Origin of the sequence: Butyricimonas synergistica DSM 23225 (assembly GCF_000379665.1) — a bacterium.
GTDB lineage: Bacteria > Bacteroidota > Bacteroidia > Bacteroidales > Marinifilaceae > Butyricimonas > Butyricimonas synergistica.
In genome coordinates, this window is the sequence record NZ_KB903359.1 from 1,841,726 (window position 1) to 1,899,396 (window position 57,671).

Genomic DNA, 57,671 nt, shown 5'->3' on the forward strand with positions numbered 1-57,671 from the left:
TCAATGTTAAACGGCACCAGTTGAACCACCTCCCCCGCCCTTCCGATCACGAGGTGAGCCGAAGCCGCCACATCCGGTCGGGTCAGGTAATAAGCAGACGACATGCAACCCGCTCCTGCCGTGTAATGCAAAATAATCATGTCCGGTCCGACAATAGCCCGCGTATTCTTCACGCAACTCAGGTGAACCACCCCGTCACCCTCTAACCAATCATTCTCAATTGAAAATGCCATAACCAAAATCTTTAAATTAATAAATCGTAAATCAATAAATTAGCGTCGTTTTTGCGCGATAGCCCACAACATTTTCTCCCCGCTTCTCCCGACAATATATCCGCCCAACCCGATTTCCAGCAAATCCCAAAACCGGGAAGAATCCTCCAGGATCGGCAAACTTGTAAACGCCCCCGCCAGAACAATCACCGCGAACGTCAACATCACCAACGGTCGCCACGACCTCTGTAACCAATTGCCGGCCGCCTCCTCCCGCAACACGCTTGCCTGTGCTTCTGCCATCTCCCGTTCCCGATCGTACACCAGTTTCAAAATCTCCGCCTCCAACTCTTTCTTCTCCCTCCCCGGGAGTGTCAACCGACCGATCAACTCGCCGACCGCGTTAACCACATCTGTCACCGGTTTCATTCCCTCTCCTCTAGGCAAACATATTGGCTTACCGACAACTGTTTCTCGTCCGGGGACATAAAGAAACAATACGCGTGCACTTTCTCCCTCTTCACACGCCGCACCCTGAACGTAGCTTTCCCATCCTTTCGCCGGGCATTCACCTCATCCGCCAACACGGGCGAAAACGAACGCCCCTCGTGCAACACCGCGACCATCAACCGATCCCGCCGTCCCTTCAAATTGCCTTTCACACTATTTTCCCATTCCAATGCCACCTCACCCTGCTTGTCAATCCACCCCTTCCAATTATACCCCTGCTCTCGTTTCCCTGCCGTAAATTGAAGTTGTGAAAAATCCCCGATCTTCCCGTCCGGGCGGAAGGCTTTCAAATTCACCTTCATGTGAAAAGCATACCCGCTAACACAAATCCCTTGAGCCGAAATGTCCAACATCCTCTTCAAAGGAGTATCCTGCACTTTCTGGTAAAACCGGACAGCCGCCCGGAACCTCGCCCTCACCGCTTGTTGCTCCTCGGTACTGGATTTATTCCTCCTCACCCACTTTCTTAAAAAAGTTTTATCACCCAAGCGATACAAGACAAAACCACCGATTCGTCCTCTAATTCCTAAATAATTTCTTACTATTGCCATAAGCTTACATTTTAAATGAATACTAACGTTCAATTCTCTCTCGTTTTCGGCAACAAAATTACTGCACCCGCGAAATTCCTTTACTACACACTCCACACATATGGACAAAATAAAAAATAAGGCACTGATTATCAATCCACCTTTTCTGATCAAAAAAAGGATTTCGCCACGAGTATCCTCTAATCAAGAGAACAATCTCGCGTTTTCTAACTTTTCAATCATAAAAATTTCAATTTAATATTATAAAACAAAAAGCCCCGGGAACTCTTTTCCCGAGGCATATCCTCAACTTTCATCATTTCCAATTTTCAACCCTCAATTTTCAAATCCAGAAATATCATCTAGCTATTTCCCCGAAGTTAACAATTCATCAAGATCGTTCGGCTCAACACCCGTACATTTCAAAATCAACTCGTCAGGCAAACCGGACAATTTCATCTGACGGGCAATCTCCAGCTTTTCCTCTTCTCGCCCTCTCTCCAATCCTTTTGCCAACCCTTCTGCCAAACCCTCCTCTTTCGCCGTGTTCACGGCGTTCACCACGTCACGGTAGGCCTTCACGCTATCCTCGTACTCACGAAGTTGCCCCGGGCTAAAACGGGCGATCTCCGCCGCCTCGAACAATCGAGTAAAAATTCGCTCCTGCAAGGCTGCCGGGCGTGCCAACAAACGCGAGAGATTCTTCAACACGTACATCCATTTATCGAACAAAGTCTCCAGCTCGTCCTCCCCACGGGTGAACTTGGGCAACTCCAGGTAGATGAACGTCAACTTGTCATAAAACACCTTCTTCGTTTCCACGTCCATCAACTTCACCTCGTGGTGATAGTAATCGCTCGACTCCCTGTCCTCGTCGAAAACGAAATTCAAGATACCGATCGTGTAAACCGCATCCAGCCGGAAATCCCACTCCCCTCGTTTCGCCTGCTCCCGGATCGGGAACGTCGAGTAAAATATACTACGATCCTTGAAAAAACGCTGGAACACGTTCTGCATCTCCACGATGAAACGTTCACCGCTCTCGCTCTCGCAATAAACGTCGAATATCGCCTCGCGAGTGTCCAATGCCGTCCCCAGGTGCTCGTTGCTCAAGTATTTCACGTCAGTTATCACGCGGGTCCCGTGAAACAACGCATTCAAGAAACCGATCAGCAAGTCCTTGTTCAGTTCCGTGCCGAAAAGATACTTGAAACCGAAATCCGTCCGTGGATCTATGTAATACTCTCTAAAATCACCCGTTCCCATCGTGTTTATATTTCATCCATTTATTTAAAACCAAATATAGCAATCTTTTTATTTCTCATCCAAATCTTTCCCCACCAACGTGTAAAAAATAAAGGGTGGAACGCATCCTTGAATACCAGCTGCAAGTGCATCGACTTCCACAACGGGCGGCACTCTATATTATCCGCCTCCAACGCCAGCCTCACATCCTCCCGCATAAACCCCACCTCTCCCGGCTCCACCGTGATACACGTCAACCAATAGTTCGAGTTAAAATCTCCTCCCCCGGCTGGCACATCACCCGCACTCCCTTCACCTCCTTCAACAACTGCACGTACAAATCATGCATCTCCCGCCTTCCCCTCACGTGCTCTTCCAGCACGAGCATCTGTCCCCACCCGATCCCAGCGCAAATAAACGTTCACGTTCGGTCCCAACGAGACCACCCTACTCGTGTCAAACGCATCGCGTATAAACTCCTGCTCCCGTCCACCCATGTGAGCGAGAGAAAGCCAAATTCGATCTTTCATAAATCGGAAATTAATATAACATCAACCCGGCAGAACTACCCGTCGGCCTGATATTTCGTTCTTAAACACTATCATTAATCAATCCATGGTAAAGGGCATAATGAAAATCGAACGATCCGTTATGGATAATTTCATCCCGTAAACTCTCGATAGTTCGAATGCATACAGCTTCCTTTTGGGCAAATAGGGTATCATCTACCATTAAACTGTTAAAATGCTTTTGCAGGATGGCAATGGTCATATCACTGATTCTATCAGCCGCCATATTATCCTCTATTAACTGCATTAAACCAAATATCTCAGGATCTTCAAGACCTGCATTTATGATGGTGTATGCACTATGAGCAAGTTATATAGATAGGGCACCGCTAATACCCCTTCCTTTTGTGTTGCCTTTCGAAAACCCCAATCCTGTATTTGGAATTTCTTTGAAAGCGAACCTATTTACCATTTTTTTAAAGAAGCGGTCTTGAAGATTATTCGCTTTTGAAGCCTTTACCAGAGGAATAAATAATCTAAAGTGGTTGAAGAACTCTGTATATGCATTCGTAAACTCGGGTATCTCGCTTCCTCTAAAATCTACTATATGTTAATGCCATGCTTATTCTCAATTATAAGTTCTCAATTTGTTATTGATACTTTCTGTTTTCCAACGAAATCTACAGCAGCCATTCTTTTTACAACTACATTGTAATCAAAGCATTAAGAAGCATTATTGCTTTATAAATCTCCGAGTACGCCTTCAAATCTTCCGGAGATTCCTTACAGAGTTGGCACAACTTTTCGGAATTTAATATCGCTCGTTCTAAATCTCCATTCTCTGTCAGATATTTATAGAGGTTGGTGCGTATGAAATATCGTTTTGTCTTTTCATACCCCGGCATATATTTCTGTAATTCGGGAAGCAGTTGATCGTAACTCTCATATCGCCGACAAACCACATTAGGCAAAAAATGTAGTAGAAACCAAAACTCCGTGCATGGATTCGTTTCTACAAACATCACCTTTCCGGCATATTTCTTTGCAGCATATTTCTTCTTTGCCCGCTGATACAGCTGCATTTCGGAAGGATATTGATATAACCTGTCCATATCAAACAGGCATACAATAAAGTCATATTGCTTGTTCATATATGACTCAACCAATTTCAGAATATGATTGATGTCGCTATGTTGCGGAAAATCCGGAGCAACCTTGAAAGGATAGCGGCACGCAATCCTTAGAGAGTCGAAATAAAACCATTCAGTCTCTCCTTCGCCTATGATGGCGATACTTTTTGTTACAGTCCGCCCCATATCATTAGTCATTTAGGTTGATATACAGGCTACCCAAGAACGGCAACTTTACCAATTTCCCCTGCTTATAGGCATTATACGGGGAAAGATTCTTGTGTAGCCCCAAAGAAGACAGGCGCACAATTTTTGTTTCACCAAGTTCGTCTTTGTCGGTAAACCATATAGTATCACGGCGAATAAAATCCTCGTTGAGAAGATTAATGTCATACGTTGTCAGGAGCATTTGGGATGTTCCGTCGCTGTTTGCCAAAAATACTTTTATAAAATAAGCCAGCAGTTCATAATGAATACTTGTCTCCACTTCATCAATGGACACAAACCGATTGGTCTTTAACAGGAAATTCAGTATTACAGCCATTCCCAAGAACCTCATGGTGCCATTGGACTCGTATTCTTCCGATAAATCATATACTTTATCGCCTGCCTTATGCTTGAAGGTCAGTTCCGTATTTGTAATTTTACCCTTTCTAAGCATTTCTGCCTTTGCGTCTTTATCAATAGGGACATTCTGAATCAGTTGTTCCAATTCAGGGGTAATCAGTTCTTCCTCTTCGTGTAATACCACATCTTCTATATTGAAATCTGACGCTTTCAGGAAATTTAAAATGAATTTCTTCAAATCTCCTGCCTCGTCTTTATCCAATCGTGATTTGACATATCCCGAAAGTAGCATACCGGGAGCCAGTACATCTTTTACCTGTTTGGCAAAATAATCGTACACATCATTCAGCTTGGTACGTTCCACGTTGCTTTTGCCAAATGCGGCAAGCACACTGCAATTATTGATCGTGTTACCGGAAATCACATCTTGGCTTTTTTTTGTCATTTTCAGATTTACACCAAAGTCAATGGTCGTGGAATCTGTCGCGGCATCATAACTTCGGTTATACAGTTTGGTAGGGCGAATGGAATCATAAACAATCAATGTCTCGGAATAGATATGCTTTACATCCAATTCAAAACTGAGGATGTACTTCGACTGATTGATATAGAATATCATTGACATCTTAGTTCTTTCATTCCTCGAAGTGTCATCCAACATGAAAGGGACAACCCCGGTTTTCTCAGTCCGGTCTTTAGGCATTCTCAAAACCAGCATCTTGAAAAATTCGATGGCATTTAATATATTCGTTTTTCCGGAAGCGTTGGCACCATAGATGATGCCCACTTTCAGCAATCTTACCCCTTCCTTAACTTCATACGAATACTCATCAGACATAAAAGTATCTGCCAATGGCTCAAAACTGATTTTCTGAACCGACTTAATGGAGAAAAAATTCTCAATGTTGAACTCTGCAATCATAATCGTTGATTTTATCTATTGTATGGTGCAAAGGTACAAATAAAATCCCATACGATAAATTATAAATGCGATTATTGTAGAAAAGTTACACGATACAACCACAAAATCAAAAAAAGTAATCATTTATTGCGTGACGCAAATCGGCTGTACTATAATCATGAATCCATGAGCGAAAGTACACAAACATTCCCAAATTTCAAACGTCTCTTTCCTCTTGAAATCAGGGCAACCGCATCAAATCTTAGTATTAAGTAGCAAGTCCGACAACTACCTCGGATTTGATGCGGTTGCCCTAGTATTTAAATCATTGCTCCACCTAAACGCTAACGCTTATCAAGCATCTTTTTCATCTCGTGCCTGTTCTATCAAAAATATCAATCTATTCAGGAACACCACTAAATCCTTTTTTCTCTTTAACACGTCCCGTTTCAATTCACCGTGATTCGGAAGCTTTATCCCAAAAATCTGTTCTGCAAGCCGAATTATGTCGTTATACTCCATCAACATCCCCTTTGGAGTCCACAGCACTTTTGCCAAACAAATTCCTAACGCCATCTCGGCGATTTCCATTTTAGCATTCCCCGATCTCCAGATAACAAGTGGAAAATCATCCGAACGCCTAACAAACCATTCCGGATGCACCAATCTCTTGTGAACCAGCCGGATCTCGACCTCCACGTACCACAATACGGCACGCACGCACCAACCCGCTACTTCTTTTTTTCCCCGTCACGCCAGTAGTTCGAATCACCTCGTCCAAAACTTGTAACCGGATATGAACACTCTCCAACCCTCGACACACCACCTCGTAATCCTGTTCCTCACGAATCCAGCCCTTCAAATCCATCATGAACTCCCGCACCATTGCCTCAATTTCGGCTCTTGCCATTTCGCCACGAGTTTCCTCTAACCAAGAGAACAATCTCGCGTTTTCTAACTTTTCAATCATAAAAATTTCAATTTAATATTATAAAACAAAAAGCCCCGGGAACTCTTTTCCCGAGGCATATCCTCAACTTTCATCATTTCCAATTTTCAACCCTCAATTTTCAATTGTTTAATGACTTGCGCCACCCGTTCAATATCCTGATCCGTCAACATCGGTCCCGACGGCAAGCACAACCCCACCTCGAACAACCGCTCGCTCGTCCCGTTCCCGTAAAACGGCGCATCCTTGAACACCGGCTGCAAGTGCATCGGCTTCCACAACGGGCGGCTCTCTATATTATCCGCCTCCAACGCCAACCTCACGTCTTCCCGCGTGACCCCCGCCTCTCCCGGCTCCACCGTGATACATGTCAACCAGTAATTTGAATTAAAATCTCCTCCCCCCGGCTGGCACATCACCCGCACTCCCTTCACCTCCTTCAACAACCGCACGTACAAATCATGAATCTCCCGCCTTCTCCTCACGTGCTCTTCCAGCACGAGCATCTGTCCTCGCCCGATTCCCGCGCATATATTACTCATCCGGTAATTATACCCGATCTTCTCGTGCTGGTAATGCGGCGCCTGTTCTCTCGCCTGCGTGGCGTAAAACAATGCTCGTTTCGCCCGTTCTTCACAAGGGCAAACCAAAGCCCCGCCACCCGACGTCGTGATGATCTTGTTCCCGTTAAAAGACAACGCCGCGTACTCCCCGAACGTCCCGCATTTCCGTCCCTTGTACTCCGAACCCAACGCCTCTGCCGAATCCTCCAGCACGGGTATCCCGTATCTCGAGGCTACCTCCAGAATCTCGTCCAGTTTCCCCGGCATACCGTACAAGTGCACCGGGATAATCGCCTTTGGCAACCGTCCCGTTTTCTCCAGTCTATCCTTGATCGCCTCCTCCAGTAGCACCGGGTCTATGTTCCAGGTATCCGCCTCGCTATCCACGAACACGGGTGTCGCCCCCTGGTAAACAATCGGGTTAGCCGAAGCCGAAAACGTGAAACTCTGGCAAATCACCTCGTCACCCTCTCTCACTCCCAGCAAAATCAACCCCAGGTGCAACGCCGCCGTACCAGCACTCAATGCCACCACCTGTTTCCCTTCATTTTCAACTTTCAATTTTCCATCTTCAATCAAAAAATCCCGAAGAGATTTTTCAAAAGCGTTCACGTTCGGTCCCAGCGGAACCACCCAATTCGTGTCAAACGCTTCGCGTATAAACTCCTGCTCCCGTCCACCCATGTGAGCGAGAGAAAGCCAAATTCTATCTTTCATAATACTATTTCAAAAATTCTTCTTCCAAATCTTTTCTGATAATCGTGTAAATGATAATTTTCACGTCCAACCAAAAACTCCAATGATGCAAATAATTCAAATTAATCCTTACCTTATCCGGAAAAATCACTTCATCATTATACTTTTGAGGATTCTCTACCTTGGCTAACAGCTCTTCCTCGTTACGATATTTCAAACTCGCGGGTCCCGTGATCCCCGGTTTCAACTTCAACACCTCCCGCCCCTCCCCGGTCAAACAATCCACGTATCCCGGAACATCAGGACGAGGACCCACGAAACTCATCTCTCCTTTCAACACGTTCCACAACTCCGGCAACTCGTCTAACTTATACTTTCTCAACACCGCCCCAAACGGGGTAATCCGGCTCTCTCCCGCCACAGACACCGACGAACCTCCATGCCCCACTGTCATACTCCTAAACTTGTACATAGTGAATAACCTCCCGTCTTTTCCGACTCGTTTTTGTTTGAATATCACAGGTCCACCCGGCATCTTCACTCGAATTAAAATCGCCACAACCAATAATACAAGCCATAACATAAATAACCCGAACAATGCCATAAAACGGTCAAATATCTCTTTCAAAAACATAATAAAAAGATATGCTCTATATTACATCGTTGCAATCACAACATCATATCACCCTTTTATATATCGCATTAAATGCATATCCACAGAAACAATACATTGAATAAAAAATAGATAAATGCTCTATATTACGATAGACTTTCCATACATCTTTTGCCGCTTTCCACTTTTTAGAAGTATTAGAAGTTGCAACAATTCTATAAGTAGCCAAACACTCCTCTATCCCATACGCCTCAAAACCTCGTTTCATTATTAACAACCACAAAGCCATATCATGACTACTTCTGATTATAGGCATCCTAAAATCACCGACAACGTTTCTATCGATTACAACCGTAAGACAACCAATAATAGTATTACGCAAATAATGGCTATATGAAAGTTTAAAAGGAACTTTTACTATTTTATTCAATTTTACTCCATCTTCTTTCATTATGTCATAACTTGAAAAAGAAAAAGGAATATTACGTTCTAACATATAGCTTACTTGATATTCTAATTTATCATCTCGCCAAATATCATCACTATCTAAAAAAGCAATAAATCTTCCCTTGGCTGTTTCTAATGCGACATTTCTAGCTTTTGCCGCCCCAACGTTACATGTCAATGAAATTAATTTTACTCTACAATCTTTCTCTACATATCGATTTACAACCTCAATTGAATCATCTTGCGAACAATCATCTACAATTAATAACTCCCAATTCGTATAACTTTGCTTCAACACTGACGATATTGACTCCCCTATAAAACGAGAAGAATTATAAGATGGCATTATAATAGAAACTAAATCTTCCATAAAAGAACTCTCAATCTAATTCTGAAATAAAATCACGCAGCTTACCATTCCAAGTATGCAATGTTTGTCCCCAAGCAATCTCAAAATCAATATCTTTTTTAAAGTATTTATCTAACTCTCGCTGCAATATATATTGATATTCCGGTTGATTTTGTTCTATTTTTAAATCAATCTTTCCTACCTCTCTTTGTATCGCTTGATAATTTAAAGAAATACCTGTAGTCAGTGCAATATTCTTGAACACATAATAAAACATCAAGCTAGGATATTGTTGCATATACCCTTTTATACATTTACCCACACGCCCCAAAATATCCAATATAACAGGATGCTCCCTACCACATTTACATCTAAAGGTCTTATCCGCAAGTTTCACATAATCACCTAACTTATAGCGAATAATTGGAAATGAATACGACAACAAATTTGTTACGACAATTTCACCATTTACCTCTTCCACGATAACATTTTCCATACAAATATGCATATTCCCTCCTTCTGGACATTCGTATGCTATAATACCTGATTCCGTGGAACCGTATTCACTAATCATTTTTACACCAAATGCATTTTGAACTTCCTTTTGATAACTTTCGTAAATTTTCTCTGAAGTTCCTTTCACCATTTTCAACTTAAAATTATTCTTCCTCTCAGATAACTGATTCACCATTTTTGCCGTTTCGTAAATCATTGAAGAATATCCCTCCAAATACGTTGCCCTTTTCAACCTTTTTATAAAACATTTCAACTCTTCTTTGCTGTACGAGAACATCCTAAAACGATTCTGTAAGAAATCAAGAAAAGCAACTTTACACTTTTGTTTTTTATCTATATTATATCCCCAGAAATAACCGTTTTTTTCCCAAAATTTCACACCATACCAATGATACCCCCTAAACATTGCAGCCCGATGTCCCGATTCCCATTCCTCATTTCTATAAAATTTCAAGACTTGCCCCGTAGTTCCTGAGGTCTCTGAAAAAAAAAGCTTTTTAAAATGATAATCCGACTGTATCCTTCTATTTTCTCTTAAAAGAGTATCTTTATCAATAATTGGTAATACTTTTATATCATCAATACTTGTGATTTCCCGTGCATTAAATCCGACTTTATCAAACAATTCTTTATAAAAAGCAGAATGCTCATACGCAAATTGTAAAAAAACTTTTGCTTTTTCCAATTGATATTTCTGTAACTTGTCTAATGCCCAAAAATCAGATTCTTTCAAAAAATTATAATAATTCAATAGAGAAGGATTCCTTTTGAGCATCCCTAAATAATAAATTAATCGATGTAGCATTAAAATTATTTCTTTATTCTTCTATACACAAAATCACGAACGATAGCCTGTATATCCTGAGATTTAAAACGACCTATGTTGCCAATGAAGTTTTTCCAATTATTCCTCCTATATTTTTTCATTCGTTGAAACACCATATTATAGTAAATTTCATTAGCAACGCCATCACGTAACAGGCTATTCAGATATTCAAATCTATATTTTTCCGGAACTTGACATATTTCAACTTGCTTTGGGAAGAAATCCTCTCCAATATGAATATAACGATACGAAATTAATGGTTCACTTTTTCCCAAATCCACATTTACTACACAAGAATATCTTAATGGCTCCCATGCCATATTAAAAACAAAGTTTCCTATGGAATAAAATATATATTTATCTTTATAACATTCAAAACCTTGCAACAAATGCGGATGCATTCCTACAATCAAATCAAAACCTAAATCTACCAACCAATGAGCAAATCTTTTTTGCTCTTCATAAGGTCTATCTATAAATTCATTTCCCCAATGAATATAAGCTATTTTGAAATCACTATCTGAAATTTTCTGGTATTCTTTTTGTATCTCCAAATACTCCGGACAATACCAATATAACGGTTCTTTCGAAAAATTTTCGGGACGCTCAGAAAACGCAAGTACACAAACCTTTTTACTTTGATGTTCAAATATTACACTTCTTTGAATATTATCTCCAAATATACCACACCCAAATCCAGCAAGATTTTGAAGCATCTCCCTGTAAGCTTCTTTCCCATGCTGCATTACATGATTATTTGCCACGCCATAATAATCAAAATGTTTTACACGAGCCAAATATTGAGGAGCTATCAAAAATTGCCGTTTATATATTCCTTCCTTATCCGAGAAATTTGCACAAACGCCTTCAAAATTTCCAATCCAAACATCGTTATCACTTCGATTTAAATGCATGTATGGATCATTTCCTTTCGTCAAACTCGTTCCGACTCCGAAACCTGTATCAAAAAAGCCATCCGTTAAATTAATATCTCCTGCTAAATGAATCATTTAAATGATCTATATATGGTTTCTAATTTCATTAATGCATTTATTTGTTTACCTAAAGAGGATTTGTTAAGAAATAGCAACACATTCCGAACTTTCCACAAAAAGGAAACTATATTTCTGATTACAGTATTTTTATAAACAAGATGTAGAGTGCAATAAGCTTTTCTAAACCCGAAAGTCCTTATCAAATAATCTTGTATACTTGTCGGATGATTTATGGAACGCTCTCCATCAGAGATAAAACGTTTATTTTTTTCATTTAAATAATAAACACACAAAGTATACACAAGCGAATTACTTATATGATACCTTAAATAATCATAGTCAAAGAAAAACTCTCTTAAATCCACATACTCTTCATAAGAATCAACTATCGCAAAAGCTACTAATTTATCATTATCATTAAGAAATACGCCCCACCATTCAATTAATTCATTTGGATCCTCAAATCTATCCACAAACATACTTTCCAAATTTCTATCTTTATGTTGGCTACGTTTTTTCATAACTTTCATAAATAATTGATGAATTTCATCCTTAAATTCACGTTTATTTATTCTTCTAGTAGTTGCATTATTTAACCCTTTATTAATTTCATTACGGTATTTAGATTTCATTTTAGATAAATCTATCTTATCATCTTTAATAACATACCACCATTCTGTTGGTGATTTCATGTCAAAATCAGTTATATACTTTGCCATGAATACATTTTCTGTACGCAAAAGGTGGTACATTTCATCAAAATTCAAATTCGAATTTATAATAGATTTATTTACAAGCACATGATTATAATTTACCCATACCATAATCATCTAATCTTTAATAACATTTCGTACTCTCTATGAGCTCTCAAAGCCAATCTATCCCAATTATACCTTTCTGCTAAAACAATGGCATTCTTACTTTTAAAATCTAACAATGCTTTTTCTGACAAAATTTTCAACAATCCTTTCGCAATACTATCAATATTCACTTCGGCACCCCAGCCAGCATCTACATTCTCTATTTCCTCCCGCATATTAGAACCTTGCGTAACCAAACAAGGTAAACCATAAGATAAAGCTTCAATTAATGCCATCGGATGTCCCTCTAAACGCGACGTCAAAATAAAAAAATCATTATCTAACAATACTTTTTCTTTCTCTGTCCCAAATACAGCACCATAATGATAAAAGACAATATCATCCAAATGCTTTTTACGCACATAATTATCTAAATATTCAATTACACCTTCTCTATCTTGACCATATATATGAATTGAACACCCAGCTTTACGTAGTTTATCTTGCACTTCATTACATGCCTCAACCAACAAATCAAGACCTTTATGATATAAAGTCAAACGTCCGATGAATACTCCTTTTAATCCTTTTTGTGAAAAGACCTCTTTTCTATTAGAAGGGAGAGTTATTCCATTACCAATAATAACATGATTTTTGTTCCACTTATCACCAGATTCTTTATATTCATTTTCCGTCAAATACTGTATTGCAAGTGCTTTTCTCGCAAATTTCCCAAAGAATAGCAAATTTCCGATCCATTTTTTTACAGGTTTAATTTTTTGGGCAGGAGCTGTTAAAGAACTTCTAGGAATAATAATATATGGTATATTCTTTTTCCAAACATCAAAGACTATTGCTTTAAAAGCAAATATATACACTGTTTCAAATACAACTAAATCAGGGTAATCAAAAGGAGCTGGCAAATCTTTGAGACGTCCGCTTGGATAATCTTGCAATGAATAATAGTAATTCGTTGCTTCCCATTCTTCAGTTTCTCCCATCCATAAATTATACCAAAAAACATTATCGTATTTTCCTTGAGCTCTTACTTGATTAGGGATACTCCAATATAAACCAGTATCTTTATTAGCATATATACTAGAACAAAACAAAATATTCATACATATTCTCTATTAAACAAACTGTAATTTCATTTTGATAATTTTTCATCAATTAAATAATATGTTTCAAACTCCCATGCAAGCACTAGACTATAGCTATTTACTAAAAGAATACACATTTTTCATTACAAGAATCTACGCAAATATTCAAATTTCACACTCATTGAAAAGTACTTTTTATACCTTAACTTGAAAATGTGAAATATTTAGTGCTTAAATCAATTATTCCAATCTATCACCTATTCTATACTTTAGAAAGTCTACATATTTCTACAAATGTCCCACCCAGAGATCACTAGATTGAAATTAAAAATATTCATAAATTATCATACTAATCATATCAATAATGTGAAATTTATCTAGCATTCTTTTAATTGCGAGACAACATATTCCCTATTAGTCGATATTATTGAATTTGCAGGAAAAACACCTTTAACAACACAACCAGCTGCAATTATACTATTATCACCAATTATCGAACCTTTCAATATAACAACATTCAAACCGATCCAAACATTATTCCCAATAACGATATTTAATGGTTCATCTTTTCCTATCGTTCTATCTAACGAATTTGTTTCATGTCCATTACTATCTATAATATTAACATTAGATGCGAACACGCAATTATCACCAATCTTCACCTTCTTCTTTGCATGAATATATACACCATTTAAACGACAATTATCACCAATTTCAACACTTGCATCCTTTTCATCAACAAGAATTGTTGTATAAAAAGGCATACCTGCATGATAGCCATATTTTGATCTACCAATCAAACAATTACGACCTATTTTCACACAAGTTCCATCCTCACTAATTATTGAACTTTTATAAAACACTAATGTTTTTCGTCCTATCTTCACCCGAGAATTACATGATAGTCTCGTATGGATCAAAGATCTAATCTTAAAAAAACAACTTAATACTTTTCTTATCATTTTTGATACAAACACAAATCAATCATACTACCAAATTTATAATCCCACTCAATCGGATCAAATCCGCCAAAACCACTTGTCGGAAAAAATGTAATTTCTCCAAAATAAATTTTACCATTGATATTATAAAAATCAATTCTTACAAATGGTTTGCCATTCGCCAATACCGTTGCTAACTCCCACATTTTATTAAAATTAGACGGTTTTTGTGGAAGCTTTTTCGCAAAAGGATAATTATGAGGTTCATGAAAATCTTGATGCTGCCACGCTTTGTCAAAAAAATCAATACACATATTAGCGCTCCTTCCTGATATTACCTGGCAATATTTAGGTTTTCCATTAAAACAAAAGAATTTATAATCTAGTAAATCACTAATGCCTTGAGAATTTTCATTCATTATATATTCTTCTGCAATAATACGCTTTCTCACATTTTTATATGGCCATTCTCTATATTTTATATAAATGTCAGCAAACATCGCTTTCTGCAAGCTCTCACACGCAAGTTTACGATTAAACACACTTTTATCTCTACAAATAATAACTCCATTACTTCCTCCGCCATGTGTAGTCTTTAACACAAATTGATTTGGAAGATTATCCCAATCAATATCTTCAATTTTATCCCAAACATTTAAAGTAGGGATTACATATTCTTCTCCTATTTTTTGAGCTACATATTCCTTTACTGCATATTTATCCACCATTTGCGTATATTCAGATCTTCGATCATAAATTTTCAAAAACTGCAATTTTTCCGAAAACGTTTTTGGAGACCGCCAATGTAAAATTCGCTTAAAATGCCGAAAGTACAATACTGAAAGATAATATTTATCTGGAATTATTTTCAACAAAGATCTTAAAATTAAACGCATAAAATATAAGATTAATATCACTCGAAATCTCTGTTGCTATACATAAACTACATATTTTGAATTACAACAACGAGATCGAACTTATTAGGATTTTTTACTATACGTCATTTTTAGACGCTTACTAAAACGTACAATAAAAATTCAATCGGTTTACACAAATTTTAAACTACATAAATCACCTCTAGCAGAAGCAATTAATAAAAGAATAAGACTCACAAAAAAAACGATTTCTTTTAACTTATACTTATTAAGATAACATCTCGAAGTAAATATTATTAAAAACAATGGCATGTCTAAAATAGTCACTAACCAACTCAATCGCCAACCAATATTAAACTCTATCAATATAGCAAACAAATCAATCAAAGTCAAAAATGCCATAAACCCTATAAATCTCCCACTCGTAGTTTTTTCTATCTTACATGTATCCTTTTTATTTATTCTATTAATTTTGAAATAATAAAAGCATAGCATATGTAGTGTAATAAATATAACAATTAAACTCAAAAAAAACTCCCAGATATAAAAATACCCTGTTGATGCTTGTGATTCTCGTAAATAATTTGATCCTTTTGTTATAGCTGCTTGAATATAAGCACTTCCATATATATAAACGACAAACACAAGGGAGAGCATACCGAACTTCGCAAACATTCTATACTTTCCTACATTTCCTTTCAAAATATAATAAGTAACAAAAATCATAACAGCAGCCATTCCTGCGGTATGCACTAATGACGCAACTATTAACCAAGGAAAATAGTTGATAATCTTTTTATGTTCTATCAGTATTTTATAAATACAATACGCAATAATAGCCATAGAAAGCATAGTCCGAATATTCGCTATTGTCATCATTAAAAGCCCTCTAGACATAAAAAAAAGAAAAACTAAAGCTATATCCTTTTTGGATACTTCCATTTTTTTATAGATTGCCTTTAATAAAGCAAAACATAATCCAAAAGTCAAAAAAGCATTTACAAAAGGTAACCATCTGTCATCTCCCAAATTACCTATAAAATGATAATAAAGGGTTGCAATCGGTGTTCCAGTTGACATTATTATCGTCCATGATTCTGCTTCTGTAATAACTAAACTCGCATACGCATGCATAGTTGGAATTATTCTTGTTAAGTCTGAACCACTCATTGGTACATAAAAAAAACCCATAAAAGCTAAAGCAATTGTGTAAATATCTAATTGAATAGATAATCCTTTTACCCTCCGAATCAAATAATACACAAGAAATAGCAACAATGCATACGTACCAACACCTATTATTCTTGGAATTAAATGCATATTTAAAATAGATTCAATTTTAAATTACAACTGCAAAGTCGAACTTAATTAACTTTCGTGCTATACGTCATTTTGGAACGCTTACCGATCGACGTATTTTTTTTTCAATTTCAAGGAATAGAATAAAATTGTACTACCCAACAAACTACGGGTTATTCCTATCACCAAAGCAGCTCCCACAAAACTATAGAAATATATTAAAGGAAACGAAATACAAAAGCCAATAACAGAAATCACTATAGTTATATTTCTTAATAAATGTTCTTGTCCAACAATAAGTAAATAGTTCGTGCCATACACATCGTTTAATGTCATAAATATACCCGATATAGCTATAATTCTTAAAACCCAAATTCCTTCGTAAAATTCCCCTGTGAAAAATATTTTCATCAATAAAGGGGCAAGAAAAAATAGAGCACAAGAAACAACAAATGATAAACACAAGTATCCTATAGCATATTGCCTGTGCCTACTCAAATTTCTAGAAAAATAAGGGAAAAATGTCCTAGAAATCACTCTAAAGAATTGTTGCGAAGCATTTACTAATTTTGAGCCAGCATCAAAAATTCCATTAGCTATCGGACCAACCAATATCCCCAATAATAATACAGAAAAGGCATTATACAAATTAGGACATATCTGATTCACAAACACATCCCAACCATTTTTTATTGTAGAAAAAATATCTTTATCAGTTGGTTTTACAAATTTCACACCCCACCTTTTAGTCACAAGAAGCATCGCACAAATTCCGGAAACCAAATACCCTCCAGCAATCAATAAGGGTTGCCACAAATAATCTGACTCTTTACGAATAACACAAAACACTAATAACGTAAATAATAATTTTGACACAATATTAAAAATCGTTATATATTTCATTCGTTCCAATCCTTGAAACAACCACTCTGGAAAAAATATATAACAAGGAATTAGTAAAAAAGTAAACAATAAAATCTGTCTATTTTGAGAAAAAATAGGGATAACAAATAATAACATTAAGAATACACAAAAACACATCAACATGATATAAATTTTTGCCCACATCACACAAGAAAATATTCGAGAAATAGTATTCATATCTTCTCTATTTCGGGCAATATCACGAGTCGCCGTAAAATTAAATCCCCAGTCTACTATAGTTTGAAAATACATAACAACAGCTGCTGCAAAAGCTATTTTACCAAATCCTTCAGCTCCTATTACTTTTGCCAAATATGGATATGTTAATAAAGGGAATACATAACCCGCAACTTGAAGCAAAGATAAATAGGCAAAATTTTCTAAAAGCATTCTTACATTTTTACTTTTAAAAAGGAATAAACGATTAGAATAACCCATTAATGATTTCTCCTTCTTATTTCTTAAAATCTGTATATTTGAAATATCTACACATTTAAGTGATACTCGCCATTTTAACCTATTAAATACCTACCTACCCGTGTTTTCAACGTCAACCGAGAAAATATTATAGAAAAAATGAACGTGATAACACAAGCTATCCATGGTAACCAATAAGGTCCCACCAATTGAGGCAAAGAAGTTTTATAATATAACACTTGTAATATGAATTGTTGATAAATATAAACCCCGAAACAAATTGCACCCACGTTAATTACCCACGAGGCGGGTCTAACCCGACATTTAGCAATCACGTAATTTGTCAGCAAGTATATAGCGCATACACCAGATATCGAAACCGGCAAGCTCACCACTCTATTCACCACATGTCTCATTAAACGCCAAGCAAAAGATTTATCTTCACTAACCGGAATAAAAAAATAATCACTCAACAGGAACAGAAATAAAAAACATGAAACAATTAACACTACATGTTTCAAATCACAAACTCTTTCAACAATCCAATCATGATACAACCACGTCACGAAACCTCCCCAGAAAAACACCAGGTAACGTGCCGCGGGTCCTAACCCGAAAGGCAATGGGCAAGGGAACAAAGATATTATTGCCAAAAAGAGGAAAGAAATCAAAATACATAAGTATTTGATATTCAGCCCAAATCCACATTCATCGTTTAACCTTTCAAATTCGGCTGGATTCAAATAATCGGATAATCGCTTAAAACACAAATTCACGAGAATTTCTCCTGCCACGAAACACCAGAATAACATGGGCAAAAACCACAAGTGACCAGCTCCACTTGATATTTTAACCACCCCGGATAAAATCGTGTAATCTTCCCACTTGTAAAACATACAAAAATAGATCAAGCTAAAAAACAAACCCGGAAGCATCAACCTTTTAAATTTCTTCACCACAATATCTTTCAAACGGTCGAAACGCCCAAGAGTCAGTTGCTGGTACCCGTAAACATAACCCGATATGAAAATAATAGCTGGCATCTGAAACGAATCAAAAAATTTTGCAATATATCCATACCATTTAATCGGTTGGAACCCGACAGGCTCTGTCCAACCTCCATTATAAATTATAAAAGCATGATAAATAACAACAAATCCTATGATCAAAGGACGTATCACAGACACGTCTAAAAGTAATCTCTTCATTACAAGATTTCTTTACAAGCACTTAAACAAGAAAATTTCCCTTACGAGGGCTCTAAAAAAGTACCCGACTCGAATTAAATTAATACAAAAAATAATTCTTCCACCACCCCATGAACTCGCCAACCCCCTCTTTCAGCGTCACCCTAGGTTTGTACCCCGTTTCCCGTTCCAACTTCGACGTGTCAGCGTAAGTCCGGTAAACGTCACCCGGTTGCATCGGCAAATAGATCTTCTCCGCTTTCTTGCCGAGGGCATTCTCCAGGCACTCGATGAAATCCATCAACTTCACCGGTGAGGAACAACCGATATTGTACACCTCATGGCGATGATCCTCGTTGCCTTCTGGCACTTTATCCAGCACCCGGAGCACTCCCTCCACAATATCGTCTATGTATGTAAAATCCCTACTCAAATCTCCTTTATTAAACACCTTGATCGGCTCTCCATTCATGATCGCTTTAGCGAAAAGCATCGGCGCCATGTCAGGGCGTCCCCACGGACCGTAAACCGTGAAGAACCGCAATCCCGTGGCAGGTATCCCGTAAAGTTTAGAATAACAACTCGCCATCAACTCGTTCGCCTTCTTCGTGGCGGCGTACAGGCTCACGGGATCGTCCACCCGGTCCTCTTCCGAGAAAGGTACCTTTTCATTCGACCCGTACACGCTGCTCGAGGAGGCGTAAACCAGGTGCTGTATGCCGTGATGGCGGCAACACTCCAGCACATTCACGAATCCTACAAGGTTACTATCCACGTAGGCAAACGGGTTCTCGAGAGAGTAACGCACTCCCGCCTGCGCGGCAAGGTTGACCACCCGGTCGAACTTCTCCCGCGCGAACAGTTCCGGCAATCGCTCCCGGTCCTCCAGGTTCATCCGCACGAAACGGTACAACGGGTATCTCCCGCTCTGCACCAGCTTCCCGGGTTCAATATCTTCCCGCGTGATCCCCGTTTCCGCCAACCGGGCGTATTTCAGGTTCACGTCGTAATAATCGTTGATGTTATCCAACCCGACCACTTCATCGCCCCGCTCCAACAAGCGTTTCACCACGTGGAAACCGATAAAACCCGCCGATCCCGTTACAAGTACCTTCATTTATCTATTTAATTATCAATCCCTCTTGAAAACATCCCTCGTGTACACCTTCCCCGCCACGTCATCCAGACAGGCATCATACCGGTTGGCGATAATCGCCTGGCTCTCCCGCTTGAAACGCTCCAGGTCGTTCACCACCTCGCTGCCGAAGAACGTCGTCCCGTCTTCCAGTGTCGGTTCATGCACGATAACTCGTGCCCCCTTGGCTTTCACCCGCTTCATCACCCCCTGGATGCTCGACTGCCGGAAGTTGTCCGAGTTCGCCTTCATCGTCAGGCGGTAAACACCGATCGTGCATGCATGCTCCCGGGAAGCGTCGTAATCACTGTTCGACTTGTAGTAACCCGCCATCTTCAACACTTGGTCGGCGATGAAATCCTTCCGCGTGCGGTTACTCTCCACGATAGCGCTCATCATATCCTGCGGCACGTCAGCGTAGTTCGCTAGCAATTGTTTCGTGTCCTTCGGCAGGCAATACCCGCCGTAACCGAAACTCGGGTTGTTGTAATGGTCACCGATCCTCGGGTCAAGACAAACGCCCTCGATGATCTGCCGCGTGTTCAACTCCTTCAACTCGGCGTACGTGTCCAGCTCGTTGAAATAGCTTACCCGCAAAGCCAAATAAGTGTTGGCAAACAATTTCACCGCCTCCGCTTCCGTGCTGCCCATGTACAGTACGGGCACGTTCTGCTCAATCGCCCCCTCCTTGATCACCCCGGCAAACCGCATCGCTTTCGCTTCCAGCTCCTTGTCCGATTGATCGTATCCCACGATGATCCGCGACGGGTAGAGATTGTCGTAAAGCGCCTTGCTCTCCCGCAAGAATTCCGGGGCGAAAATGATGTTCCGCGTGCTGAACTTCTCCCGCACACTTCTCGTGTAGCCCACGGGGATCGTGCTCTTGATCACCATCACGGCTCCCGGGTTCACCCGCTTCACCTTCCCAATCACGTCCTCCACTGCCGAAGTGTCAAAAAAGTTTTTTTGACTATCATAGTTGGTCGGGGCGGCAATCACCACGAACTCGGCATCCCGGTACCCCGCTTCCCAGTCCGTCGTGGCTCGAAGATTCAAAGGTTTCGTTGCCAGGTACTCCTCTATATAATCATCTTGAATCGGGGATTTCCGGTTATTCACCAGTTCCACCCGTTCCGGGACGATGTCCACGGCTGTCACCTCGTTGTGTTGTGCCAACAAAGTTGCAATACTCAAACCGACATAACCGGTTCCTGCCACTGATATTTTCATCACGTATTAATAATTATTACCCATTTTATTACATCTCTCGAACTCCCTCCTCGCTAAAATCGCAAAAACTTCCGACACCAGACTGAAATCAGCATCCTGCCCCGCTTGGCGGAAAAGTTCTATTTTCTTCTCCTCCTCCCGATCCACGCTAACCCGCAAACGAACCCGTTCCTCCTCCAGCCGTTTGTAATCCTCCCCGGGCAACATCATCGCTCCCACCGCATCACTATACAAACAAATTGCCTCCCACCACGCTAATAAAACTTCCCGATTTCCTCCCCGGATGTAGCCTAACATCTCGGTCACCAGACGTCCGGCAAGTTCCCCGCACTCCTCGTCGCCGGCAAAATAGTAACAGTTGCACAACAAACGACAAATATTAGGCGTACGGCAAGGCAACACGATCTTCCCGTTCCCCTGCAACGAGAGGATCTTGTACGCCGCATCCAGACCATTTTTAAGGTAACTCAAGTCCGCGTACAATTGGTAGACATCCATCTTGTCTGCAGCGTACCCCGCGCGGATTTCAGCGTCAACATCACTACATCGCGACTGGCTGGGGTACAAGTGGACGATCGACTTCGCCCGCTCGTGAACATCGCCGGGATTACCGAAATCCCCCTCCAGCCACGGGTACACCCGCACCATCGAGTACACCGTCAGGTAACCGTGCAGCAATCCAGACAAGCTCGCCGGGGAATACGACCGGAGATCAAGATTGTCCAGTTGCCTGTACAAATCGTGAAACAAACCTTTTTCCATCTGCAATTCTTGATTCATGATTTTAGATTTATGCTTTCAATTCATAAATCAATCTATTTCTTTTACTCTATCTTTTCCAAGAATGAACCCGGGATATAAGACGTGGCAATCGATGCCACTCCCTCCAGGCGAATCACCACCCGCTTGTGACCCCGCAAGCGAACCAACTCACCTTCCAGCCCCACCAGCGGTCCTTTAACCACCCGGACACGGTCACCCCGCCGAAGATTGTTATCGAACACCTCGATGCCCTCGGGTGAAAAATCCAGCAGGAACATGAAATCCTTCATCTGTTTGTCGGGAACGACCAGGGAACAACGTCCCTCGATATCTTTCAGGTAAACCATGTTCAGGGAATACTCGTTGAGCAAGGAGAAACTCGTTGCCTTGTCCGTGCGGATAAAAATCATACCATGAATCAAAGGTACACGAAACGACTTCCGACCAAGCGGTGTTTCCCGGACTTGTTCCTCCAGTGGAAGGAAATTCTCGATTTCCAGTTCGTCCAGTTTTTTCTTGATCAATAATTCTTGGTTCACCCGCGTATGAGCGACATACCAGTGTAATTCCTTATCCCCAATCATGTAAATGTTTATTCTATCAGTCGCCCGGACGCGCTTCGCGCACTAACCCTGTTACCGGTCCTGATTTATTGCCACGTGTTTCATGCGCCCCGCTTAAACAGCACTATGGATTATGGATGCGTGAAAGCTGTTACGATAAACGATATTTTATATCAAAAAATGATCGTTTCGTGATATGAGCGAAAGCCATTTTGAGTCTTCTAACCATAAAATTGTAATCGCTTAATTTCGAGAAATGAAAAAATACACGAGAAAGATTTGTGATAATAAAAAATGGCGTATATTTGCAACGCAATAAACGATCGATAAATAATACTCTAAAAATCAATACAAATACACCTTCTACAGTTCATATTTGCACATAATTATTAGTACATGAACCTACAGAGAAGCCACTGTAAACCCAAAGAAGATTAACCCAAATCATACCCCACTCCCGTTGTATCTCCGTTTTTGCCGTAGACATCCTATAATCTTTTATATAGAAACACTAGAGCGAAAACGTCCGCAACACGACAGTGAGAGACGATTACCTCGGATTTTCCACGGTTTCTCTTTGGTTCTTCAGTTAATAAGGGTAAAATATTTCCGATTCGAAAGAAGCATCGCAAGCAAAGATGGAATTTCAAAAAAAAATATAATAAAAAAACCTCGGGCTTTCACCCGAGGTTATACTAGTCATTATGATCCGACGTACGGTCTAAATCACAAGTTCATACATTTAAATAAATGAGCGGAATATTTCGATTTCACGAATTTTTCCAAGTGTTCCACTTGGCGATATGAATGAATATCCCCGGAAAGATAATCTATCGCCCCCGCATCGGCAAGAACCAGTGCTCCTTTTTGAGCCTCTTTCCCGTAAAATCCGACAAAAGACAATAAATTCACCTGCATTCGGCAACCACGTTCTTTCAGAGCCTTCACCCGCTCTAAAATTGCCCCGGCATAGAACGGATAACGTTCCGGATGAGCCAACACGGGATGGTATTCCCGCTCCTGCAAGCGGAAAACGACTTCTTCAAAAGAAGGAGCCGGGGACACGAAGCTATGTTCTATCAAAACCATTCTATCCCGGAACGAAGCTATCGCATCTTGTTCGATCAACTCCAACATATATTCTCCCACCTTATATTCCGCCCCGGCATCCGCATCCAAATGAATATCTTCTTTCAAAAGACGTGCCTTTAGTAAATCCAATCGCTCCCGAATAATCTCCGGGGTGTTCATGGGCGAGGGAAAAGAAATATGAGGGGTAAAAGAAAACCTTTTCACCCCCAGAGCCAACATGCTTTTCACGATAGCAACCGACTCTTCGATCGTCTTCACCCCGTCATCCAATCCCGGCAATATATGGGAATGCATATCATGCTCGTAAAAGAAAAACTGTTTAGGTTCTCTACGGAATAAACTCATGTTATAAATTAAAATAAATCTAAAATTACTTCGAGGCTTTCTTCTTCTTTTCATTTCCTTGACCATAGCCGTAACCGTAGCCATAGCCATAACCGTAGCCATAACCGTAGCCATAACCCCCGGAACGGCTCAACTTAATTCCATTCACCACGATTCCCAGATTTGCCAGACGATCTCCTTTTTCCAAATCGGAAATTACTCTCAATCCTTTTTTGTCCAACACGTTTGCCCGTATCACGTACACGCAGGCATCTGCGTACACGCTCAACGAAAAACCATCCGCCAAAATTCCCAAGGGAGGAGTATCCATGATAACATACGAAAATTCTTTCTTTAGATATTCCAACAACACTCCCATACGGGGGCTGGCAACCAATTGTGTCGGATTCGGCGGCACGGTTCCCCCGAATATCACGTAAAGATTATCATCCACTTTCTCCATGATTTTAACCGGATCATCTTCCATTCCGGCAAGATAAGCCGACAATCCTTTTCTGTTTTCCCGGTTGAAATACTCGTTCAATCGAGGATTCCGCAAGTCACAACCAATAACGACAACTTTCTTGCCAGCTTTGGCATAAGCATTCGCCAAATGAGCCGCAACCAAGGATTTTCCTTCTCTCGGAATCGTGGACGATACCATAATCACGGGAGCTTCTTTCTGCTTGATCAGGTAATTCAAATTTTCCCGGATCAAATGCATCGATTCCGACATCATGAAATCATCCTGGTCAACAGAGGTCTTACCTTCTTGTAACTGTGGCAGTGTTCCCAGTAAAGGCGAATGTATTACTTTTTCTACTTCTGCCACATCTCTAACTTTCGTATCCCATCGATCTTTCAAAATAATTCCTCCTATGGGTAACGCAATCCCGATAAGCATTCCTATAAATAAAATTATTTTTTTCCGAGGTGCCACTGGATTCTCTCCTGGATCTGGATTCTCAATAATTTTAGCCATAGGGACATACATCAACTTCGCGATTTCCGCTTCCTCCCGCTTTTGCATTAAAAACAAAAAGAGATTTTCTTTCAATTCTTGTTCGCGAGCGATGGACCGATATTGCTTTTCCTGCGTTGGTACGGAGGTTAATTTTTTCTCCACAAGTTGGCTTTCCTTCGACAAACTTTTAATTTTTATATCCAACCCTTTTTCTACATTTGCAATCGCCGCTAGAATACTCACTTTTAACTCTCTTAGCTGCATTTCCAAGCCCGTTACGATGGGATTACTCGGGCGGGCGGATAATAACAATTTACCTCTCCGAAGCACCATTTCATTATACTTGGCGATCCCACTATTCAATGTTTCATCAGTCAATCCCAGTTGTTCCGGCAATATTTCAAATTCTTTTTCCCCTGCATCTTCCAGATAAGAGCGTACATTTTTGACCACGTCCATCTCTATTTCCATTTTTAACAACTCGGCCTCTGTTACTTTTTTACGTTCCATTACTAATGCTGCATCCGAAGCTAGATTCGTCAACTGATTTTTCTTTTTAAAAGCCTCTGCATCATTTTCGATATCCCCTAATTCTTTATTAATGACCAGAAGGCGATCATTAATAAATTCTACGGTTTTCGCCGAAACCAATTGTTTATCATCAATACCATTTTCATTGTATTTTTGAATAAGAGTATAAAGGAAATCTTTACCGCGCTCCGGAGATACATCCTCTAAAAAAATTTGTACGGCACTCGTATTTTTTTCAAGCAACGTAACTTCCATTCGTTTATGAAAACTATTAGCCGCCGATTCAAATGATTGCATTTTGACGAGTATCTCGTCACCGACTTTGGGCAATCCGATATTCTTCTCTACAGTCATTCTATAATTTCCCATAGGAATAATTTGGGAATACCCTCCTTCAAAAAGCACCTCTTTACTTGTATTACATATTTGGATTTTATCCTCCTCCCCAAATACAAGGTAGAAAGTTGTATCTTTGATATTTTGAGGCAAATCCACGAGAATTTTCACAGGAGAATCTTTATACAATTCCTCATTCCGCATGATATTCTCACGGGTATAATTAATGTTCAATTCCAATTCTTTTACAACATCTCGTATCAAATTTTTTGACATTAATTCGATCATTTCATTTTCAACCAACATATTCCCCTGGAACAATCCCAATTCTTTGAGCATCGGGTTTACCCCGATTTCTCCTTTTTTAGAATCGCTAATCATTACCTTTGCCCCTATTTCATAAATAGGCGTCGTACTAAAACCTATATATAAAGCAATCCCCGCGCACAAAGGAACTGAAATGAAAAACCACCACCAAACGCCCCACACCCTATAAAAAAATGATCGCAAATCAAAATACTCCTCTTCTTCCATTTGGGAAAAAGAGTTATTATCCACGTTATTTGTTTTCATGTATTCACCATTATTATTTACACTACTTCACTATCAAAGTCACAAGAGCCACGATTGTAGACATACTTGATAATATATAAGGCAAAAAAGCACTTACACTTCCACCCGCTATTCTTCCTCGATTAGGTTCTACATACACAACATCATTTTGCTGTAAATAGAAAAAAGGAGAATCTATAAATTCACTGGATGTCAGATCCACCCGTGCAAATATTTTCTCATCCCCTTGTTCCCGCATAATCAATACATTTTTACGTATTGCATTTATTTGTAAATCGCCTGCCATCCCTAATGCATCAAACAAAGAAACTCGTTCACTAACCACTTTATAACTACCAGGATTCCGGACCTCCCCAAGAACAGTTACCTTAAAATTCTGGAATTGAATTGTCACAATCGGATTTTTCAAGTAAACGGATAATTTCTCTTTCAACATTTCTGCCAACTCATTTCTTGAAATTCCTTCCACTTTTAACTTCCCTAATACAGGAAAATCTATCTCCCCTCTTTTGTCTACTAAATAACCTCTAGGAATCTGTTGAGTCGAAGTAGCATTCACCTCACGCCCCAAACCGATCATCGGTGTGTTAAAAGGCAAAGCAGACTCAAGATCATCACACGATACAATAATGGATAACAGGTCGTCTGCATGAATAACTGTTTTATACTCGCATTCCGCTTTTATTCGTTTGTTAATATCAACATCCTGCAAATACACGACTTTCTTTCTGGATCCGCAAGAAGCAAATAACATTCCCCCGAGCAGAAATAAAATAATCCATCCAAAATTATTATGCATACATTTAAAATTAGGATTTACACATTAAATTCTTTATCACTTTAACAATTCTCTCGATATCACGATTCGTCAATGTCGGCCCGGAAGGTAAACACAATCCGATCTCGAACAACCGTTCACTCGTTCCATTTCCATAAAAAGGAGCGTTCTTAAACACAGGCTGCAAATGCATCGGTTTCCAAAGCGGACGACTTTCAATGTTATCCGCATCCAATGCTAAACGAATATCCTCCCGGGTAAAACCGGCTACCTCAGGCTCCACGGTAATACAAGTCAACCAATAATTTGAACTAAATTCCCCACCTTCCGGTTGGCACATCACCTGAACACCTTTTACATCTTGCAACAAGCGGAGATACAAATCATGTATATCTTGCCTTTGGGTTATATGTTCATTTAAGACATACATCTGCCCTCTGCCTATTCCGGCACATATATTGCTCATGCGATAATTATAACCTATTTCTTCATGCTGGTAATGAGGCGCTTGTTCTCTTGCTTGTGTGGCATAAAACAAAGCTCGTTTAGCCTGTTCTTCACAAGAACAAATCAAAGCGCCGCCACCCGATGTCGTAATTATCTTATTGCCATTAAACGACAATATGGCATAATCACCAAACATTCCACATCGAACCCCTCTATATGCCGAACCTAACGCTTCTGCCGCATCCTCCAACACGGGAATCCCGTATTTCCTAGCTATGGCCATGATGTCATCCATCTTGCCTGGCATTCCATATAAATGTACCGGAATAATCGCTTTCGGCTTACGTCCTGTCTTTTTTATTCGATCGTTAATAGCCTCTTCCAGTAGTACCGGGTCCATATTCCATGTTTCCCGCTCGCTATCCACAAACACAGGAGTTGCACCTTGGTAAGCAATCGGGTTAGCTGATGCTGAAAACGTGAAACTTTGACAAATCACTTCGTCACCACATCCCACTTTCAACAAGATCAATCCCAAATGCAATGCGGCTGTACCCGCACTTAATACCACCACCCGTTTCCCCTCATTTTCAATTGTTTCGTTTTCAATTAAATAATCCTTTAAAGATTTCTCAAAAGCGTCCACGTTAGGACCTAACGGCACCACCCAATTCGTGTCAAACGCCTCTTGTATAAACTCTTGTTCTCGGCCCCCCATGTGGGCAAGAGACATCCAAATACGTTTATTCATTATGATGTAATTTTACTGTATAGATATGCTTAAGATATAATAATCCTCTCGACCATAAAGGCTTCCGAATATATCTTCTCGATAGTACTGCCTCTATATTTAGCCAAGGCTTCTATTGCCTCTAGTGAACGGCAATGCGGGTAACATTTAGTCTGATTCTTGAAACATTGCAACGCTTCCAACTTTTTCGGTAAAAAATCCGTGACATCGACATAAACATTCGGGACAAACGCATGTCCCCCTTGTTGAGGAGCCCAATTCGTTTCCGATAAAGTTTCATACGTGTATATCTTTTTTATCGAGTAATTATTAATAGGCCGAGCTGAAACAAGGCAAGCCCTGTACAAAACAGCATGATCCACGTGTAGATCGCCAAGCCCAGGAATAAAAATCATTTCCGGCATCAATTTCTCAAAAAGTTTGGAGATTTCCATTGAGATTTTATAAGATGGATAAGTATCCAACCTGGGAGCCGGGAAATCCATGAAAAAAGTATCCTTCACACCTAAAATTTGATGCGCTTCTTTTGCCTCCCTTCTTACTTTCGCTATTCCTTGTTCCGTGTACAACTCAGGCGCCCCGATGCTTGCGTTCGTGACAATCAAAACATACACATCATTCCCTTCTGCTGCCAGTTTCGCCATTGTCGCTCCGCATCCGAGTATTTCATCATCAGCATGTGGAGCAATTACAAGAACCCTATTTTTCATCCGCTTGGGCATTATTGATCAAACGTTTTAACGTTTTTCGTTCTTGTATCATTTGCTGCAGTTCTATCGCCGGATTACCAGCCACAGTATAGCCACCAGGGATAGATTTCGTGATCACGGACCCCATCCCCGTCGTGACCCCATCCCCAATTTCAATTTGATTTTTTATGATAGAACCGGAACCGATCCAACAATTTTTACCTATTATAGCACTTCCCAAAATGATACTATTGGCTGTTATAATTGAGTTGGTACCGATTATAGTATTATGCCCTATTTGACAACAATGATCTATTTTCACTCCACTTTTTATTATTGTCGCTCCTAAAGTTCCCCGTCCAATAGCCGTGAAGGGGAATACTTGTACACCATCCTCTATAATTAATGAGCCGATTTGAGGAAACATCTCTATTTCTCCATCTTTTTGTATTATCGGACCGAAATCTTCAGTCCCGATTTCCGTTGACGAATATAAAATCACATTTTTTCCTATGTCTACATGGTCATATACATGAACATGTTCTTTAATTACAGATCCTTCATCAATTTTACACATGCCGATGATAGAATATGCCCCGATAGAAACGGATGGATGGATTATGGCTCGCGGGTCAATTATTGCAGTATGGTGAATATTTCCAGGCGGTTGTGTATGTTTATCTCGGACATATTTTTTTATTAAATGAAGAAAATCTTTTAATGGATTGTCCACGTAAATGGTATTCTGTCGTTTTTCTCCTTCAAATTCTACCGGAGCGATCAATAAAATGTCCTCCGGAAAATGATTGAAATCGATGGTTTTATAATACTTTGAAGTGGCAAAGGTAACCGTATTAGGAACTTTATCGGCAAGAGAGGAAAATGAAAAAATATCGAAATCATTTAAATTTTCAATTCGCGTATGCAGTTCCTTGGCGAGTTCTATTGATTTAATCTTTAATTGATGTTTCATTTTGTTTGCATAAAAAAGGATTTGAAAGACAGTAAAAATAACTTGCAATCATTCATAAAAGAAAGATTTTCCACGTATTCAATATCAATTGGGATATTATGATTCCAGTCATCGATAAAACGATTTCTGACTTGAGTCAAGCCACTTAGTCCCGGTTTTACAGAAAAGCGTTTCTTTTCATAATCCGTGTAATCGCTATAAGCTTTCGGATAGTACACCAAAGGAGGACGAGGACCTATAAAAGCCATTTCTCCTTTCAAGATATTGATTACCTGAGGTATTTCATCAAGACTTGTTTTTCGGATAAACTTACCGACCTTGGTTACCCTGGGGTTATTGTGATAATTTTCAAAGTCATCCTTTTGATTCATTTTACCCACTCTCATGGAACGAAATTTAATTATCCGGAATACCTTGCCGTTCCTGCCCAACCGTTCCTGTAAAAAGAATGCAGGACCTTTTGTTTCCAATTTTATAAGCAATGGTATGATAAGGAACAATGGGGATAGGCATATTATCGCGATGAAAGAGATAAAAAAATCGATTATTCTTTTAAAAAAATTGGGATACATGCTATAATAACGAATGATTAATTTTGCTTTACCAAAGTTCCAAAATTTACGATCTGACTTTTTTCACTAATCTCAATGCCGGTTCGGATTATTCTTGCCGGATTGCCTGCAATCAGGCAATGACTGGGAAAACTTTTAGTAACAACACTTCCCGCCCCGACAAAAACATGGTCACCCAAAGTGATGCCAGGAGTAATTATTGCTCTTCCGCCAATAACACATCTTTTACCGATATAAGTGTCTACTCGATATTTGCCGCGGAAATAATCGTGGGTTAATAACATGACTCCTACTGAAATTTTGGTTTCATCACCAATGTGTATTCCTCGCGGATTTACTTTATCCATATCGATTCTTTGGGAAATTGAAACACCCTTCCCGATATCTACTTTTTTAATGTATTTCAAATAATTTGTATATGTACCACGTACTATTTTGCTGACTCTTTGTCTAAATGTTTTCTTTTCCATGATGATTAATATTGTATTGATAAATAAATATAAATTCACATATACTTGATTATAGCCTGATTATATCTGGTATAATCATTGGTTTAGTTTTTAGAAACATCGTTCCCCAGGTAAGACCGAGACCGAAAGAAGACAGCAGTAATGTTTGGGGATTAGTCGTTAATTGTTCTTTCAACCGGCTAACCATCAATGAAGGCAAAGAGGCGCCTCCCAGGTTGCCGTATTCTTCTAAATTATAGGGAACTTTGGTTGCATCCAATTTAAGTTTTTTCACCACCCGGTCGACAATCATTTTGTTTGCCTGATGGATGAGAAAATAGTCTATATCCATATCCTTGTCAATCCCATAATCTTCCATGAAAGCTGCAACTGTTTGAGGAGGACGAGAGATGGCGAAGGAAAACACATCCATGCCATTTATCAATGTATGGACAGGGGCTCTCTTGATTCCGTTACCAAAATCTTCATAAATAAACGATTCGGGAGTTACCGGCTGGCGAAAACCTCCATGAGGGGTCATCAAGGCGGTTCCTCCTTTTCCCATAGATTGAAAATCAACCCTTATCTCGTCTGCCGCAGTATCATATTCCAACGCAAGAGCCGTTCCGCAATCACCAAACAAGGGAACCCTACTTTTATCTTTAAGGGATCCCATTCTCACAGCAGTATCCCCCACCAGAAGAAGTGCCCTTTTTACACTACCTGCCGAAAGTAGATTAGCCCCAATAGTCATAGCATACATACAACCACAACATCCCATGGGAATATCCATCGTAAAGCAATGTTGAGAAAACCCCATGCGATCCTGCAACAGACAGGAGGTCGGCGGAGTCTTGTAATCACCGGTTACCGATTCAAAAAGGAGGACATCGACACTCTCTTTGTCCCACCCCAACTCATTCAAAAGTTTCTCCCCAGCAGCCTGACAAAGGTCGGAGGCACAAACATCATCCGGTGCCAAGTAACGGCTTTTTATACCCACTGTGTTATTAAAAACCTCTGCATCCTCTGCCGTGAAAAACTCAAAATCTTCCGTTTTCACGACCCGGTCAGGAACACATAGTGAAACTCCCCGAAGTGCTACATTTTTTATATTCCATCTTGCCATACGATAAACATTAAAATTCGATATTATACCTCGCAAGAATAGTTTTTCCTTCCTCGTAAGAAGTCATGTTCATAATATCTTCCGGTTCAAGCATAATATCAAACGCTTCTTCCAAGAAAGCCACAATATTCAGTTGATGTACAGAATCCCATTCTTTCATGTTATCTTTTGAAAAATGATCGTTTAAAGCAGATTCTTTCACACCAAAAACCTCTACAAAAGCTTGATTATATTTTTCTATTGCTGCCATATCATTTATATTAATTTGCTATATAATATTTTACCTACTTTACTTTTGGGTATTTCAGGAAGAACTTTTATCTCAAAAGCTGAAGCCACGAGCTTCGTTTTTCCTACCAGTTCGTCTTTTACACTTTCTTTGTATTTGGGGTCTGTAATGTAAACCTGCATTCTTTCGTCTGTTCCCATGCAGGCACAATCAATGGGGTATCTTGATTTTATAATATGCTCACATTCATCCAATCCCACACGCATCCCGAAAAGTTTCAAAAACCGCCCGATACGCCCCACGATATAATAAAATCCATCTTCATCGCGATAGGCTAAATCACCCGTTCGCAAGAAACCGTTTCTTTCATCACCCAATGCTAAATCTTCTTTTTTCAATGCATATCCCAAGGTCACATTTCGCCCCCGATAACATAATTCCCCCTCCCGATTACATTCCTCGACCACGCTTCCTTTTTCATCAATTAAAAACAATTCTCCATTAGGAATAGCCCTGCCAATACTACCACATTTAGACATCGCAAATTCCGGCGACAAATATGCCATTCGAGCGGTTCCCTCAGTTTGTCCATAAGTTGCAATCCAACGCTTCCCTGTTTTTTGAGTATATTCCACAAATTGCAGATTCAACTCCCTGGAAAGTTTTCCCCCACCCTGCGTCAATAATTCTAAATCGGGCAAGTCCATTTTAAAGAAACGCATCAGACGCAAAATTTCGAAACTATACGGCACTCCCGTGAAACTCGTCGCTTTCTTTTCTTTCAAAAACATCCAAAACTCCCGTTGAGTCATGCTTAAATTGGTTACAAGAATCGTTGCACCTACATACAAATGGCTAAAAACGACTGATAATCCCATCGTGTAATATAAAGGCAACACCAACAACGGACGGTCTCCTGCTTTCAAATTAAAAAAAGTCGAGATATTCAGAGCAGAAGCCTCTATATTCTCAAAGCTATGCCGTACTAACTTAGGGCTTCCCGTGGAGCCTGACGTGGGAAGAAGGTGAGATAATTCTTCATATACCGGATAACGCTTATTACCCGTTTCCAATAAAGCATATCCCCATCGTTCCGTCTTACATTCAAATCCATACTCTACCGCACCTTCTGCCGGTACACAGAGAAAAGCCGGTCTATATATAGCATACAAATTCTCGAACAAATCCTTATCTGTCTGGGAATTTAACAATAACGGAATGATCCCGTTATTGATAAGACCTATACTCCATGCTATTCCCCCCGTGTCATTGCCAGCGAGCAAGAATACAACAGAACGAACAGGAATTACTTTTACAAGTTCTTCTGAAAATTCCACCAGTCCCCCATAGCTTAGCTCGTTACCCGCAGAGTCTATCACTGCAATGGAGCCGACCTCGTGTTTATCTATATTTAAAATCATTTCTGTCTATATTGAGGCGCAACCATCGACACCTAAAATTTGTCCCGATATATAAGATGACCGATCTGAAGCTAAAAAGGCACATGCATTAGCAATATCTTCCGGATTACCTAATCGCCCAAGAGCTATTCTCCTAATCCGCTCGTCAATCTTATCTCCAGTAGCCTCATATAATTCCGTGAAACGTTCCGTTTTTATAATTCCAGGAGCAACGGCATTAACTCTTATTCCACTCGGGGCTAACTCTTTAGCTGCCGACTTCGTCATCGAAACAATAGCTCCTTTCGTAGCAGAATAAGCTACTTGTCCCGGAGAACCTAACATGGCCGTAACCGATGCCATATTAACAATAGACCCCCTCTTATTGCGAGCCATCAGACGAGCTGCCAATTGTATCATTTCTATCACGGCTATCACGTTGATTTTAAACATCAATTCCATTTCTTCCCTAACAATCATGCCTAATTTTTTATTAAACACCACTCCGGCATTATTAATCAACGCATCTATTTTCCCCTCTTTTTTATTAATAGCCATGAAAGCATTTTTCACTTCTACCGTATCCGTGATATCAAAATATAACGGAATTACTTTCGTTACGTATTTCCGAGAACACTCCTCCGACCATTCGTTCATACTGTTAGGCTGTCTGTCACAAGCATACACGATTCCACCATCTGCAGCAAATTGTTCTGCAATAGCCTTTCCAATTCCCTGTGCCGCTCCGGTAATAATACAAACCTTGTTTTGCAATAATTGTTCCATACACGTTAGCTTAAAGTCATGCCACCATCTATCTTTAAAGCCGTACCTGTTACCCAAGATGAAGCATCTGATAATAGATAAATAATAGCCAAAGCCACATCTGCCGGCTTACCAAATCTCCCCAATGGATAATTCAATAACTCTTTTTGACGCTGTTCATCTGTAAACTGACCGGCATGAGTTAAATTTGTTTCTACCATACCGGGATTAACGCTATTGCATCTGATTCCCCGAGGACCTAGTTCCAAAGCCACTGTCCTCATAAATGCATCGACCCCACACTTTGTGGTCGCATAAATTGCATTCCCCGGAGAAACACGATAAACACCACCCGCCGAAGCCGTGAAAACTAAAGAAGAACCCTTACTGACTTTTCTCATTTTCACGAGATATTTAGTCAATAACATCGGAGCAATTAAATTAATACGTTGAATTCTCTCGATCTCATCTGTCGTGATAAACTGTGTTAACGCCAGTTTCATCACTCCGGCATTACAAACAAATCCATCCAGACCGGGAATAAACGTGATTAACTCTGCTATTTCCCGCTCCTCTGTAAGATTTGCCCTATAATAAATATGTTCTTGACCGGAATTATTATCAAGGGAAGCTAAAGTTTCCTTCAGCCCTTCTTCATTGATATCCGTCATAATTACCCTCGCACCAGACTTGGCACATTCCACGGCTATTGCCCGCCCTATTCCCCCTGCCGCTCCCGTTACTAAAATAACTTTACCGGAAAGAGAAAACGGATTATATGACACATCCACTATTGTTTTGCCTTTACATGAATAAAAAGATCGTTTATTGTTCCGGCATTCCGAATGTCCTCTCCCTGGATTGTGATTCCATACTCTTCATCAACCATTCCAATTATAGAAAGAGCTATTAAAGAATCCCATTCCTTTAATTGTTTAAATTGTGTTTCAGCGGTAAATTCACATCTATCCGTTTCATTAAATTGTTCCGCTACCAGTTCTACAAATTTCAATATTTCCATCATTATATATTTTTAATTATAAACTCATTATTTTAGCGGGATTTCCCATCACAGTTGTTCCTTCTTTCACTTTTCTTATGACGAAACTACAAGCAGCAACTTTTGCTCTATTTCCAATAACAACTTTATGATTCAAAACAGCCGATGTATGTATTGTCGCTTCATCTTCTATCTTTATTCCCCCAACACAAGTCACATGTGTATCGATTCGATTCCAGTCACCAATTATAGCGTCATGCCCTACAATACTATAGCTTTGAATAAGATTGTAATTCCCCATTCGTGAATCCGCACCCAATGCCACATAAGCACCGACAACATTACCAGTCCCCAATTTTACATTAGTTCCGACACGTGCGGTAGAGTGAATAATATTTCTAAATACGCCTCCTCTAGCTACTATTTTTTCGCAACATATTTTCTTTGCATCCCCCCCCATCGAACAAGTAAAAACATCATTCTGTTGAGGAATATACTCATTAATCATACCCAGCATTGGTGGATAATTTTCAAAACCATCTAATGCATGAAGGTTATCATCAATAAAACCTTTTATAATAAACTCTTTTCCATACCCTATACTTTCCCTTATCCAATCAAAAAAAGTGCGTCCCATTCCTCCAGCTCCTATAATGACCAATTCTTTCATAATTATTTTATATATTGATAGTAATGCATTATTTCGTTATTATATTTTCCATAAAAAGTATGCAATTCTTCATCAGAAAAATTTCGTCCTTTTTTTTCAAAAGTTCCAAACATATTTCTCTCTATTCCTCGAATATTGTTTAATAAACCTCTAGAACCGAACAGTAATTGTTTATCAAGTTCTTTTAAATTTCCTTTCTTTATAAACACTCTTCTTTTTAGATGAATAGATTGATCGCAGAGAATACTATTAAGATCCGTATCATTCTTGCTCTGGACATAAGCCGGTAAAATTCGATTGACTTGCAAGGGAACTACAAAGCCGGTTGGAGCCCATCCCAAAAGAGTCCACATGACAGCATTTCTGGGAGATTCATCTACCCGGACTCCCTGAAAAACAACGGATGCAACAGAATATTGACTGGCAATATACTTGGATTCATCAAAATAAGTTGAAGTACCAACATTCTTTCTTAGTTTTGAAAGGTCATGTTTCAGGTCTTCTCTCCGAAATGAACGGCAGATATTATTAAAAATCCATTTTGCCGAAAAATCTTTCTTGCCTAAATGTTCTGCCACAATTTTATTGGCAGTCCGATACCTCTCGATCCCATTTTGTTCTAACATATTTCCCGAGAAAGAAAAGTTCGTCCGCACTAAATATCCATCAGGTGCAACAGACGGATCGTTAACATCAAATTTCGTCCAATTTGTTTCTCCCACTTCATAATAAGCCGCTCCCCCCCCGGCATCAATGGCTCCAAAGTTCGTCGGGACAAACAATTTAATACTGTCCAACAAACACTCGAATTCTTGCAAATTCTTACATTTAGCTAATGCAAGATATATAACTTTAGGAGAACTATATCCCCCATTTTCCCGGTTTCCTAAATTATTGGAAGCGTTACTCGTAATAGCAAGCCCCATTTCATTTATCCCACACCAAACTAAATCTTTTTGCACATATTCACTGTTTACAAGAGTTATAAAATCATACTTTTCTCCATGGAATGATTCAATTCGATTATTTTCATTACCTCCATCCCGTTGTTTCAATAATAAAGGACGACCATCTTTAGTTAATTTCCCCGTAATAATAATGGAAGTGCAACCAAGTAGATCTTCCGGGAAAAGAGAAAAACATATTAAGAGTAAAATCCAGAATCTATTCGTTTTCATACAAAGAATCAAATTGTTTCTGCACATTGGCTTGAACATCTGCCGCATTGTTGAAACCAAGTATTGCATAAAATGTTTTCCAATTGTGGTAAACTTCTTCCCGAGATAAGGGTTTATCAAGTTCTTCCTGATTTAGATCGTCTTCTATTGAATAAATGATATATCCATCTTGTTTAAACTGTTTATAGTCCATGCTATCCTTGAACAAAAACACTTTTACCCCCGTTTTCATACATCCGTTAATATTTCCCACAGCCTGTTGGCGAACCGCTCCAAAAATAGCATGCGTACAATTTCCTACTAATTCAAAATATTCTTTCCTAGGCAAAACTTTTTCTAAATGAATGACTTCTGCTCCTCCGATATTTTTATATTTTCTAAGTATCGCCTTAAAATCTTCATATCCATAATTAATAGGCATTATTATTTTTCTAGTATGCAAGGAACAATGTTTTATCTTCTCAATGACGTCTAAATGATTATCCGTGTAAGTTGCCGAATGACCAACAATAATATCTCCCGCTTGTTCCTTTACAACTGGTTTATACTCTCCAAAACCTCGAACTCCTCTCAACATAAAAGGCTCTGCTCTGAAATATCGTAATTGTTTCAACAAAACATATTCAATTGGAAATACAGTAGAACAATAATCAACTCTTTTAATCCATCTTTTTCTAGGTATATTCCCTCGTAAAACTCCGTAAACACGAGATAAATCCGTCAATAATTTTCTCTTGAGGCAAGGAAAACATCTTCCTGTGACTTTTTTATACAATTTCAAATCCAATAAGGGAGAAACGTATTTATTGGCTTCATATAGATCCTTGCCATATGTCCACCATATCACCTTTTTATCTTCGGATATATATTTATATGATTTATAAGCATCATAAAATAACCCGTGAAAGAAAACGATATTGACCTCCGGCAATGCAAAATATCTGCCCCATTCTTTCTCTGATTTAGTATAAATCAATTTTTCTTTTTGTCGAATCCTTTTAATATCATGCATTTCTATTTTAGGAGCTCGAAACAAGTAAATATTTTTATACCCATCCAGTGCTTCAAATCTCTCGGATATAGAATCAAAAAATAATGTATCACTAACAACATGTAATATTATTTTTTCTTTACCGTCTTGCATATATTCATTTATTTAACAAGGTTTTCAATACACGTTTCGCGTAACACTCTTTCCTGGGTATTATTATATCGAATTTCTGATCGAATCCACATAATCGAAATTCGGAGTATTGATCATCTTTTGTTTTTTCCGACAAAATGCAATTGTACGTATTCTCTATTCGATTATAATATTCCTTATAAAAATCAGCCAAACTTATCTCGCTAAAGGTTGGATCAAAATTTTCATACATCCAATCCTCCAACTCCTCAATTTGTTGCATATAGCCCGTACCTGCCGTATTGTAAAGCCGATTAAAATTGAAATACTTATTTCCTTCTCCCACGTTTATATCAAAAATTTTCTTTTTCAATTCAAAAGACTTATTGCAAATTTCTGCTGTTTGCCACTCCCCTGATTTACACATAAAAGGGGGCAATTCCCGGTTCATTAATACCGGAACAACAACACTGGCAGGGGGATATCCCAACATGACCCAAGCCACACCGCCTTGAAATGCTGCAGAAAAAGTTGTCGTTTTCAACGGAATAAAGATTCCATCAATAAAATAATCTCCAAACGGATTATCTTGTTTTTTCAAATCAATATTTATAAACTCATTTCGAAAAGAACGGGAAATATGATCAAATAAAGATCGAGGGGTGATTATTTTTTCCCTTTCTATTGTTTCATTCATGATTGCTGTTGCTGTAACGCATCGCTCCAAACCTATTCGATTATTTTTATTTCCGGATTGTGAAAAATTAGTGAATGTGATGTGGTTATCTTTTACGTTATTTACATCTATTCTTGTCCATGAAACTTCCCCCACTTCATAGTAAAAAGCATTTCCATCCTTATCAATAATTCCATAATTAGCAGGCATCATCTTACGAGCTGTTCGCTCAAGCATTTTTTCAAACCCTATCGCATTCTCACATTCTGCTAATGCCTTATACATTAATTTCGAAGGTGCTATCTGATTGTTAAAATCTCTTGTTCCCAAATTATATGTTGCAGTATTAATTATCGCAAAACCGGCAACATTCATCCCACATAAAGAACTACATTCGTCTAAACTATGAGAATCAACGACCGAAATAATTCCTTTCTTTCCAAAACGGACACTCGACTCATACTCGATTCTATTTCCTCGATGATTACTTAAGGAAAAAGATATATCCCGATGTTTCAACAATATCGGTCTTCCTGTTTCCGCAATGTTTCTAGAAATGATCGCCCCTGTACACATTCTTTAAGATTTAATTTTCATCAGATCTTCAAACTCGTATCGGAACCCCTGCTCTGCAGGCATTTGTAGTAAAAAAAATTGTCCATAATTATTTCCCTCCACAACAACCCACCCTTTATCTGTAAAAGCCATATCCCAACCGACATATTTGGTTGAAGGCACTATCATTGCCACATTCTTAACTGTTTCCACCAGTTCCTTCCACATGGGAATCTGAAATCCGACAATCTGTACGCCTGAATCCGGGTGTACAATATATTTAAAACATTCTTTATCCTTCCCCGGGGAAGAAACAATACCTGCTTTTATATCTATCGCAGCAAAAATTCCTCCCTGTGATCCATTGTCCACGAAACTTCCAGCCCGTCCCATTCTTACTACAGGATGGAATATTTCGACTCCGTTTTCCGTGATACAAGTTGGTATTCTAACCGTATTTACTGATGAAGGATTCAATTTCGCCATTTCTTCTCTCTGAATAATCTTTTCCTCCAAAATATACCCATGCCCGTCATTATTTTCCATGAGTTTAGTAAACTCTGCCTCCACATCTATTTTGTCAGAAGACAGTAGCAGTACATCTCTACCTCTAGAGAATTCAGCCCTTTTTATCACAACTTCACTATATCGTTTAAAAAAATCTTCAAATAATTCACGATCATTTTCATCTCTCACCAGAACGGCATCCCGCAGATAATATGGCTGAAACGTAATATATGCCTTGTATTTATTAATAAAAGTATAATCATCTTCCCGGTCATTTACTTGATATAAAAGCTTATAGCGCAATCTATCAGTCACATACTGTTCTTTCCCCCTCGGGTTCAAATATTCAAAATTATAAAAAGCGTAATCTTCCGGTAATGCACCATAAATCCAAAAGTCACGCATCATCTCAAAATGAACACGTTTAGCCCGTTCTTTATCTGAGATATCCGCAATCCACGATTTGGTTTGGATATCAATAAAATCATAATTTTTTCTCCTTAACAACTTCCACGCACAAAGAAACAATTTTGAGAACAAAGGACTTTTTTTCAATAAAAATCTCAACAATCGGAAAAACTCTTTTTTCATATTATCTATAATATTACACAAGCCCTTCGAGGTTCAACACAACAACATGGACGAAGGCAAACAATTCGAACCCCACTCGCTCTTTGCGGACCAACGTTCAAAAATGTCGCTAATACACTAACATTTCCTCCTAAGCCTAATGCTCCAACATTCGATTCATTTACTTTTCGGGTAATTTCATTTTCCAACTCACTCTGCACACCATAATTACCATAAACCATGGATTCTATCATCATCGATGTCGCTTCAAATTGAGTGCGACCAATACCAACAGCCAATGTACACGGAGTACATCCCAGTTGTGCTACTGCATCTTTAGACCAAGCGACAATCTCATCTATCACAACATTCACGTTATGCCGATGAAATACACGATAAGTTTTTCCTCTTATCGCGGGACCTCCACCCAACATCAAAACATGTAACCGAAGTATATCTTCATCTATACTTTTTATTAAAACAGGTGCCGGTTGCAAAGCTTGGGGATCATCATCCAAACCACCAGACTGGTCCAATCGTTCACAAGTATTTCCTTTTATCGCCATCGGTCTTCCGGGCAGGCATTTCAAGCCTTCTCTTACCCCCTCTTTTATATTTTCTAATAAATCACCGGTAAGCACATTGTTTTTTCCGATTTCTAAAAAAAGATGCGGAATCCCCGTATCGTCACATAAAGGACTTTTCCTACTCTGTGCAACAAGAGCGTTTTCCAATAATGTTTTTAGCACCCAACAAGACTGTAAATGCCCTTCTTGTTCAATTGCCCTGCGATAGGCTTCTTTCTGATCTTCTCTGAAACCAGAACTTGCCGTTATCAAAGCCTCTTTTACCTTGTCTATTACAACTTGATTCATCATTCACATATCTTGTTACCCGTGATAAATACTCTTACCATGAGCTGCGGCAATAATAGCCGGATATTCAAATACATTCAACGTATAAAAAGCCTCCATCCCTAATTCCGGGAAAGCGATCAATTCCACGCTATTCGTCTGATTTTTCAATAATGCCGTCACGGGAGGCATCACGGCATAAACCGAATTATAATGTTGCAATTCTTTCACCGTTCTCTCGCTAATTGCCCCCTTCCCTAAATGAAGTTTCACCCCAGCCTTTGATAAAATAGGAATAGAACTTTCTATTTCCAACTTATTACTAGACGTTGGTCCCACTCCAGCCGGACTTACGGCCGTATGAAAAATCACACTTCCTTGCAAATTGATTTTAGTATCTTTTATTTGATCACGCTCTATTAAAGAAACTATTTTAGGAAGCACTGCGTCACGCCCGGTGTAAATGTAGCCGGTTATCTTTATCATATCACCCACAGCCAGCAAACGAATTGTTTCATCTGATATCGGAGTATAAACGATTTGTACCATATCTGCCTCTTTATCTAAACAACAATGAATAACATGACTCATCCTCTATAACTCCATAAGCCTGTGCTTTCATATATATTTTTTTAGCCCAACTACGATGAGGCTTTATCTCGTTCATCTTGTTGCAGTTCGCACTTTTCACCACGCCTCCCGACACATTCAGTATCTGCTTAGCATCCTCATATTCCTCTCTAATTACAGCCTGCAAAGCATTCACGTATTTCAGATGAGACGGGTGGATAATTGTTTTTCCGATAAATCCATTCGCTTTATCCAAAATTACCTCTCTCAGCAATCCGTCCACAGCTTCATTTATGATCTCCTCCCTCTTCAAAAGAGAAGTTTGAATATTGTGCTGCGGTATTTCCGTGAATTTCATGTTCTTGTTAGCTAAAAAGTATTCCCAAACAGGTCCGGATACCACATAGTCATTATCTCGACCAAACGTATTCAAAACATCCATCAAAATCTCTCGAACAGTAATCATATCATAGATCGTATAATCGATTCCTCTACGCACGCCAAAACATGACGAAAAATCCGTTGCTCCAACCCTGACATTCAGAATGCTATCCTTATTGGTGTCTATAATATCTTTTACACCTTTCAATTCATCATAACGGCTTTCCTTGAATGCTAATTCCCGACCTTCCAATATCGGCATACCATAAATCAATTCCCCATGCCTATTTCCGATAGCTTTCAACTGTTCGAAATATCCCACTCCGTTACTCGAGTTAAACTTGGGAAAAACAAAACCGGCAAAAATCCTTAAATGTTCTTTTTGGATATGTTTAGAGAAACTTGCAAACTGCTCGGGAGTACGTACTCGGAAAAAAATCAACGGTACATCGTTTTCAGTTATGATCCCTTCATCAATTGCACTTAACAATTTCTCCAAAGTCAAAATAGCATTTTTTTCTGCTAAAGGAATATCTTCCTCTTTGATTGCATCTTCAAAACACATGACCATGGAAGTTAATCCCAACATCTCTTTATTAATGATGACTTTTGCAAAATCCTTTATGGCAGGCATATACAAAGTAGCTCCCAAGCAATATTGCAGAACTTCTTTCGGAGTATTTTTAGTAAATTCTATTGGTTTCTCAACAAATACAAAACCAGAATTGTATAAATGATGACGCATATAAAAATTATTATAGGTTCTTTTCGATTACTGGCAAAGCCATGTCATACATACTTTTATATAGAAGAGAATTTTTGTGACAATCATGTATATCCAAAACATCCAAAACTTTATGCACCTTCTCAAAAAGCACATTCAATGTTTTGCCTTTTACTAGATAAATAGCAACTCTATTTCTATTCGCAACCACTCCGTCTATGAATCTTCCTTTTTCTAGAAAAATTTCAAAATCATCGATAGCCCCCTCCTCTTTCAATTCCTGTAATCCTACAACCTCTTCAAACACACCTTCCTTAGAAAAAAGAAAATTACTCATATAGAACTCTTGGGGCAAAGAATAAGTAATCGGAGTTTTTATGCCCAATATAGAATTCATTGCCGCTTCCAAATAATCGAATCCGGTAATCTCTTTTATCATTTTGTAGCTCCACCCACCACCAATCCTTACGCCAAACTCGATCACGTTAATCTCATTACCATTCATGATTACTTGCATAAATAATGTATTGTTATTTATACCAAAAGCTTTGGAAATCCTTGTGGCAATATCATATAATAAATTACGCTCTGTTTCAGGCAAATTTATCTGAATAAGCGACCCCAACGGAGATGAGATTTCGCCTTCCACAAATTTCAACTTTTGACGGATCATAATTACATCGACAAGTCCATCCTGAATAAAACAGTCAATCTGAAATTCCTTGCCGGGAATAAATTCTTCAACAATCACATTATGACTCGGGCTTAGATTCAAGGCATCTTTTACTGCCATGCTTAATGCCTTATCATTTGTAACTTTCTTCACTCCTTTTGAACCTGTCGTGTCGGAAGGTTTTACGACCAAAGGATAATTCAAATTCACGCTCCTCCCTTCCAATTCTTCATTCACATGAATAAAGCAAGCCGTAGGAATGCAATTGTCCCGCATAATCCTTTTCATTCGCCCTTTATCGGTAATATTTAATGAAGTTTCATAACCATAAGGATAAGATACCCCTAACTTCTCTGCAACATAAGCCGCAGTGGTGATAGCTTGATCGTTGCAAACATTAACGATATATTCCGGCTTCACTTTTCTAGCGACTTCAAGTACTTTCTCTTTATCCAACGTACTTATTTGAATATGCTCATCCGCAACACTTTTTGCCGGAGGATTATCCAGATAATCTATCAAGACTATAAAATACCCCTTTAATTTTAATTTATGAATCAAAGTCCGATGAGGAACGTTGCCACCAAGTACCAAAACTTTCTTCCTGCTATCCATTCTAATTTGTTTATACTATTGAATAATAACTTTTAACCAATCACTCGTTTTATCCATCGTTTCCATTAATTGTTCCCGTGTATCGAATTTTAAAACTAAAGTTCCAATAGTATCATTTGCACCATTAAATGCTTTTATCCCATCTCCTTTCTCGATCCATAAATCCAACTCGACAACCGAAGATTTTATTACCTCCGCAATCTCTATTCGTTCAAATCTACCCGGCTTATCCCCATGTAATATAATTTCTGCCCAAAAACCGTTATACCGAGGCGAGGACATACTTTCTATAGTATCTCCAACAGCTGCTCTTACTGCATTTTTTATCAGATCCTCCCCCGTTGCATATTTAAGCATCTCCGATAACCTATTTCCTCCACCGCGAGGAGATAACTCCATGATATACGGCTTATTATCCTGACCCACTCGGGTTTCTATATTATAGACCGAAGTTCGCATTCCTAATAAAGTTAATAATCTCTGAATCTCATCTTTCAACACATCCTGATGTCCCTGCTCCATCGTGGCAGGCCAACTAAATGCAGATGGCGTATACGGATTCGCAGCACGATCATCAAACCTTTGATCTGAAAATGAAACAAATTTCAATTCTCCATTAACCGAGAATCCGTCAGAATCTGAAGAATATCCTTTTTTATCTATAAACTCTTCAACAATAAAATTTCCCGATAAAGAGCAACTTAATGCTGATTCTACCGCTTCCCGTAACTCCTTCGGGTTGTCAACTCTCGTCACCCCCTTGCTACCCGCAGAATCCGTGGGCTTGATAATAACCGGGAACGAAAAATAATCCATCTCCTCCAATAAAGACTCCAAATCCCGATATCCTTTGGAACGGGGAACATTAAAATGATTTTGTTGAAGAAAAGACCTGAATTTATCCTTATTTTGTAATATCTCAACTGACTTAAACGGATTACCCGGTAACCCCATTTGCTCGGCAACATAAGCTGCCGTAACCACTCCCGGATCAACGGCAAATGACATAATTCCATCGATCTTCAGTATCCGAGCTAATTGAAGAACGGCTTCCTTGTCAATAATACTCACGTTATGATACTCATCGGAATACGCATGCGCAATATTATCCGGTATATAATCACACGTGATGACGTAATATCCCTCTTCATGGGCAGCATTGATTACTGGTACAAGATAGCGTAACCCTCCAAGTAAAAGCAAACGTTTCGGTCTATTGGCCATCGTTCTTTTATTTCGGAGAACAAATTGCTTCGGGATAATAGCTGTCTATAATCCTTTTTACTAGCATGACCTGTTTTGCCCGTTTCTTAGCATCAGACTCTGTCGTATCCCAGCTATGTGTCTGCGCAACCGATCCTCCCGTTTTTAAGTAGATAGGAGAAGCAATCCGAATCATTTCAGGTACTTCGTAATGACGAATAAAACCACCTGAAGATTTAGGATTCTCGGTATGAATATCTATCGGAATATCTATAGCTTGTCTTATTGCCGACAACATCTGTAATTGTATATCACGCACAGGATTTACCGAATTAGCCCCTATACTTTCCAATAACTTTGCAGAACATGGATTCCCATGCCCGGCATGTGCTGACACTTTAAATTTACAATCAAATGGTAGCGCTCCTTCTTGTCTCATTCGGTTTAGCAGCCATAGGCATCCTTCATCATATACCAAAAATGAACGACATCCCAATCGACAAGCCCTTTTGACATCCTCGATAGCTCTCACGATTTGCTCCTGACCTCTCAAACGATATCCCATTCTTTGCCCTTCCTCGGTATGAACGGAGGCACTGGTATCGGTTGTTGCCCTTGGTCCTATCGCTAATATTAATTCTACCTCCCAATGATTGGCATATTCAACCATTTTCTCTATCTCTTCATCCAGAAGGGACATGATCCCCTTGGTTTGAGTAATTCGATGAATTTTTATTCCATACTTATCCAATTCTTCCAGTAAAGCCTTCATTACTCCCGGAGACTGAATTCCAGGCACCTCAAATCTATACTGTCCACCATCTTCAAAACGTTTTTCTGATGTAGGTAAACTATACGCATCTCCAGACGGCATACCTATCTTTGTCAAAAAATCTCTTGTTTCTTTCATGTTGATATTTTTTACAAATTTTCCACGAGAGTCGCAAACTCCATCTCTATTTTAAAAACTGACTCTATAACTCTTTCTGTATCGACAGATGCTTTTGCCAATGCTATAAACTTTGATTTTATCTCCTCTTCTGTCATCGGATTTTCAGGTTCTCCCAGAGGATATTCGACCGTTCGTTCATATTTGCTCCCATTATCCAAGACAATCACGACCCTGGCGGATCGCCTCTCAGATGAAACCCGTGTTAACTCCGGATCCTCAAGTACAGTTATTTTGTCCATAAGGCTAATAACTTCCTTGTCGTTTATCCATTTTTCCTGGAATTCCTCAGTTCCACACTTTTTTCTTAAAACAGATATAGCCAGGCAAAAGGGGATACTCAACTTGGCAGAACTAGTATTTTTTATCTCTTTGTGTTCATGTCCTTTCACTGCCAACTGATATGTATAAACCAATATTTCTTTTATACAATCCGAATTCAAATGTTCTTCCACTGCTATTTGAATTCCTCCTTCTACAATGGGATGGCAATGCCTGCAAGACACGTATGGCTTTAAATATATTTTATGTATTAAATATTCATCTTCCACAGCCAATAGTTTATCCTCATCACAATAACGATCAGACATAACAGCCAAAAAACCTCTCTTTCCGCCCAAGGCATCATCGGGTGCAGCCAATCCTGATTTCCCAATATAAGCAGCCATCAATCCATTAGCAGCCGCCATTCCAGCATTAAAACCTTTCAACTCGGAGGCATCTTCTTGAATTTCCAATACCCCGGAAGAATTTGTAACAGCTACTGATAAAACTCTTTTTAGCTCTTTCTTATCACAACCTAAAGCTACCGCAACCCCAATCGCGGCACCGATACATCCACAAGTGGCAGTCGTGTGATATCCTTTTTTCTTATGATATGGTTGAATGGAACGAGATAATCTTATTGCCGCCTCATACCCAAAAATGATCCCTTTCAATAAATATTTTCCTGAAATAGAAGCATTCTCTGAGGCAGCAAAAACAGCAGGGATAATCGGTGCTGCCAAATGTATCATCCCGAAACGGCAACCATCATCAAATTCAGTCGCATGTGCAGCCATCCCATTCAACAATGCAGCATGATAAGGCATGTATTTATGAGGCATTCCCATAACCGTAGCCCAATCTCTTCCATCTTGGAAATTATATAAATATGCTTCCATGTGTTTACGAAGCATACCAGAGCCATAAATAGCCGTTCCTAAATAATCCAACAAGACATATTTTGTATGTTTATATGTTCTTGCATCTATATCTTGCCTCGACAGACGATACAAGATATCAATAAAACGATCTGTTATATTTTCCATCTATGTTCCTCAATTTCCTCCAATCTTCCTTGCTCGAAAAGTGAAATATTATTCATAGCTTCTCTTATCATACTTGTATAGGAATCACGAGTAATTCCCCCGATATGAGGCGTAACCAGAACATTATCCAGTTTTAAAAGAACATTACCCGAATTCAAAGGTTCCTGTTCAAACACATCCAATCCGGCACCAGAAATTGTACCGGAAACCAATGCCGCATATAGTGCTTTCTCATCTATTAGTTTACCTCTTGCGGTATTGATTATAAAAGCGGTATCTTTCATTGCCAGAAACTCTTCTGCTGAAAATAAATGAGTCGTTTCCTCGGTTAGCGCACAATGTAAAGAAATAATATCCATAGAACTTACTAATGAATTAAATGGCAAATACCTCAAACCCATTGCTTTTTCCTCGTCAACAGACAAACGATTTATATCATAATAATAAATATTTGCTCCAAATACCCTTAAAATTTGTGCGCATTTACGCCCTATACTCCCAAGCCCGACAAGTCCGACATCACGCCCTTTTATTTCTCTATTCTTTATTCCATTTGCCTGTTTCACCCAGATGCCATCCTTTAGTTCTTTATTAATATCCACCAGACGTTTCAGCATAGCTAAAATCAATAGAACAGTATGTTCTGCCACACTATCGGAGTTCACCCCCTTGTTTACATATAATGGAATTCTTTTTTCCTGAAGCTTTCTAATATCAATACTATCCAAGCCAACACCTGTACGCTGTATCATTTTCAATTTTCGAGCGTTCTCGATCACTCCCGCATCAATTGTTAATCGCCCGCTTGCCAAGATATAATCGGCCCATGGAACTTTGTCAAGCAATTCTTCACGAGTTCCTTCGGAAAGAAATAACACGTCAAAACCTTGCGGAATTACACTTTGTATGATCTCCAGTGGTTGTTTATCAACCATATTTGAAATTAAAATTACAGGCACAATTTTTCTTCTTTATTTGTTAATAAACAAAAATCATATTCCCTTTCGACTGGCAGTTCTTGTAATTCTTTGTTGATAAAACGGGAAATTACAGCTAAATTATCTTGTTGCAAAATACGTTTTTGTTCCTCATCTGGCTCACTTTGAAATAGATCATACACCAACTTTACAACACACCCGTTATCCTCGGCACGCACAGATTTCGTCACAAAGAATGTTACTTTCCCAAGGCATTTATTGATCTTGTCCAAGTAGATATTTAGAACCACAGAATAATCAGCATACACACCATCCACGTAATATCCGTCCCTTGGAGTAAAGCAAAAATTACCAAGAGAATAGACACCCAATGTCTGATTGTCATACCATTCTGCCGGTAATACACAGTGGGTATGATTTCCGATAACAATATTTACTCCCGCATCTAAAGCTGTCTGCATTAAATATTTCGTGTACTCTCCCGGACCTTCCCTGAAATTAAATTGCCCGCCTCCATGCATACATAAGACAACAATATCTGATAATTCTTTCGCCTTAGAAATTTTAGACCTTAATCTTTTCACGTAAAATTGGTTATCAGAATTCGTGATTTCCGTTGAAGGGACATTATCCAATACGATTTTGGATCTTTTCACGTCTTTAGAGGAAAATAATTTTCTTTTGATTTTCCTAATGCATTTTTTGATAAAAGATATCTTCTGAACTACCAGCCGATCTTGCCTTCTGAATAAATCTACAAGATAGATATCCTCTCCCTCCAAAAAATGTTTATTAGATCGCGAATTTGTTCCATAAGTGTATGATAGAAATGACACTTTCAGACCATCGAAATCTTTTATTAAAATATGTTCGCTATCTTCCCGGGTCAAATAAGTACCGATATGCTCAAGTCCAAATTCATCCAAGACCTTTATTGTTCTTTTGAGTCCTATTATTCCCCTGTCCAAACAATGATTGTTTGATGTAGTAACCATATTGATCCCAACTTTTTTCAGAGCTTCAGCAAAAGAATCCGGCGTATTAAAATTTATCGCACTTTCAGAATAACCTAATTCTTTACCAGCCAATGGCGTCTCTAAACTGCCACAAACATAATCCGCCTGAATAAACAAATCACGAATACCGGCAAATATCGAATCATAAACATAACAATCTTCTCCTATTCTTGATACTTTATTTTGCATCTCAGAACAAAGAATATCTCCAGTAAAAGTCAAACAAACTTGTTGTTGTCTATCCATGATTATAGATATGCCAAAGTTTTTCTCGGATCACTACCAAAAAATCTATCCTGATTTAAAGAATATATTTTAGTCATCTCTTCCTCGGATAACTCAAAATCGAAAATATGTATATTTTGTACTAACCTTTCGGGATTTTTTGACCGAGGAATGGTGACACAACCTTGCTGAATAATCCAACGCAAAATAACTTGCGCAACCGATCTATTATGATATCTGGCAATATCCAATAATACGGGATGACACATCAACTCTGCTGCAGAAGCTCCCCTAGCAAAAGGAGAATGTGCTTCTATTTGAATTTCATTTTCGTTGCAATATTTAACCAAATCAAATCGATTATTTAATGGATGCATCTCGATCTGATTTACCATTGGGATTACATCCGATATCGTTTTCAATTTTTCTAAATGTGGTTCTAAAAAAGAAGAAACTCCAATAGCGCGGATATACCCTTCTTCATACAGTTTAATCATCTCCTCCCACATATATAAATAATACTTGGGATTAGGCCAATGAATCAAATACAAATCAATATAATCAGTTTTCAATCTGCGTAAAGTACTTTCAAAACATGTCTTCACGGATTTTACCTGCTCTCCTTTCAGATTATTATCAACTAATTGTTTCCATTCTAATTTTGAGGTAATGAAAATATCCTTTCTCTCGATTCCCAGAAATTTTAATGACCAGGCCAAAGAAGATTCATTTTTGTACAACCAGGCTGTGTCAAAATTACGATACCCCGCACGATAAGCATGCTTTACACTTTTGTACATTTTTATCCCACTTAAGGTATGCGTTCCTAATCCGATTATAGGCATTTCAACCCCATTATTCAAAATAACCGTATTACAATCCATCATTTAAAATAATACTTTTCAAACTTTTTCTTTAATCCGCCCGATACCATTTGATGAGCTGCCATTCCCCAATTATCATTACCTTCTATAAATAATACTCCATCTTTTGTTATGGCAAAATCCCAACCAACACTATGAACACCGTAAAACAACTGATGGCATCTAATAGCTTCTTTCATTGCCATATCAAAAAAAGGAACTTGGAATCCGTCAAAAGGGACTCCTGTATCAGGATGTTTATCTATTCGCCCTTCGTAAAGAGAGTAACCATATTTATCAAAATATCCCTGGTCATTTACATTTATAATTACGCCACCATAATGCCAGTTAGAAACCACAGCCTCGCGTGCTCCCATCAAAAACATACATCCCATTAATTCAATATTCCCACTCTTCAAATCCCGAACAGTCGTTATCCGTAAAGAGTTTACCGCATTCGGATATAATTCCGCCACTTTCGAGTGTTGGTTATTTATTCTTTCTTGTATAAAAAAGCGCTGAGAAGAAAGCATTTCCATTAATTCATCCATAGAAATTTTATTCCCGGCATAATACAATTTACCATCTATCATGGATATAGCATATATTCCCACGCCGCCAATCCCATCTAGCGGCTTAAACATCAATTCCATTCCATTCTTTAAGACATCGGCAATATTCACATTACATTTTGAGGCAAACACGAACACATCTCCTTTGTCATATAGGCCAATCGTGCCTGGTACCGGGAACCCTAGCTGTTCCATAAAAATGGCGAAATAGAATTTATCACGTAAAATACCCGTATAGCTATAGATATCTTTCGAAGGATGATTATTTAGATAATCCCGCCTATGCATATACACCCCATAATCGAGATATTCTTCTTGATTCCGCAAACCCTTCACATCAAAACCATACAGATAATAATATTCGTTCATGCGACCGTATTTCCGTATATATTTTTTTTGTTCATTAAAGATTTCCCGCTCAGATTTATGTTCCGAATCAGGGAAATAAGTTTTCCCATAATATTGGGAAGTATAATTCTTTAAATGTTTCACTTGACGAGGATAAACTCGAACACGGAAATATACTTTACGTAAAAAGAAGAGTAACTTATTTTTCATATGTTGTTCATTTAGCGTCTAATGACTGAAAGAACTCGCTCGACATCATGTCGAGAAAGATTATGGTGTATAGGCAAGCAGATAACACTATCAGCTAAATTGGTTGCCACAGGAAGCCTGTCTGCCGAAGAAGATTCCAGTCCTCTATAAGTCGAAAATGTGCTAATTAAAGGATAAAAATATCGCCGCCCCAGTATACCTAGCCCTTTCATTTTAAAATAAAGATCATCACGTGTCATCCCGTACTTTTCGGCATCCACAAAAATGGGGAAATAAGCATAATTGTGTAGGACACCAGGTAGATCCTCAAAGTAAGTAATTCCTCTTACATCTTTCAATACTTCTTTATACCACCCTGCAACCTCACAACGCAAACCAATAGCTTGCTCGACTTGTCTTAAATTCAAAATGCCATAAGCAGCACGAACCTCATCCATTTTACTATTAATACCGGGAGCTACCACTTCTGTTTCCCCGGCAAATCCAAAATTCTTAAGATAATCTATACGCTTCTTTGTCATTTCATCATGACATATAAGAGCTCCACCCTCTATCGTATTAAAAACTTTCGTCGCGTGAAAACTTAATGTAGACATATCCCCCGCTTCCAGAATGGATTTACCATCCACTGTAACACCAAAAGCATGGGCTGCATCATATATTACTTTTAGACCGTATTTATCAGCTATCGACTTTATCTTTTCCGTATCACAAGGATTTCCATACACATGAACAGGCATAATAGCTGTAGTTTTCGGAGATATAGCTGCTTCTATCTTATCCGGATCAAGATTACCATTCCGAGGATCGACATCAACGAAAACCGGTTTTATTCCGTTCCACCATAAAGAATGTGTCGTAGCCACAAAACTATAAGGTGTTGTAATTACCTCCCCCGTAATACGTAATGCTTGCAAAGCCGTCATCAACGGTAATGTTCCGTTTGTAAATAAACTAATATATTGAACACCCAAATACTCGCATAACAATTCTTCTAGCCGTTTATGAAAATCTCCGTTATTCGTAATCCATTTAGAATCCCAGATTTCATTTAAACAAGCTGTAAACTCTTGCAAATTTGGTAACAAGGGAGAGGTCACAGTAATCTTCTCTTTATTTTCCATAACTAATTTTCTCCTTTAAACTCAAAGCTATATGTTTAATTTCATAGTATTCTTCCAATTTGAATAACTCACAGAGTGAAATGACCACAATACCACCAGAAATTATTTGCACGGGCAATAAAAGATAATTAGTCCAAGAAATAAAAGATATTGCCCAAACAACTCCCCCCATGAACAAAGCAATCAAAAAAGCAGGTAATACATCTTTAAACTGATCCGATAAAGAATAATGAATGGCTTTTCCTGCATAAAATCCACTTAAACAAAGACATAACAAATTGGTAAATACGCTTCCCCACAACATCCATTCTATATTTATAAATATACCGAATAATACAGGGATCGCCGCAAATATTCTTTTGACAATCTCTAACCGTAATAATAGACCTGATTTACCTTGAACTTGCAATAAATTGTTATTCAACATCTGTTGTGGATTAAGCATGCCTGAAAAACAGATGATTTGTAAAAAAGAAGCAGCTATCAACCATTTCTCTCCGATCAAAACCAAAATAACTTGATAAGATGCAGCCCCCAAACCTAGCATACAAGTAAATGCAATTAAGGTTGTAACTTTCACGATACGACGAAACCCATCTCTTAATCTTTCAGGATCATTCTCGATCGAACTAAGTACAGGATAACTCACTCTTTGAATAACACTGGCAAAATTTCGGGAAAATATTGTTCGAAATTGATTCGCTCGCGTAAATTGCCCCAATGTAGCCGGGCTATAGCATTTCCCGATAACAAATTGATATATTTCTTCCCAAATTGTATGTATAAGCCCAACGACAAGAACCTTTGACCCAAAACTAAAAAGCTGTTTAAAACTTTGTATGGAAAATTCAAAACGGGGAAACCATTCTCTACTATAAATCCATAAAAATATGGTAAAAAGAATCTGTCTTGAAATTTGTTGTGCAACTAAACTCCAAACACCAAAATCTTTTACAGCCATCACAATACCAACGATCCCGCTTGTTATTGAAGATATACATGATATTTTGGTTTGTGTTTTAAAATCAATATTTTTGGTCAATATTGTTTTTTGTATCAATCCCAACCCATTAATTATTACAACAATCCCCATTACTCGCGTAAGTATAATCAATGAATCATTATTGAAAAAATGTGCTATGGCTGGTGCCCCTATATATATCACGACATATAAAAGAATACTCAACACGATATTGAATAAAAACACGGTATTATAATCTGTATGGGTCGTATTTGTCTTCCTGATTAATGCACTCGAAAAACCACTATCCACAATACTGTTAAATACTGCTATAAAAATCATGATTATTCCAATAACCCCATATTCCGTTGGCGTCAATAATCGAGCTAACACCAACCCCACCAAAAAAGTAATTCCTTGATTTGCCAGGTTATCAGTTAAACTCCAAGCGACCCCTTTAACAGTCTTATTTTTTAAAGAATCAGCCATTCAAGGTCCCCTTTTTATTTGCCGTATATGCCGCTAATATCGGGATCGCCATTAAATAAATATAAAGCCAATATTCTTTCATTACATGGTCCCTTATCATATTAGCAACCACATACAAAATAAATAAAGCCAATCCTGCCCGAGAATAATTCTTTCGTAATACGAAGATATAAAATAACAAAACCAACACGGTCCCCACAATCCCGTTCGTCACCAGTAAACGCCGCCAACCGGCAGAATTATTCCACCAACGACGAGCCAGATTTTCATACATATTCCCAATGCCAAAATATCGATCTTTTGACTCTATAAATCTAGAATAACGATACCTGAAAAACTCTGCATATCGATTATTACCAGCAATATCACCATCATCCGTAATCTCAAGCCGAGACACGATCATCTGATTTACAACATTATCTCCTCTATCTACGCTTATCGCAAAAATCGCACTGCCTGCTAAAACGGTTACTAACAATGTAGTATAAATAATTTTATGCCGAGAATAAATTAGCATATGCAATATCATTCCACCTATTAATAAACCGTATGCAGCCAACGATAACGAGAATAGAATACTTATGAACATAATCATACAATCCCACCGTTTCAGATTAAAACGATTCACGAACAACAAAAAAACACAAGTAGTACCCAAATGTCCAGGTTCTTGAAACATCCCCATAAAACGTGGTACTAATTCTTCTGTATAGCCATCCGATAAAAAGAAATAGTAATTCGTATGGGTATAAAAGACTCCATCATAAGTCGTATAATGAGGCAAGGGCACTCCCGACAAGAACAATACCCAGCCAACAAGAGAAACACTCAAAAGGACACCCAGAGATTTTGAAAAAATCTCCAATAATTTGATCTTAATCTTTAACGTTGAAACAATAATCACAGAACCGACTAAAAAAGTACAGATATAGCGAGATATGGAATCTAAATTGAACTGTACACAAAATGATAGTTGGTACAAACATAATATCCCCAAAAACATACAAAGATTAATCCCTGATGTAGTCACTTTAAAAACACCTCTTTTTTGTACAAATAAAAAGAAACACGTTGTTATAAAAGTAAATAAAGTAATAGAAATTCTTGCCAAAGGCCACGTTAATGACATATTCATTGACATGAAAACAAAAACGAGCACCCCTATTTCAAAAAAAACAAAAGAAGCACCTAAAATCGATCTAGTAGCCATTGTATTTAGTACATCATTTTTATGCTCTTATTCTTCCGCAATCCGTAATAAATATTTTCCATACGGATTGTTAGAAATGATCCTAGCATATTTAATGAGATTCTCCTTTATAATCCATCCCTTCCGATAAGCAATCGCTTCCAGACAAGCAATCTTCAGCCCCTGGCGTTTCTCGATGACCTCAACAAAAGTAGATGCTTCTGCCAAAGACTCATGAGTTCCCGTATCCAGCCACGCAAAACCACGTCCTAATAATTGAACTTTCAGTGCTTCATCTTTAAGAAACTCCTGATTGACTGTCGTGATCTCCAATTCACCCCGGGCTGATGGTTTTATGTTTTTAGCCACCTTCACAACCTGATTCGGATAAAAATACAATCCCACAACCGCATAGTTTGACTTCGGTTCTCGTGGTTTCTCTTCTATCGACAACACGTTTCCCGTCTTATCAAATTCAGCCACGCCGTAACGTTCCGGATCGGAAACCCAATAACCGAAAACCGTGGCTTTATTTTCCTGTTCTGCCGCTTTCACGGCTTCTGACAAGAGTTTTGTAAAGAAACTACCATAAAATATATTATCTCCCAACACCAGACAGGCACTATCATCCCCGATAAATTCCTCTCCGATAATAAAAGCTTGCGCCAGACCATCCGGACTCGGTTGCTCCGCATATTCAAACCGGACGCCATAATCATCCCCATTACCCAACAATCGTTTGAAAGCAGGTAAATCCTGTGGGGTTGAAATAATCAGAATCTCACGTATACCAGCCAACATTAATACAGATATCGGGTAATAGATCATCGGTTTATCATATACCGGCAACAATTGCTTACTTACCCCCTTGGTGATAGGATACAAACGTGTTCCGGATCCTCCGGCTAATACAATTCCTTTCATAAAAAATATTTAAGAATTCAATCTCATTTTTTCGTATTCGCAAGTAGCAAGGACATCAAACCACAAAGTCAGAACGGCATAATCATCAGACTTCTCTCTCGCGGCAATTTTCCCAAAAGACAAAGCACCTTCATTCATTTTATCGTTTCCCACCGTATTATAGTATAAATCCTTAGCACGATTTCTTTTCCATCTCTCCTCCATACTTATCGTATTTTTCTCTTCGTCCCATCCATCAATAATGTGCCATGCCCATTCTACATACTTCTTCTCGTTCATGAAATAAAAACAACTACATAACATCCGGCACATTTCTGCGGAACGACAGGAGGCTGCCGCCTCGTCTTTATTTTCCAGTAACCACAGAATTTCATAAGCACCGTCCAAGGCTTTATCCAGAATATTCATATCTGAGTACGTCAAGTAAGCATTCATTAAATCAGCCACATACCCGACTC

61 protein-coding genes and 1 pseudogene (2 of these 62 running past the window's edge) are annotated in these 57,671 nt (G+C 38.7%); all 62 read right to left on the reverse strand.

Annotation, left to right across the window (positions count from 1 at the left end; all coding sequences use genetic code 11):
- A protein-coding gene (locus A3CY_RS0108050) for an N-acetylmuramoyl-L-alanine amidase (RefSeq protein WP_018337403.1) crosses the window boundary here: on the reverse strand, window positions 1-233 show its beginning. It extends 337 nt beyond the left edge of the window; only the first 233 of its 570 coding nucleotides appear in the window; its start codon is at window positions 231-233; its stop codon lies off the left edge, out of view.
- Window positions 234-272: 39 nt separating this feature from the next.
- Window positions 273-641: a 3TM-type holin gene (locus A3CY_RS0108055; protein ID WP_018337404.1), complete on the reverse strand. Its 369-nt coding sequence runs from the start codon at window positions 639-641 to the stop codon at window positions 273-275.
- The gene (locus tag A3CY_RS0108060; protein ID WP_018337405.1) at window positions 638-1,273 is read right to left on the reverse strand and encodes a hypothetical protein; all 636 of its coding nucleotides are present in this window, start codon (window positions 1,271-1,273) and stop codon (window positions 638-640) included. Before A3CY_RS0108060 ends, A3CY_RS0108055 begins: the two co-directional genes overlap by 4 nt.
- 345 nt (window positions 1,274-1,618) lie before the next feature.
- Window positions 1,619-2,518 (reverse strand): Rpn family recombination-promoting nuclease/putative transposase, encoded by a 900-nt coding sequence (locus A3CY_RS0108070; RefSeq protein WP_018337406.1) that lies wholly within the window; start codon window positions 2,516-2,518, stop codon window positions 1,619-1,621.
- Between the two features lie 101 nt (window positions 2,519-2,619).
- Window positions 2,620-2,912, reverse strand: a pseudogene (locus tag A3CY_RS23490) (DegT/DnrJ/EryC1/StrS family aminotransferase); the annotation flags it as partial.
- A complete protein-coding gene (locus A3CY_RS22925) occupies window positions 2,839-3,027 on the reverse strand; it encodes a hypothetical protein (RefSeq protein ID WP_155828218.1) in 189 nt (62 codons plus the stop codon). The gene A3CY_RS22925 and the pseudogene A3CY_RS23490, both read right to left, overlap by 74 nt.
- Window positions 3,028-3,088: 61 nt before the next feature.
- A complete protein-coding gene (locus A3CY_RS23180) occupies window positions 3,089-3,313 on the reverse strand; it encodes a hypothetical protein (protein ID WP_018337408.1) in 225 nt (74 codons plus the stop codon).
- A 397-nt stretch (window positions 3,314-3,710) separates the two neighbouring features.
- Entirely contained in the window at window positions 3,711-4,322 is a 612-nt protein-coding gene (locus A3CY_RS0108095; protein ID WP_026207446.1) for an RloB family protein, read from the reverse strand.
- A gap of 4 nt (window positions 4,323-4,326) precedes the next feature.
- Window positions 4,327-5,625: an AAA family ATPase gene (locus A3CY_RS0108100; RefSeq protein WP_018337410.1), complete on the reverse strand. Its 1,299-nt coding sequence runs from the start codon at window positions 5,623-5,625 to the stop codon at window positions 4,327-4,329.
- Window positions 5,626-5,958: 333 nt separating this feature from the next.
- Complete coding sequence (locus A3CY_RS23100; RefSeq protein WP_148375395.1) at window positions 5,959-6,324, reverse strand: hypothetical protein; 366 nt, start codon at window positions 6,322-6,324, stop codon at window positions 5,959-5,961.
- Window positions 6,245-6,574: a hypothetical protein gene (locus tag A3CY_RS0108110; RefSeq protein WP_018337412.1), complete on the reverse strand. Its 330-nt coding sequence runs from the start codon at window positions 6,572-6,574 to the stop codon at window positions 6,245-6,247. Before A3CY_RS0108110 ends, A3CY_RS23100 begins: the two co-directional genes overlap by 80 nt.
- 86 nt (window positions 6,575-6,660) lie before the next feature.
- Window positions 6,661-7,833 (reverse strand): DegT/DnrJ/EryC1/StrS family aminotransferase, encoded by a 1,173-nt coding sequence (locus tag A3CY_RS0108120; protein ID WP_026207447.1) that lies wholly within the window; start codon window positions 7,831-7,833, stop codon window positions 6,661-6,663.
- A gap of 4 nt (window positions 7,834-7,837) precedes the next feature.
- Entirely contained in the window at window positions 7,838-8,446 is a 609-nt protein-coding gene (locus A3CY_RS0108125) for a sugar transferase (RefSeq protein ID WP_018337414.1), read from the reverse strand.
- A gap of 43 nt (window positions 8,447-8,489) precedes the next feature.
- Window positions 8,490-9,242: a glycosyltransferase family 2 protein gene (locus A3CY_RS0108130; RefSeq protein ID WP_040371316.1), complete on the reverse strand. Its 753-nt coding sequence runs from the start codon at window positions 9,240-9,242 to the stop codon at window positions 8,490-8,492.
- A 10-nt stretch (window positions 9,243-9,252) separates the two neighbouring features.
- Window positions 9,253-10,470 (reverse strand): phenylacetate--CoA ligase family protein, encoded by a 1,218-nt coding sequence (locus A3CY_RS0108135; protein ID WP_155828219.1) that lies wholly within the window; start codon window positions 10,468-10,470, stop codon window positions 9,253-9,255.
- A 77-nt stretch (window positions 10,471-10,547) separates the two neighbouring features.
- On the reverse strand, window positions 10,548-11,573 hold the full coding sequence (locus A3CY_RS0108140; RefSeq protein ID WP_018337417.1) for a CapA family protein: 1,026 nt from the start codon (window positions 11,571-11,573) through the stop codon (window positions 10,548-10,550).
- A complete protein-coding gene (locus A3CY_RS0108145) occupies window positions 11,570-12,277 on the reverse strand; it encodes a hypothetical protein (protein WP_155828220.1) in 708 nt (235 codons plus the stop codon). Before A3CY_RS0108145 ends, A3CY_RS0108140 begins: the two co-directional genes overlap by 4 nt.
- A 107-nt stretch (window positions 12,278-12,384) precedes the next feature.
- A complete protein-coding gene (locus A3CY_RS0108150) occupies window positions 12,385-13,479 on the reverse strand; it encodes a glycosyltransferase family 4 protein (protein WP_018337419.1) in 1,095 nt (364 codons plus the stop codon).
- A 359-nt stretch (window positions 13,480-13,838) separates the two neighbouring features.
- Window positions 13,839-14,348, reverse strand: a complete 510-nt coding sequence (locus A3CY_RS20560; protein WP_169503588.1) for an acyltransferase — start codon at window positions 14,346-14,348, stop codon at window positions 13,839-13,841.
- A gap of 71 nt (window positions 14,349-14,419) precedes the next feature.
- Window positions 14,420-15,298: an ATP-grasp fold amidoligase family protein gene (locus A3CY_RS20565; RefSeq protein ID WP_071595967.1), complete on the reverse strand. Its 879-nt coding sequence runs from the start codon at window positions 15,296-15,298 to the stop codon at window positions 14,420-14,422.
- 150 nt (window positions 15,299-15,448) lie between these two features.
- Complete coding sequence (locus A3CY_RS0108165; RefSeq protein WP_018337422.1) at window positions 15,449-16,597, reverse strand: EpsG family protein; 1,149 nt, start codon at window positions 16,595-16,597, stop codon at window positions 15,449-15,451.
- 81 nt (window positions 16,598-16,678) lie between these two features.
- Window positions 16,679-17,890, reverse strand: a complete 1,212-nt coding sequence (locus A3CY_RS0108170; RefSeq protein WP_240388132.1) for a flippase — start codon at window positions 17,888-17,890, stop codon at window positions 16,679-16,681.
- Between the two features lie 122 nt (window positions 17,891-18,012).
- Entirely contained in the window at window positions 18,013-19,125 is a 1,113-nt protein-coding gene (locus A3CY_RS0108175) for an acyltransferase family protein (protein WP_018337424.1), read from the reverse strand.
- Between the two features lie 79 nt (window positions 19,126-19,204).
- Window positions 19,205-20,221 (reverse strand): NAD-dependent epimerase, encoded by a 1,017-nt coding sequence (locus A3CY_RS0108180; RefSeq protein ID WP_018337425.1) that lies wholly within the window; start codon window positions 20,219-20,221, stop codon window positions 19,205-19,207.
- Window positions 20,222-20,236: 15 nt separating this feature from the next.
- Window positions 20,237-21,469 (reverse strand): nucleotide sugar dehydrogenase, encoded by a 1,233-nt coding sequence (locus A3CY_RS0108185; RefSeq protein ID WP_018337426.1) that lies wholly within the window; start codon window positions 21,467-21,469, stop codon window positions 20,237-20,239.
- Between the two features lie 6 nt (window positions 21,470-21,475).
- Window positions 21,476-22,249 carry a hypothetical protein gene (locus tag A3CY_RS0108190; protein WP_018337427.1) on the reverse strand — a complete coding sequence of 258 codons (774 nt, stop codon included), beginning with the start codon at window positions 22,247-22,249 and terminating at the stop codon, window positions 21,476-21,478.
- Between the two features lie 44 nt (window positions 22,250-22,293).
- The gene (locus A3CY_RS0108195; RefSeq protein WP_018337428.1) at window positions 22,294-22,815 is read right to left on the reverse strand and encodes a UpxY family transcription antiterminator; all 522 of its coding nucleotides are present in this window, start codon (window positions 22,813-22,815) and stop codon (window positions 22,294-22,296) included.
- A gap of 705 nt (window positions 22,816-23,520) precedes the next feature.
- Complete coding sequence (locus tag A3CY_RS20570) at window positions 23,521-24,231, reverse strand: tyrosine-protein phosphatase (RefSeq protein WP_018337429.1); 711 nt, start codon at window positions 24,229-24,231, stop codon at window positions 23,521-23,523.
- 25 nt (window positions 24,232-24,256) lie between these two features.
- Window positions 24,257-26,614, reverse strand: a complete 2,358-nt coding sequence (locus A3CY_RS0108205) for a GumC family protein (RefSeq protein WP_240388133.1) — start codon at window positions 26,612-26,614, stop codon at window positions 24,257-24,259.
- A gap of 22 nt (window positions 26,615-26,636) precedes the next feature.
- Window positions 26,637-27,413, reverse strand: a complete 777-nt coding sequence (locus A3CY_RS0108210) for a polysaccharide biosynthesis/export family protein (RefSeq protein ID WP_018337431.1) — start codon at window positions 27,411-27,413, stop codon at window positions 26,637-26,639.
- Between the two features lie 10 nt (window positions 27,414-27,423).
- Entirely contained in the window at window positions 27,424-28,590 is a 1,167-nt protein-coding gene (locus A3CY_RS0108215) for a DegT/DnrJ/EryC1/StrS family aminotransferase (RefSeq protein ID WP_018337432.1), read from the reverse strand.
- A 29-nt stretch (window positions 28,591-28,619) separates the two neighbouring features.
- A complete protein-coding gene (locus tag A3CY_RS0108220; protein ID WP_026207449.1) occupies window positions 28,620-29,300 on the reverse strand; it encodes a PIG-L deacetylase family protein in 681 nt (226 codons plus the stop codon).
- On the reverse strand, window positions 29,290-30,252 hold the full coding sequence (locus A3CY_RS20575; protein ID WP_018337434.1) for a DapH/DapD/GlmU-related protein: 963 nt from the start codon (window positions 30,250-30,252) through the stop codon (window positions 29,290-29,292). The genes A3CY_RS0108220 and A3CY_RS20575 overlap by 11 nt, the downstream gene beginning before the upstream one ends.
- Window positions 30,249-30,824 carry a sugar transferase gene (locus A3CY_RS20580; protein ID WP_051082693.1) on the reverse strand — a complete coding sequence of 192 codons (576 nt, stop codon included), beginning with the start codon at window positions 30,822-30,824 and terminating at the stop codon, window positions 30,249-30,251. Before A3CY_RS20580 ends, A3CY_RS20575 begins: the two co-directional genes overlap by 4 nt.
- Before the next feature lie 17 nt (window positions 30,825-30,841).
- Window positions 30,842-31,294 carry an acyltransferase gene (locus A3CY_RS0108235; RefSeq protein WP_018337437.1) on the reverse strand — a complete coding sequence of 151 codons (453 nt, stop codon included), beginning with the start codon at window positions 31,292-31,294 and terminating at the stop codon, window positions 30,842-30,844.
- 49 nt (window positions 31,295-31,343) lie between these two features.
- Window positions 31,344-32,402: a 3-oxoacyl-ACP synthase III family protein gene (locus A3CY_RS0108240; RefSeq protein WP_018337438.1), complete on the reverse strand. Its 1,059-nt coding sequence runs from the start codon at window positions 32,400-32,402 to the stop codon at window positions 31,344-31,346.
- A gap of 10 nt (window positions 32,403-32,412) precedes the next feature.
- Entirely contained in the window at window positions 32,413-32,652 is a 240-nt protein-coding gene (locus A3CY_RS0108245; protein WP_018337439.1) for an acyl carrier protein, read from the reverse strand.
- Window positions 32,653-32,657: 5 nt separating this feature from the next.
- On the reverse strand, window positions 32,658-34,052 hold the full coding sequence (locus A3CY_RS0108250; RefSeq protein ID WP_018337440.1) for an AMP-binding protein: 1,395 nt from the start codon (window positions 34,050-34,052) through the stop codon (window positions 32,658-32,660).
- Window positions 34,053-34,058: 6 nt separating this feature from the next.
- Entirely contained in the window at window positions 34,059-34,817 is a 759-nt protein-coding gene (locus tag A3CY_RS0108255) for an SDR family NAD(P)-dependent oxidoreductase (RefSeq protein WP_018337441.1), read from the reverse strand.
- A gap of 5 nt (window positions 34,818-34,822) precedes the next feature.
- Window positions 34,823-35,581 (reverse strand): SDR family NAD(P)-dependent oxidoreductase, encoded by a 759-nt coding sequence (locus A3CY_RS0108260; protein ID WP_026207450.1) that lies wholly within the window; start codon window positions 35,579-35,581, stop codon window positions 34,823-34,825.
- Window positions 35,582-35,586: 5 nt separating this feature from the next.
- Window positions 35,587-35,817 (reverse strand): acyl carrier protein, encoded by a 231-nt coding sequence (locus A3CY_RS0108265; protein ID WP_018337443.1) that lies wholly within the window; start codon window positions 35,815-35,817, stop codon window positions 35,587-35,589.
- Window positions 35,818-35,833: 16 nt separating this feature from the next.
- Window positions 35,834-36,466 (reverse strand): PglD-related sugar-binding protein, encoded by a 633-nt coding sequence (locus A3CY_RS0108270; RefSeq protein WP_018337444.1) that lies wholly within the window; start codon window positions 36,464-36,466, stop codon window positions 35,834-35,836.
- Window positions 36,467-36,468: 2 nt separating this feature from the next.
- Window positions 36,469-37,644, reverse strand: coding sequence for a carcinine hydrolase/isopenicillin-N N-acyltransferase family protein (locus A3CY_RS20585; RefSeq protein ID WP_018337445.1), 1,176 nt, complete (start codon window positions 37,642-37,644; stop codon window positions 36,469-36,471).
- A complete protein-coding gene (locus tag A3CY_RS0108280; protein ID WP_018337446.1) occupies window positions 37,631-38,788 on the reverse strand; it encodes a TDP-N-acetylfucosamine:lipid II N-acetylfucosaminyltransferase in 1,158 nt (385 codons plus the stop codon). The genes A3CY_RS20585 and A3CY_RS0108280 overlap by 14 nt, the downstream gene beginning before the upstream one ends.
- Window positions 38,789-38,792: 4 nt before the next feature.
- Window positions 38,793-40,019, reverse strand: coding sequence for a hypothetical protein (locus A3CY_RS0108285; protein WP_018337447.1), 1,227 nt, complete (start codon window positions 40,017-40,019; stop codon window positions 38,793-38,795).
- Between the two features lie 3 nt (window positions 40,020-40,022).
- Window positions 40,023-41,096, reverse strand: a complete 1,074-nt coding sequence (locus A3CY_RS0108290; protein WP_026207451.1) for a sugar-transfer associated ATP-grasp domain-containing protein — start codon at window positions 41,094-41,096, stop codon at window positions 40,023-40,025.
- A gap of 5 nt (window positions 41,097-41,101) precedes the next feature.
- Window positions 41,102-41,953: a fumarate hydratase gene (locus tag A3CY_RS0108295; protein WP_240388134.1), complete on the reverse strand. Its 852-nt coding sequence runs from the start codon at window positions 41,951-41,953 to the stop codon at window positions 41,102-41,104.
- 12 nt (window positions 41,954-41,965) lie between these two features.
- Window positions 41,966-42,478: a fumarate hydratase C-terminal domain-containing protein gene (locus tag A3CY_RS0108300; RefSeq protein ID WP_026207452.1), complete on the reverse strand. Its 513-nt coding sequence runs from the start codon at window positions 42,476-42,478 to the stop codon at window positions 41,966-41,968.
- Window positions 42,479-42,488: 10 nt separating this feature from the next.
- Entirely contained in the window at window positions 42,489-43,625 is a 1,137-nt protein-coding gene (locus A3CY_RS0108305) for an HpcH/HpaI aldolase/citrate lyase family protein (RefSeq protein ID WP_018337451.1), read from the reverse strand.
- Between the two features lie 10 nt (window positions 43,626-43,635).
- A complete protein-coding gene (locus A3CY_RS20590; protein WP_018337452.1) occupies window positions 43,636-44,892 on the reverse strand; it encodes an ATP-grasp domain-containing protein in 1,257 nt (418 codons plus the stop codon).
- Between the two features lie 15 nt (window positions 44,893-44,907).
- On the reverse strand, window positions 44,908-46,116 hold the full coding sequence (locus tag A3CY_RS0108315; RefSeq protein WP_018337453.1) for an ATP-grasp domain-containing protein: 1,209 nt from the start codon (window positions 46,114-46,116) through the stop codon (window positions 44,908-44,910).
- A 7-nt stretch (window positions 46,117-46,123) separates the two neighbouring features.
- Window positions 46,124-47,005: a hypothetical protein gene (locus tag A3CY_RS0108320; RefSeq protein ID WP_018337454.1), complete on the reverse strand. Its 882-nt coding sequence runs from the start codon at window positions 47,003-47,005 to the stop codon at window positions 46,124-46,126.
- A gap of 11 nt (window positions 47,006-47,016) precedes the next feature.
- Window positions 47,017-48,354: an MmgE/PrpD family protein gene (locus tag A3CY_RS21965; protein WP_018337455.1), complete on the reverse strand. Its 1,338-nt coding sequence runs from the start codon at window positions 48,352-48,354 to the stop codon at window positions 47,017-47,019.
- A complete protein-coding gene (locus A3CY_RS0108330; protein ID WP_026207453.1) occupies window positions 48,342-49,313 on the reverse strand; it encodes a 2-hydroxyacid dehydrogenase in 972 nt (323 codons plus the stop codon). The genes A3CY_RS21965 and A3CY_RS0108330 overlap by 13 nt, the downstream gene beginning before the upstream one ends.
- Entirely contained in the window at window positions 49,304-50,554 is a 1,251-nt protein-coding gene (locus A3CY_RS21970; RefSeq protein ID WP_018337457.1) for a CapA family protein, read from the reverse strand. The genes A3CY_RS0108330 and A3CY_RS21970 overlap by 10 nt, the downstream gene beginning before the upstream one ends.
- A gap of 2 nt (window positions 50,555-50,556) precedes the next feature.
- Window positions 50,557-51,420, reverse strand: coding sequence for an aldo/keto reductase (locus A3CY_RS0108340; protein ID WP_018337458.1), 864 nt, complete (start codon window positions 51,418-51,420; stop codon window positions 50,557-50,559).
- A complete protein-coding gene (locus A3CY_RS0108345) occupies window positions 51,417-52,526 on the reverse strand; it encodes a sugar-transfer associated ATP-grasp domain-containing protein (RefSeq protein WP_018337459.1) in 1,110 nt (369 codons plus the stop codon). The genes A3CY_RS0108340 and A3CY_RS0108345 overlap by 4 nt, the downstream gene beginning before the upstream one ends.
- An 11-nt stretch (window positions 52,527-52,537) precedes the next feature.
- Window positions 52,538-53,650 carry a DegT/DnrJ/EryC1/StrS family aminotransferase gene (locus A3CY_RS0108350; RefSeq protein ID WP_018337460.1) on the reverse strand — a complete coding sequence of 371 codons (1,113 nt, stop codon included), beginning with the start codon at window positions 53,648-53,650 and terminating at the stop codon, window positions 52,538-52,540.
- The gene (locus tag A3CY_RS0108355) at window positions 53,640-55,100 is read right to left on the reverse strand and encodes a lipopolysaccharide biosynthesis protein (RefSeq protein WP_018337461.1); all 1,461 of its coding nucleotides are present in this window, start codon (window positions 55,098-55,100) and stop codon (window positions 53,640-53,642) included. Before A3CY_RS0108355 ends, A3CY_RS0108350 begins: the two co-directional genes overlap by 11 nt.
- Window positions 55,093-56,310 (reverse strand): hypothetical protein, encoded by a 1,218-nt coding sequence (locus tag A3CY_RS0108360; RefSeq protein WP_155828222.1) that lies wholly within the window; start codon window positions 56,308-56,310, stop codon window positions 55,093-55,095. The genes A3CY_RS0108355 and A3CY_RS0108360 overlap by 8 nt, the downstream gene beginning before the upstream one ends.
- A 27-nt stretch (window positions 56,311-56,337) precedes the next feature.
- Window positions 56,338-57,213, reverse strand: a complete 876-nt coding sequence (rfbA, locus tag A3CY_RS0108365) for a glucose-1-phosphate thymidylyltransferase RfbA (protein WP_018337463.1) — start codon at window positions 57,211-57,213, stop codon at window positions 56,338-56,340.
- Window positions 57,214-57,222: 9 nt separating this feature from the next.
- Window positions 57,223-57,671: the 3' portion of a hypothetical protein gene (locus A3CY_RS0108370; RefSeq protein WP_018337464.1), read on the reverse strand. It continues 241 nt past the right edge of the window; only the last 449 of its 690 coding nucleotides appear in the window; its start codon lies beyond the right edge, outside the window; its stop codon occupies window positions 57,223-57,225.

Bases quoted from the DNA above. Each gene is read 5' to 3' on its own strand.
- A3CY_RS0108055 (WP_018337404.1), bottom strand. From the start codon at position 641: ATGAAACCGGTGACAGATGTGGTTAACGCGGTCGGCGAGTTGATCGGT.
- A3CY_RS0108060 (WP_018337405.1), bottom strand. From the start codon at position 1,273: ATGGCAATAGTAAGAAATTATTTAGGAATTAGAGGACGAATCGGTGGT.
- A3CY_RS0108070 (WP_018337406.1), bottom strand. From the start codon at position 2,518: ATGGGAACGGGTGATTTTAGAGAGTATTACATAGATCCACGGACGGAT.
- A3CY_RS22925 (WP_155828218.1), bottom strand. From the start codon at position 3,027: ATGAAAGATCGAATTTGGCTTTCTCTCGCTCACATGGGTGGACGGGAG.
- A3CY_RS23180 (WP_018337408.1), bottom strand. From the start codon at position 3,313: ATGCAGTTAATAGAGGATAATATGGCGGCTGATAGAATCAGTGATATG.
- A3CY_RS0108095 (WP_026207446.1), bottom strand. From the start codon at position 4,322: ATGGGGCGGACTGTAACAAAAAGTATCGCCATCATAGGCGAAGGAGAG.
- A3CY_RS0108100 (WP_018337410.1), bottom strand. From the start codon at position 5,625: ATGATTGCAGAGTTCAACATTGAGAATTTTTTCTCCATTAAGTCGGTT.
- A3CY_RS0108110 (WP_018337412.1), bottom strand. From the start codon at position 6,574: ATGATTGAAAAGTTAGAAAACGCGAGATTGTTCTCTTGGTTAGAGGAA.
- A3CY_RS0108120 (WP_026207447.1), bottom strand. From the start codon at position 7,833: ATGAAAGATAGAATTTGGCTTTCTCTCGCTCACATGGGTGGACGGGAG.
- A3CY_RS0108125 (WP_018337414.1), bottom strand. From the start codon at position 8,446: ATGTTTTTGAAAGAGATATTTGACCGTTTTATGGCATTGTTCGGGTTA.
- A3CY_RS0108130 (WP_040371316.1), bottom strand. From the start codon at position 9,242: ATGGAAGATTTAGTTTCTATTATAATGCCATCTTATAATTCTTCTCGT.
- A3CY_RS0108140 (WP_018337417.1), bottom strand. From the start codon at position 11,573: ATGATTCATTTAGCAGGAGATATTAATTTAACGGATGGCTTTTTTGAT.
- A3CY_RS0108145 (WP_155828220.1), bottom strand. From the start codon at position 12,277: ATGGCAAAGTATATAACTGATTTTGACATGAAATCACCAACAGAATGG.
- A3CY_RS0108150 (WP_018337419.1), bottom strand. From the start codon at position 13,479: ATGAATATTTTGTTTTGTTCTAGTATATATGCTAATAAAGATACTGGT.
- A3CY_RS20565 (WP_071595967.1), bottom strand. From the start codon at position 15,298: ATGCGTTTAATTTTAAGATCTTTGTTGAAAATAATTCCAGATAAATAT.
- A3CY_RS0108165 (WP_018337422.1), bottom strand. From the start codon at position 16,597: ATGCATTTAATTCCAAGAATAATAGGTGTTGGTACGTATGCATTGTTG.
- A3CY_RS0108170 (WP_240388132.1), bottom strand. From the start codon at position 17,890: ATGCTTTTAGAAAATTTTGCCTATTTATCTTTGCTTCAAGTTGCGGGT.
- A3CY_RS0108175 (WP_018337424.1), bottom strand. From the start codon at position 19,125: ATGAAGAGATTACTTTTAGACGTGTCTGTGATACGTCCTTTGATCATA.
- A3CY_RS0108180 (WP_018337425.1), bottom strand. From the start codon at position 20,221: ATGAAGGTACTTGTAACGGGATCGGCGGGTTTTATCGGTTTCCACGTG.
- A3CY_RS0108185 (WP_018337426.1), bottom strand. From the start codon at position 21,469: ATGAAAATATCAGTGGCAGGAACCGGTTATGTCGGTTTGAGTATTGCA.
- A3CY_RS0108190 (WP_018337427.1), bottom strand. From the start codon at position 22,249: ATGAATCAAGAATTGCAGATGGAAAAAGGTTTGTTTCACGATTTGTAC.
- A3CY_RS0108195 (WP_018337428.1), bottom strand. From the start codon at position 22,815: ATGATTGGGGATAAGGAATTACACTGGTATGTCGCTCATACGCGGGTG.
- A3CY_RS20570 (WP_018337429.1), bottom strand. From the start codon at position 24,231: ATGAGTTTATTCCGTAGAGAACCTAAACAGTTTTTCTTTTACGAGCAT.
- A3CY_RS0108205 (WP_240388133.1), bottom strand. From the start codon at position 26,614: ATGAAAACAAATAACGTGGATAATAACTCTTTTTCCCAAATGGAAGAA.
- A3CY_RS0108210 (WP_018337431.1), bottom strand. From the start codon at position 27,413: ATGCATAATAATTTTGGATGGATTATTTTATTTCTGCTCGGGGGAATG.
- A3CY_RS0108215 (WP_018337432.1), bottom strand. From the start codon at position 28,590: ATGAATAAACGTATTTGGATGTCTCTTGCCCACATGGGGGGCCGAGAA.
- A3CY_RS0108220 (WP_026207449.1), bottom strand. From the start codon at position 29,300: ATGAAAAATAGGGTTCTTGTAATTGCTCCACATGCTGATGATGAAATA.
- A3CY_RS20575 (WP_018337434.1), bottom strand. From the start codon at position 30,252: ATGAAACATCAATTAAAGATTAAATCAATAGAACTCGCCAAGGAACTG.
- A3CY_RS20580 (WP_051082693.1), bottom strand. From the start codon at position 30,824: ATGTATCCCAATTTTTTTAAAAGAATAATCGATTTTTTTATCTCTTTC.
- A3CY_RS0108235 (WP_018337437.1), bottom strand. From the start codon at position 31,294: ATGGAAAAGAAAACATTTAGACAAAGAGTCAGCAAAATAGTACGTGGT.
- A3CY_RS0108240 (WP_018337438.1), bottom strand. From the start codon at position 32,402: ATGGCAAGATGGAATATAAAAAATGTAGCACTTCGGGGAGTTTCACTA.
- A3CY_RS0108245 (WP_018337439.1), bottom strand. From the start codon at position 32,652: ATGGCAGCAATAGAAAAATATAATCAAGCTTTTGTAGAGGTTTTTGGT.
- A3CY_RS0108250 (WP_018337440.1), bottom strand. From the start codon at position 34,052: ATGATTTTAAATATAGATAAACACGAGGTCGGCTCCATTGCAGTGATA.
- A3CY_RS0108255 (WP_018337441.1), bottom strand. From the start codon at position 34,817: ATGGAACAATTATTGCAAAACAAGGTTTGTATTATTACCGGAGCGGCA.
- A3CY_RS0108265 (WP_018337443.1), bottom strand. From the start codon at position 35,817: ATGGAAATATTGAAATTTGTAGAACTGGTAGCGGAACAATTTAATGAA.
- A3CY_RS0108270 (WP_018337444.1), bottom strand. From the start codon at position 36,466: ATGAAAGAATTGGTCATTATAGGAGCTGGAGGAATGGGACGCACTTTT.
- A3CY_RS20585 (WP_018337445.1), bottom strand. From the start codon at position 37,644: ATGAAAACGAATAGATTCTGGATTTTACTCTTAATATGTTTTTCTCTT.
- A3CY_RS0108280 (WP_018337446.1), bottom strand. From the start codon at position 38,788: ATGCAAGACGGTAAAGAAAAAATAATATTACATGTTGTTAGTGATACA.
- A3CY_RS0108285 (WP_018337447.1), bottom strand. From the start codon at position 40,019: ATGTGTACAGGGGCGATCATTTCTAGAAACATTGCGGAAACAGGAAGA.
- A3CY_RS0108290 (WP_026207451.1), bottom strand. From the start codon at position 41,096: ATGAAAAAAGAGTTTTTCCGATTGTTGAGATTTTTATTGAAAAAAAGT.
- A3CY_RS0108295 (WP_240388134.1), bottom strand. From the start codon at position 41,953: ATGATGAATCAAGTTGTAATAGACAAGGTAAAAGAGGCTTTGATAACG.
- A3CY_RS0108300 (WP_026207452.1), bottom strand. From the start codon at position 42,478: ATGGTACAAATCGTTTATACTCCGATATCAGATGAAACAATTCGTTTG.
- A3CY_RS0108305 (WP_018337451.1), bottom strand. From the start codon at position 43,625: ATGCGTCATCATTTATACAATTCTGGTTTTGTATTTGTTGAGAAACCA.
- A3CY_RS20590 (WP_018337452.1), bottom strand. From the start codon at position 44,892: ATGGATAGCAGGAAGAAAGTTTTGGTACTTGGTGGCAACGTTCCTCAT.
- A3CY_RS0108315 (WP_018337453.1), bottom strand. From the start codon at position 46,116: ATGGCCAATAGACCGAAACGTTTGCTTTTACTTGGAGGGTTACGCTAT.
- A3CY_RS0108320 (WP_018337454.1), bottom strand. From the start codon at position 47,005: ATGAAAGAAACAAGAGATTTTTTGACAAAGATAGGTATGCCGTCTGGA.
- A3CY_RS21965 (WP_018337455.1), bottom strand. From the start codon at position 48,354: ATGGAAAATATAACAGATCGTTTTATTGATATCTTGTATCGTCTGTCG.
- A3CY_RS21970 (WP_018337457.1), bottom strand. From the start codon at position 50,554: ATGGATAGACAACAACAAGTTTGTTTGACTTTTACTGGAGATATTCTT.
- A3CY_RS0108340 (WP_018337458.1), bottom strand. From the start codon at position 51,420: ATGATGGATTGTAATACGGTTATTTTGAATAATGGGGTTGAAATGCCT.
- A3CY_RS0108345 (WP_018337459.1), bottom strand. From the start codon at position 52,526: ATGAAAAATAAGTTACTCTTCTTTTTACGTAAAGTATATTTCCGTGTT.
- A3CY_RS0108350 (WP_018337460.1), bottom strand. From the start codon at position 53,650: ATGGAAAATAAAGAGAAGATTACTGTGACCTCTCCCTTGTTACCAAAT.
- A3CY_RS0108355 (WP_018337461.1), bottom strand. From the start codon at position 55,100: ATGGCTGATTCTTTAAAAAATAAGACTGTTAAAGGGGTCGCTTGGAGT.
- A3CY_RS0108360 (WP_155828222.1), bottom strand. From the start codon at position 56,310: ATGGCTACTAGATCGATTTTAGGTGCTTCTTTTGTTTTTTTTGAAATA.
- rfbA (WP_018337463.1), bottom strand. From the start codon at position 57,213: ATGAAAGGAATTGTATTAGCCGGAGGATCCGGAACACGTTTGTATCCT.